This window comes from Bradyrhizobium sp. WSM4872, assembly GCF_055811715.1.
The window spans coordinates 192,055-249,725 of record NZ_JBVVPT010000002.1 but is presented as its reverse complement, the minus strand read 5'-3'; the positions used below and the strand labels follow the sequence as shown (position 1 = coordinate 249,725).

Below are 57,671 nucleotides of genomic sequence, written 5' to 3'. Positions count from 1 at the left end.
CGCAGGTCGGAAGCGGTCGCGCCCGCAATCGTGGTCGAGACGTTCGACTTGCTGGAGTAGCCGACGGTGGTCTGCAGCGCCTGGTTAGCGATCGACTTGGCGCTGTCGAGCAGCTTCGACAGCGAGGTGATGCCGGTGTTGGCGGCCTGCAGCACCTGCACGCCGTTGGCAATGCCATCGAGCAGATTGTTGATGTCGCTGGCGCGGTTGTCGAGCGACTGGGCCGTGAAGAAGTTGGTGGGGTTGTCGAGCGCCGAATTCACCTTCTTGCCAGTCGAGAGGCGGGACTGGGTGGTGGCGAGGAGGTCGGCGGTGGACTGGAGCGAGAGCAGGTTCTGGCGAACCGACGCAGAGAGAACAATACCGGACATAACTCTTACCCTTCTGGTTTACGCGTCTTCGTTCGATCGCTTCGGATCGAGTGACGGGCACAGCCTGAGGGGACATGGCTAACAAAGGGTGAAGCTGTTCTCGCACCGTAAGCGCTGGTTCACCATAAGGCTGCGGAAACACGCCGAGATCGGGGGCGATCGATCTGAAACTGCTAGCTTTTTGCGGCGTTTGCTCCCCGTTAACCATAACCAACGGTTACTTTTTGGAGCGGCCAGAGCACTTCTCGGTCGGCCCGCGCAAAAGAAAACGGCGGGGCCGAAGCCCCGCCGCCATGACTTGATTGCGATGTCAGCCGCTATTAGCGGAGCAGCTGGAGCACGCTCTGCTGCGACTGGTTGGCCAGCGACAGCGCGGAGACCGCGATCGACTGGCGGGTCGACAGCGCCTGGCTGTTGGCCGCTTCCTCGTTGGTGTCGGCCAGCGTCAGGTTGGACGAACCGGTCTGCAGCACGTTGATCAGGTTCTTGTTGAAGTCCTGACGCACCTGCACGATGGAGAGGTTCGAACCGAGGGTCGAAGCTTCCGACCGCAGCGTGCTCGAGGCCGAGTTCAGATTGGTGAGCACCTTGTTGGTCGCGGAGTTGTCGATGAAGTCGGTTCCCTGCACCAGGCCGGCGAGACCCAGACCCTTCGAGTTGAAGGTCACGCCGGTGATGTTGAGGTTGGACTTGCCGGTCTCGTCGAACACCAGCTTGAGCTGGTCGCCGTTGAGCAGGTTGACGCCGTTGAACGAAGCATCCAGCGAGGTCGTGTCGATCTGCGTCAGGATGTTGTTGTACTGGGACACCAGGTTGGTACGGGTGGCCTGGGCAACAGCATCCGCAACCGGCGCAGTCGCGTTCGAGAAGGTCAGCGCCGTGGTGAGCGTGCCGCCGATGGTACCGCCAGCGGTGGCAGATCCGATCGTCGACGACGCAAAGTCGTTGGTCGCCGAAACCGTCAGCCTACCATTGGCGTCGATCGTGGCCGACAGGTTGTTGGCCTGAAGAGCCGTATTGAGCTGATCGAGCGTCTTGACGGTGCCGCCAGTGCCGTCGCCGAAGGTGACATTGACCGCCGTACCGCCATTGAAGGAGGAGAAGGTCAAGGTCTTGCCCGAAACGCCGCCCGACGCCGCAGAACGGCTCGCGGTGAAGGCGGTGCCGGTGCCGGTCGAGCCGGTCAGGCCGAGCGAGGACAGCGAATTGCCCGTGCCGGTGATCGACAGATCCGCATTGGCGCCGGTGGAGATGTGCAGAGCGCCGGCGACGATCGAGGAGTTCGTCGCGCCCGTGGCCGTCTGCAGGGTCGCCGTGCCCGTGGTAACGGACTTGACCGACTGCACGCCGGTGGCAAGATCGATCGCGGTCAGCACATCGCTCACCTTGGCCGCCTGCAGATACACCGTCGAGTTGCCGTTACCGTCCGTGATCACGTTGCTGCCGGTGCCGGCAATGCTGGAGCCGGCCGGAACGTTGGCTGCCGCAGGCACCACCGCGTTCTTGAACGTAACGGTCTTGCCGTTGACGGTGAGGGTGGCCCCATCGCTGATCAAGGAGCTGAGCGAAGTTGAGCTGGTGCCGCGATCCGCCGTGACCGAGGCGGTGCCGGAGCCGGTCGCGGTGGTCAGGCCGAGGCTCTTCAAGATATCGGCCGTGGCAGAGATATCCAGATCACCACCCGTCGACGTCGTGAACGTGATCTTGCCGCCGGTGATGGCTGCCGCCGTATTGCCGGTCGGCGTGCTCAGGGTCGCTGCACCTGCTGCGACGACCGCATTCTGGGCGCCGCTGGCGATGTCGATCGCATTCAGAAGGTCGCCAACCGTCGCGGTCGAGCTGGCCGCAGTCGTGCCGGTATAGACGATCGAGTTGCCGTTGCCGTCGGTGGCAATGTTGCCGCTGACGCCATAGCCGGCTGGCGCGCTAGCCGCCACCGGAACCGCGGTCGCCGAGATGGTGATCGTGTGACCGTTGACGCTAAGCGTGGTGCCATCGGTGAACTTGGTGTTGGCACCAGTGGTCAAGCCGGCGGTCGCGTCAAACAGCTTGGTGCTGGTCGTGATCGCGGCAGCCGAAGTGTCGTTGACGACGGCAACGGCCGTAAATGTACCGACCGAGCCACCGAGCGTGGTGGTGCCGGTCGCCGCGGTTGCGCCGCCCGCTGCGCCGGAGAACAGCACGTTCGACAGAGCGCTCGCGCTGGAATAGGTCGTGGTGCCACGCAGGTCGCTCGAGGTCGCACCCGCGATCGTGGTCGAGACGTTGGACTTGGTCGAATAGCCGACCGTGGTCTGCAGCGCCTGGTTGGCGATCGACTTGGCGGAGTCGAGCAGCTTCTGGAGCGAGGTGATGCCGGTGTTGGCGGCCTGGAGCACCTGCACGCCGTTGGCAATGCCATCGAGCAGATTGTTGATGTCGCTGGCGCGGTTGTCGAGCGACTGGGCCGTGAAGAAGTTGGTGGGGTTGTCGAGCGCCGAGTTCACCTTCTTGCCAGTCGACAGACGGGACTGGGTGGTGGCGAGCAGATCGGCGGTGGACTGGAGGGAGAGCAGGTTCTGGCGAACCGAAGAGGAGAGAACGATACCGGACATACTGTTACCTTTCTGGTAGCTACGCGTCCTGTCTGATCGAAATTGATCAAACGACCGGCGGACGGTTGCGTCCAAGCCTCTAACAATCCGTGAAATGAAACTCCGGGTTTGTCTGCTTCGCGCCCAAAATGCTCTCCCGCAAACTTTCGAACCGCGTCCTCGTCATTACGCAAGATGCTGAAGTTGTTTCATATTTTGGCGCGGTCGCCGATGTTTACGACCCGTTAACCACATTGCGCAAGGATTGGACCCAAATCGGAGCAGGCAGCCGTCATCGACGGGACACGCGCGCCGCTCGTTACAAAAGATCGATGGAGAACAGGCATGGCCCTTAAAGTCGAGCTCAGGCCGCACGAACGCATCATCGTCGGCAACTGCGTGATAACCAACACCGACCAGCGCGCTCGCCTTCTGATCGACGGCGACAACGTGCCGATCCTGCGCGAGCGGGACATCCTCACGCCGGAGACCGCCGATACGCCGGCCAAGCTCGTCTATCTGGCGGTGCAGCTCATGTACATCTCGCCGGACCCGCAGACCCAGCACGGCACCTATTTCAACCTCGTGCGTGACATTGTCACCGCGGTGCCCAGCTCCTGGCCGATCATCGAGGGCATCAACAACAACATCATGAGCGGCGACCTCTACAGGGCGCTCAAGGAGGCTCGCAAGCTGATCGCTTATGAAGACAAGCTGCGCGACCAGTACGAAGCCAGCCATCTCAAGAGCGACGTCAGTTCGGCCGCCTGAGCACTTTCCCAACATCTAAAACAAAACCGCCCCGGACCAGGTCCGGGGCGGTTTTGTTTTGAAGGAACCGCTATCACTGCGCCGCGAGCGGCGGTGCCTCGACCTCGATCACGCCGCCGCTGCGCCGGGTACCGAACTCCAGCACGGCCGCGACCAGCGCATCGATATCCCTCTCCTCGGTGCGGTGATTGACGATGGCAGCGCGGATCGCAAACTTGCCATCAAGCGTCGTGCTTGAGGGCGCCGCGATGCCGGACTCCTGGATGTCGGCGACGATCTCGCGATTGACCTCGTCGGCGGCGCGGTAACGGAAGCAGACGATGTTGAGATTGACCGGTGCCAACAATTCCAGCCGCGGCTCGGCGAGAACGCGCGTCTCCAGATATTTCGCCAGCGCACAGCTTCGCGCGATCACCGCACCGAGCCGATTTGTGCCGAACGTCTTCAGCGTGAACCATGTCTTTAGTGCACGGAAGCCGCGCGACAGATCGGGGCCGAGATCGCAGGGCCAGACCGCGCCCGCTGCAAGCCCCCTCGCCTCGCGACGCAGATAGGCTGCGGGCTGCGCAAAGGCTCGCCGATGCTGCTCGCCGTCGCGCACCAGCAGGAAGCCGGCGTCGTAAGGCACCTGTCCCCATTTGTGGAAGTCGAGCGCAATGGAATCGGCGAGCTCGATTCCGCCGAGCAGCGGCGCGAGCTCGGGTGAGAGGACCGCGAGCGCACCGAAGGCGCCATCGACGTGAAACCAGATTCCTTCTTCGCGGCACAGTTCTGCGATCGCCTTGAGATCGTCGACCGCGCCGATATCGACCGTGCCCGCGGAGGCAACGACGAGGAAGGGCTTGAAGCCGACCTCGCGATCACTCGCGATCTGCGCGCGCAGCGCCGCGACGTCGATGCGATGATCGGCATCCATGCCGATCTTGCGCAGCGCATCGATGCCAAGTCCGGCCATGTCCATCGCCCGTGAAATGCAGCCATGCGCCGCCTGCGAGGTGTAGGCCGTGAGGAGTGCGCCGTCGTTGCCGATGCCGTGCTGCCGCGCCAGCGTGCCGAGCGCAGCAGTTCGCGCCACCAGCACGGCCATCAGATTGGCCATCGACGTGCCCGTGACGAAGATGCCGCTCGCGCTCTCCGGAAAAGCGAACAGCTCACGCATCCATTCAACGATCTGGCGCTCGACCTCGATCGGCATGTGATCGCGTCCGCCGAGATTGGCGTTGAGGCCGGCTGCGAGCATCTCTGCGAGCATGCCGACGGCGGTGCCGCCGCCGTGCACCCAGCCCATGAAACCCGGATGGACGTTCCCGGTCGCATAGGGCGCGACATGTTCGGAGAAGTCGCGATAGACGTCGGCGAGATCGCTCGCCTCGCGCGGCACGTCGGCCTTGAATGCCGCGCGGACGCCGTCAGGAATCGGCTGCCACACCGGACGCGCGCGGACGTTGGCGATGCCGTCGATCGTCTCGTCAAGCATGCGATGGGCGAGCGCGCGAAACTCGCTCCAGTCCTGCGGATCGAGCGAAGTGTGCGTGACGGAGCTTTGCGCGTTGCGGATGATCTCGTTCATGCTGCACTCCCCTCGCCCGCCTTTGCATGCCGCGACAGCATCGCCGTGAACGCGGCAAAGATCTTGCGCATCTGCGGCGGCTTGTAGGGAAACACGGCGGGCGGATCCATGTTGTGCACGACGGCGGTGTTGTCGGCTTCGAACACCAGCAGTTCGCCGTTGTTGTTTTCGGCACAATCGACGATGAAATAGTCGAGGCCGATGCGCTTGCTCATCTCGTCGAGCGCGCTGCGATGACGCGCAGCGAAAGCGCCGTCGAAGTCGAGCATGAATGCGGCTTCTTCGGCTCGCTTCTCCTCGCTGAACGCCATGTAGGCGTTGAGATACCAGATGTCCCAGCGGTCGGCGATCGCCATATGGCAGGCGTAAGGCTTGCCGGCGACCATGGCGAGGCGATACTTGCGATAGAGCCCATCAGGGCTCGCATAGTCGACGAAGCGCGCGACGAAGAAGTTCTGCTCCTCGCGCTCGGCGAGATAGGCTTTGAGCGCCGCGGCATCGTCGACCTTCGCGAGCCCGACGCCGGCATGCGTGCCACGTGGCCGCACGATCATCGGAAAGCGCAGCTCCCCCGTGATGCTCTCGCAGGCGATCTTCCCTTGCGAAAGCTCCAACAATTGCGCGCGCGTCGCGTGTGCGGTCACGGGAATGTCCAGACCGGGGATGCCCGCCAGCAACCGGAACAGTTTGTCGCGATCGAGATTGCCGATCAGCTCTGGACGATTGAGCAGTGGCCGCGGCCAGCGCGGCGCGGCCTGCTCGATGGCGGCGAGTGTCTCACGGCATTCCTCGGAATCGGAGGCGACCACGATGGCGACGTCGTGCTCGGGCAACGTCTCGGGAAGACCGACGCCCTTGATGACGTAGAGCGTCAGCAGCTCGATATCGGAGCCTTCGAGCAGGAATTCGATCGGGGTATTGCCGCCCATGTCGATGTCAGCCGCGAGCGCGAGCACCCGCAGGCGGGGCTTCGGAACCGCGCAAGGAGTACGAAACAATTGATGGAAGGAGAGCACCTCGCTCTGGATCACCAGCCCGGCCTCCTTCTCGCCGAGGAGCTGGGCGATCAGCGACAGATCCAGGCCCTCGCCGGCCTCGGCCGTCCCCTCCGCGATCCGCGCCAGAAGATGTTCGCGTAGCGGATGCAAATCGCCGCCCTCGAAGGCCCGGCGCGTCAACTGCGCAAAGCCGATGCGGTCGGAATAGTTCGGCGTGGAAACGGAATGCTGCATCTCAAACCTCGAACGCGGATTTTTCCGGCATGGCCGCAGCCGCGGCACGGTCAAGCAGCAGTTCGATCTTCGCCAGGACGTGAGCGATACGATCGAGAATGTGCTGCAAATTGTGTTGCGCCTGTGCGGCGTCGGCGGACCAGGCTTCGGTGACGAGCCGCGCGCCCACACAGAGGCGCAGCACGGCCTGCGGCGCATCGTCCGGCCGCTCCAGCCTGACCGGCTGGCCGATCAGACAACGTTGCGCGGCGACCTGCCGGTCCGCCGCGCTGCCGCCGATCTCCTGGTTGATGTCGCGCTCGAGCGCGCGATGAATGGCGCCGGTCTCGGCGATCGAGACAGGCTTGCCCTCGCGCAGCAGCGTGAATGGAAAGATCGTACGTTGCGCGAACTCCTCGTCGTCCGCGGCGCTCGTCTCGATTGCGCTTGGAACGGCACGAAGCGACGGCGACAGCGCGATCATGCTGTCGATGCCGGCTGCAAGCTCGGCCAGCATCCTGGCGCGGAAAGCCCCGGGCACGGCGTAGTAGCTGCCGATCTCCGCAAGCGCCGCCTCCCAGCGCAGCCATTGACCGAAATTCGGCCGGCGCTCGAAGCGCGAGCGCAGTGCCGTCCAGGCCATCGGCCAGTCGCAGCGGCCGGCATAGTCGAAGATGCCGGGCGCAATCGTGCCGATCCGGCCGAGTGACCGCGACAGACCTTTCGGCAGCAGCAGCGCACCGCTGAAGGCCGGCCCGCCGAAGAACTTCGAGCCGGTCATCAGCACCATAAAGCCGCGATCGAGATAACAGCGCAGCCGGCGGCGGCCGAGCCGCGCCTGGCAGGCATCGACCACCACCTGAACCTTGCGCGGCCAGCGCCGCGCGATCTCATCGAGGCAGGCAGCACTCGGCGCGCGCCAGCCGAGTTTTGACGAATCCATGATCTGCAACAGAACGCGGCGGCCTTGCGCGAGGCTGTTCTCGACGGCACGCATGACCGCAGCATCTGCATCGGCGCGCATCGCGAGGCCGGACGCGACATCGAGCAGCGGCACCGCGATGCTGTCGCCGGCGAGGCCCGCGACGGCGGCATCCTTGCGCACGACAATGCCGTTTGCCGTCATCGCGCTGAAATGATGTCCGCGCGCGGTATGGACCGTGCCGCTGCCGGTCTGGTCGGCGCCGACCACGATCGTCACCGGCGGGGCGCCAAGCACCGCACGCGCCAGGTACAACGCGTGGAGCTGGGAATCAGTACCGGAGGGCGAGAACACGATATCGACACGCGGCGCGAGCTGGAGATGGCTGCGCAATTCCTCGCGCATGTCCTCGCAGCGCGCGTCGAACGCGATCTCGACCTCGTCGAAAAGGCACCTGTGCATCAGTTCTTCGCGCGCCAGAGCGGCGCGGTCATAGGCGGCTTGCGAGATGGTCGAGGCGGTCGAGGAGGCGAAATCCCAGATCTCCGGCTTCGGCGAGGCCGCACAGCCATAGGCGTTGACGCGATCCCTCGGGTCGAGCGCCAGCCGCAGGTCTCCACCAGAGATCAGCAACGTATCCAGCGGCGTGAAGAGATCGCGCAGGCGATAGCGCGAGCCGCCGTCGAAAGCGCGCTCCGTGCCTGACACACAGGAGGCGCCGACGCTCATCCCGGAGGGCTCACGCCGCATCGGCCGCCGCCGGCGCGGCTGCGAATTGCGAAGCGACGTCGCCGCGGAACACCGACGGCCCGACGTGATCGAGCGAGCTCTGGATGTCGGCCCAGATATCGCCGCCGATATCGGTCCAGCGCTTGCAGAAGGCGAAGTCCTCGGAAAGATAGGTGCCAGTGGCGGGGTCGATCATACACTCGAACAGCGCGAAGCGGTTGCGGCTCCCCGCCAGGGTATCGTGAGAATGCTCGCGGAAGAATTGCAGGGCCGCATAGTCCGGATGACGGCACATCGTTTCCAGCACGTGGCGACGGATCATCAGGAAACCGGTCCCGGCGTAGCGAACGCGGGTAAAACCGTTGACCACCACGATGCGGTCGGGGTCCTCGATCTCGAGCACATAGTCGAGCGAGGCGGCCGGCACATCGGCCCGGCCGGCCTCGATCGCCCGCTTCGCCTTGTCCCAGTTGACCCGCTTGATCGGATAGCAGCCGGCAACGACGTCGGCTCCGCACTCGATCAGCCGGAACACCTGCTCGGGCTTGAACCCGATATCGGCGTCGATGAACAGGAAATGCGTCGCCTTGGGATCGTCCAGGAACATCGCGGCCAGATTGGCCCGCGCGCGCGTGATCAGCGCGTCTCCATCGCGCAGCAGCACCGTGAGCTCGAGATTGGGCACGCCATGCACGGCGCGCTGGAGCGCGAAGATCGAGCTCGCATAGATGCTCGACACCTGCCCGCCGAAACAGGGCGTCGCCACCACCAGCTGCATCGTGTCCGACATTGACGGCTCCGCCCCGCTCCAATCCTCACCAAGAGGTAAAGAGGCATGGTTAACGGCGCCTTAACGCATCCTTACAGGAACTTGACGAGCGAGAGCTGCGAGAGGTTCGAGGTCACCTGGTAGGACGCCTGGAGGGCATTCTGGAGCGACAGGATCTCGCTCGCGACCTGGTCCGGCGAGGCCGATTCCGCTTGGTCGATGATGGTCTGGAGCTGCGCCTTGGCCTGGGTCTGGCGCGTGCCTGCGTCCTTCATCGTGTTCTGGGCCATCGCGAGGTCGGTCTGGATGTCCTCGATGCGCTGCTGGCCGGTCTGCTTCGTCAGGGCCTGCGTCACCCGCAGGCTCAGTGCGGCGACCTGCCCGCCCGAATACTGCCCGGTCGGCGAGGTCGAGAACGTCCCGAACACGGCGACCGCCTGCAGCTCCTTGCGGATGGCGTCCTCGTTCGCCTGTGCGCCATACTGCACCGTGACGGAATCGTCGACCCGTGCCATCGCGGTGGAGCGCGGCGAGCCGGGCCCGTCATTGCCCAGGTACCATTGCACGGTGGTGGCCGAGCCGTTCACCAGCGTCGTCGCCGAGCCGAGGGGCGAAGAGCCGACGCGTAGCGGAGCCTTTGCCGCCGTAACCGGGGAGGTCGTGAAGCCGAGCGCCGCGAACGCCGTGCTGTTCGAGCTCGTGATGTTGAGGCTCCCGGGATCGTCCGTGTTGATCGTGATCACGCCGCCATGGATGGTCGACGGCTTCGTGGTGCCGGTGATCTGATCGATCTTGCCAAGGAGAGCTGTGATGTTGTCGGTAATGTTGATCTGGTTTGGGCCATTGGCGCCCGAGGCGACAAAAGTCAGTGTCTGACCGTTCACCGTGATCGTATCGGGGTTAACGACAGGCGGACCCGCCGACCCCGCCTGGAACGCCGCTGAGAGCACTTCCGGGCCGCCAGTGGTCGCAGTGCCGCTCAGCACAGTTGAACCGGTGATCTGAGGCGTCGACGCCACGCTGCCGCGCGTCACGCTGCTGAGACCGAGCGCCGTGGCCGCCGCGCCGCCGGTGACCGCCACGTCGGTGCCCGTGCCGGTCGCGATCTGGATATTGCCGCCGGCGCTCAGAGTCACGTTGGCGGCGGGGATGCCGGCGGCCGTCGCGATTGCATTCAAGATATCAGACACGTTCGCGGCGCTGCCCGAAGCCAATCCGATCGTGGTATTGCCGCTAGCCGTCGTGACCGTGGTGACGGTAGGGTCGAAGGTGATGGTATGGGCGCCGCTCGCGCCGGTGATGGTCAGGGTGGTACCGGTCGGAGCGTTGGCGAGCGCGTTGAGAATGGTCCCGTTGAGATGGGGTGTCGCCGAAGAATCGAGCGACGTGGTCGTAGACGCAATCGCCAATGCGCTGTCCTGCAACGCGACCGAGCCCGTCCCGGTCGTCGAGGTATAGGAGCGCAGATTGCCGGTGGCCGCCACATTCGCGGTGGCGGATCCCGCCGTATTGAAGAAATTGTCACCGGCCGTGACAGCGGACGCCGCCACCAGCGAGGTGCCGGCAAGCTTCTTGATCGCGGTGTTTAGCGCGGTATTGAGGTTGGTCGCGGTGTTGTTCGGGTTGACCGGGACGCTTGCATCGATCGCAAAGCTGCCGACGGGCGTCGGCGTCGCGGAGGACGCCGTCAGGTCGATCTGCTCGGTCGAGCCGTCGGGCAGCGTGAACTGCACGCTGAGCTTGTCGCCGTTTTTCGGATTGACGCCGTTGAGGTCGACCGAGAACGACACCGGCGAGCCGCTCGGACCGGTGACCGTCGCGCCGGTCAACGTCGAGGAGACCGCGGCGATCTTCAGGCCGAACGGCGATACCGCGGCGTCCTCGGAGACCATCACCGAGCTCGGCGTCGGCTGTGGCGTCGCCAGCACCAGCCGGCCCATGCCGTTGGCGCCGAGGTCGGCGGCCTGCCGCTCCGCCATGACGGTCTTGAAGCCCGCCTGCGTCGTAGTGCCGTTGATGATGTCGCCGGCATTCGCGACGGACGGCGTGTTGAAGGCGGTTCCGGAGAACAGATAGCGGTTGCCGGACTGCGTGTTGAGAACGCCGACCATCGAGCCGAATTGCGCGGCTGCGGTGTTCTGCGCGACCGTCTGGCCGTTGACGTTGAGGTCCTGCGCGGTGTTGGCCGAGCCCGTCTGCACCGTGTTGCGGATCGTGGTCAGCGACTGCAACGCGGTATTGGCGAGGTTGATGCTGACGTTCACGTTGGTCATCGTGTCCGTATAGGCGCCAATGTTGGAGAGCTGCGCGCGCCCGGCGATCGCAAAGCCCTCGTTGGTGCCCATCCCGGAATAGTTCTGCGACAGCTTTCCGGTCGAGAGCTGCGTCGACAGGTCGGTGAGCTGCTGGTTGATGTTGCGGATCTGCGAACCGAGAACCGACGAAGAATAGTTGATGCTGCTGATCGACATGTTTCAGAGCCCTGTTACTTGTTACACTTGAGCCTGGATCAACGTATTCATCATGCTCTGCACCACCGACATGACATGAGCGTTGGCGGCATAGGCATTCTGGAGCTGGATCAGGTTCGACATCTCCGAGTCCAGATTGACGCTGGCGGTCGAGTTGAACTTGGCCTGCAGCGTCGAGACCACGACGCTCTGGCCCTGCTGGAGCTGGGTCGCCTGGGTCGCGGCATTGCCCTGAACGCTCAGGAACTGCTGGAGATAGTTCGAGACGCTGCCGGTGAAGGGCTGGCTCGCCGAGCCCAGACCGGATTGCGGTGAATAGGAGAACACCGCCGAGGTGAGCTGCGAATAGAGATAGTCCGAGCGCGTGGTGTCGCCGGTGGGCGTCACCGGCGAGATGTTGTAGACCGACAGCCTGGTCGGGTCGGTGGTGAGCTGCGTGTTCACGGCGATGCGTCCGGCAAGGCCGGTCATCTGCGAACCTGAGGCCGTGATCGCGCCGGTGTAGAGCGCCTGCCCACCATCGGTGAACAGCGGCAGTTGCGGATTGCCAGAGGTCAGCGACGAGATCGTCTTGGTGATCGAGGCCGAATTGACCTTGGCGAGGCCGCTGTTGTCGTCGGTCACCCGCAATGTGGTGGCCGTCGCCGGCGACGGGGCGGCGGCGAATGACAGATGCGAGCCCGAAAGCGCGGTGTTGAGCGCCGAGGCGATCGCGCCCATGCCGCCGGAGAAGTTCACCCCGATCTGCATCGGATTGGCGTTGGTGGGGTTCTGGAGCGGCAGCGCCGCCGGATCGGTCACGTTGACCAGTGTGACCTGTCGCATCGTGTTGGTGGTCGTGTCGGTGTAGCTGAAGTTGACGCTGTTGCCCGGCGCCGCCCCGGCAAGGTCGAGATCGAACCCGGCCGGCGGGCCGGTGACGGTGCTCCCGGCCGTGGTCTTGTCCGACAGCGCGCTCGACATCGTCGCGGCGAGCTGGTCGATCTGGTTCTGCGCCTGCACCAGCGTCTGGTCCCGCAACTTCAGATCGGCCGCGATCTGGCCCGACGACACCACGTTGTTGGCGACGACGTCGACCGACGATCCGTTCGGGAGCTTGATGTTCAACGCGCCGACGCCGGATTTGGCCGGATCGATGTTGTAGAGCGAGGTCGCCGATAGCGCGCCGGCGGACGCAAAGGTGAATTGCGAGGCCAGCCCGGCGCCGACCAGCTGGATGCCGGTGGTGGTGTAGATGTTGGCCTGGTTGGACCCGTCGGTGGTGACGTGGACGTCGACATATTTCGACAGATTGTTGATGGCCTGGTCGCGCTGGTCCATCAGCGTCGCGGCCGAGGGGTCGTGTTCCGACAGGCCCTGGAGCCTGGAGTTGATGTCGGCGACTTGCTGCATCGCCGCGTTGGCCTGCTGCGCCGAGGTGCTGAGATCCTGCTCGACGTTGGAGCGCAGCGACTGGATGCCCTTGGTGGTGAGGTTGAGCTGCTGCGCCAGCGTCTGCGCGGCGCCGAGCGCAACCGTTTGCGCCGACGACGAGCCCGCGTTGGTCGACAGCGCCTGCAGTGCCGTGGTGAAACTGTTCAGCGCTGTCTCGAGCGTACCGCTGTTGCCGGGCGTGCCATAGACATTCTGAAGCTGCTTCAGGATGTTGGCCATCTGGTCGGCGTAGCCGCTGCCGCCGGTCTCGGTGCGCAGCTGTTTCTGCACATAGGTGTCGAGCTCGCGGCTGACGCCGGTCGTCGTCACCGTCGAGCCGAAGTCGCCGGTGGTGACCTCGATCTGGTTCGGCGTCTGGACGACGTAACCCGGCGTCTGCGAGTTGGCGACGTTCGAGGAAACGATCGAGAGCGCAGCCTGATTGGCACGCAGACCGCTCATCGCACTGGCGAGGGCTGAACTCAAACCCATGTTGACTTGCCGCCTCTGGTTACGTCACGCCCCAATCAGCGCAACACATTCAAGAGATCCTGAACCATCGTATTCGCCGTCGTGATCACCTTGGTGTTGGCCGAATAGGCCTGCTGGGTCACGATCAGCTTGGTGAATTCGTCGGCGATGTCGGTGTTCGAGCCTTCCAGCGACGAGCCGCTGATCGAACCGGAAGCACCGTCGATGGCAGGGCCGGACTGTTCAGTCGCGGCGTAGGCGCCGCCGTCCTGCGCCTTCAGGTAGTTGGTGCCGTTGAAGTGCGACAACGAGACCTGTGCGAGGTCGAGGTTCTGACCGTTGGAGAAGGTGCCGACCACGAGGCCGTTGTTGTTGACCGCGACCGAGCGGAGCTGACCGGCGGCGTAGCCGTTCTGGGTGATGGTGTTGATGGTGACGGCGCCGCTGGTGCTGGCATATTGCGTCAGTCCGCCCGAGGAGATGTTGAAGGAGACCGAGCCCAGCGACTGGCCGCTGACGCTGACGTTGTTGATGGTGATGCCCGAGCCGCTCGGCGAGGTCAGCGAGCCGTCGGCGGCAAAGGTGAAGGCCTGGCCGGTATTGACCCAGCCGACCGTCGTGCCGGTCGCATTCGGATCGGTCTGGTAGAACATGTTCCAGGTATCGGCATGGCCCGCGCCCAGCGAGGCACTGTCGGTCTTGGCCCAGCGTAATTGCAGATTCACCGGCGTGCCGGCCGCGTTGTAGGCGGTCACCGCGCCACCGCTGATCGATTCCTTGGTGAAGGTGGCGATGTCGTTGCCGATCACGCCGCCGGTGCCGGCAACGCCACCACCGTCACGATTCTTGGTGATGGTCGAGGTGAACCCGAGCGCGGCGAAGGCGGCGCTGTTGGAGCTCGCCACCGACAGGTTGGAAGCTGTGCCGGTGTTCAGCGTGATCACGCCGCTGCTGCTGACCGACGACCCCGTTGCACCGGAGAGCGCGTCGATCTTGCCGAGCAGCATCGTGATGTTGTCGGTGACGTTGATTTGGTTCGGGCCTGACGCGCCGGAGGCCATGAAGGTCAGCGGCTGACCATTGACCGTGATGATGTCGCCGGCGGAGAAGCCCGATGTGATCACCTCGGCGCCGCCGGCCGCCGCCGCACCGCTCAGCACCGTGGCGCCCGAGATCGCGGGCGAGGACAGCACATTGCCGCCTCGCGTCACGCTGCTGATGCCGAGCGCCGTGGCCGCCTGACCGCTACCGACTGCTACGTCGGTGGTGGTGCCGCTGGAGATCACGATGTTGCCGCTGGCGCTGAGCGTTGCGGTGACGCCGGCACCGCCGGCGGTCTGGATCGCGCTCAGGATGCTGGCCACCGTGGCCGTGGTGCCCGCGCCGAGACCGATCGTGGTGTTGTTGCCGGCGGTCACGACAGTGGTGCCGCCGTTGAAAGTGACCGTGTTGCCGTTGATGGTCAGCACCTGGCCGCTGAGTGCGGTGAGGGTGGTTGAGGCGAGATGCGTACCCACGGAGTTGTCGAGCGAAGTGGTGGTCGATGCCACCGCCGCAGAGTTGTTCTGGAGCGCCGTTGTGCCGGTCGCAGTGGTCGACGAGTATGGCGAGCGGATATTGCCGGTCGCGGCAGCGCCGGACGTTGTGGCGTTTGCATACGGCGGAGGCGGCGTGCCGACCGGCAGCGGGTTGGCCGCGAAGTCCGACGGGTTCAGTCCGCCGGCCGCCAGCAGCGTCTTGGTCGCCGCCGTCGTGCTCGCCACGGTGTTCGGCTGGGTCGGCAGGTTCGCCGCGTACTGGATCGAGGTGGTCGCCTGCGCCGGAATGAAGTTGTTCTGGAATTTCAGGACTGTCGCGACGTTGCCTTGCGGGTTGCCGGTTTTCGGGTCGACCGTGACGCCCATCAGGTAGTAGCCGGCGCCGTTGACCAGATTGCCGTTGGCATTGAGCTGGAAGTCGCCACGCCGCGTGTAATAGGTGACGCCGCTGAACACCGGTGCGTTGTCGACGACGCCCGTCGCCTTCTGGATCGAGAAGAAGCCGTCACCGGTGATCGCCATGTTGGTGGCGACGCTGGAGCCCGAGATCGTGCCCTGCGTGGTGATCGTGGCCTTGGCGTTGGCCGTCACGCCGCCCGCGACCTGCTTGCTCGGGACCGATGAGTCGGGAATGAGATCGACGAAACTGGTGCCGATGCCCTTGTACGCGGTGGTGGATGAGTTCGCGATGTTGCCGGAAATGTTCTGCAGCGCGTAGGACTGCGCCTGCAGGCCACCCACCGAGGTGTTCATTGCATCGAAGATACCCATAACTTTGTCTCCAGATCCGATCTCGGCGGCCGGTCGACCATGGCCGCAGTCGGAGGAGACTGTCGCAAGGGCTATGCCAATGCAGTTTTTGTCATGAAATCAATCACTTAACGAAAAAGCCCCGGTCTGATGACCGGGGCACAATTGCCGGGACCGGCAACAATTGCCGGGACGAAAGCTAGGTTGCGGACGCCGCCGCGGGATGAAAGACCAGCCCGAAACCGTCGATGCAGTAGCGCAATCCGGTCGGCTTCGGACCGTCGTCGAAAACGTGGCCGAGATGGCCGCCGCAGCGCCGGCAATGCACCTCGGTGCGGAGCATGCCGTAGGTCCGGTCCTCGGTCTTGCCGACATTGCCCTCGATCGGCTGGTAGAAGCTCGGCCAGCCCGTGCCGCTCTCGAATTTGGTATCGGAGGCGAACAGCGGCAGGTCGCAGCCGGCGCAGGCGAAGACGCCCTTGCGGTGCTCCTTGAGCAGCGGGCTGGAGCCCGGCCGCTCGGTGCCCTCCTTGCGCAGGATCTCATATTGCTGCGGCGTGAGCTGGGCACGCCATTCGGCGTCCGTCTTCTCGATCTCGAATTTCTGCGCGGCTTTCTCTCCAGCCTCCGCGGGCGATGCTCTGAGCCAGCGGAAGGCCGCAAGGCCGAACAGGCCGGCGACGGTCGTCAACAGGATGCGGCGGTCAAACATCTCATTCTCCATGCGGGAGCGTCTACGCCCTGAGATACGGGCTCTAACGGCTGACGTTACACTTCCGGGCGGGATTTTTCTCGGGTCTCTTGCGCGACGCGGTCCTCGCGCGAGACCGGTTCCGAGGCTGGTTCTGAGGCTCGTTCCGTGCCTTCGGACGCAGTTTTCGGCGGCTGGGCAAGCCGAGGCCTGACGCCTGACGGCGGACGGCGCGGACCGGTGCCGGCGGCCCGGTTGGCTTCGGCGAGGCGCGTCTCGCGCTCTCTGTCCTTGATCCTGGCACGTTCACGATAGCGGGCAAGCGAGCCTGCGGCTGCGGAACTCGCCCTGCCCCAGATTCCGACCAGTTGGCCGGCAACCCCCCCCCACCAGACCCCCCCCCCCCCCCACACCCACACGGAGAAAAGCCACCCCCCCAGACCAGCTCGAACGGTGAGAACAGCTTCCAGCGCTCGTCGCCCCACAGGATGCTGCGGGCGATCATCTGCCCGGCCATTGCCGAGGTGTTCATGCCCTGGCGGCCGAACCCGCTGGCCACCCACAGGCCTTTGCGCAACTGGCCGATCTGCGGCATGCCATGCACGGTCTGGCCGGTGGCGCCACCGAACGTATCGGTGATTTCGACATTGCCGAGCTGGGGGAAGATCGACCGGATCCGCCGCCTGACAGCGCCCGCAAAGCGTTGCGGGCGCGCCGCCCAGGTTGTCTCCGGGCTCTCCCACATCAGGCGGTCGCCATCGACGATCCGGAAATGATCGACGCCGTCGGAATCCATCACTGATCCCTTGAAGGCGACGATCTCGTGCACGCGCTCGCCGAGCGGCGCGGTGATGCCGGCATAGCGCCAGACCGGCAGCAGCGTTTCCGACAGGCGCCGCAGGGGCGCACCGAGATGGATGTTGCCGGCGAGCACGATATGGGTGGCGCGCAGCCGCGCCGAGGGCGTGACGATCCGCTTGCGGATGCCGGAATGATCGATGCTGACGACCGGCGTATCCTCGAAGATGCGGGCGCCTGCGCGCCGCGCCAGCGCCGCAAGGCCATGCACATATTTGCGGCCGTCGACCTGGAACGCTCTCGGATAATACACGCCGTGGAAGTAGTGATCGGTCTTGAGCACCTCGCGAACGCGATCGACCTGCCAGCCCTCGGCCTCGGTGTCGAAATCCTCGTTCAGCATCTGCAAGCGGCTGATCAGCCGGTCGCCGGCATCGACGTTGGAGACCTCGAGCACGCCGTCGGTCGGGCCAATTCCGGGCATGTTCTCCTCGGTGGCGTTGGCCCGGACGAACTCGGCGCCCTCTTTCGACAGCGTCCACAATTCCCGCGCGTCCTCGAAGCCGATTCGCTCGATCAGCTCGGCGAGCGGCAGCGCGAAGCCCGGCATCACGGTGCCGAGTTGATTGCCGGAAGCGTTCCAGCCGATGTGGCGGCCCTCGAGCACCGCGACGCTGGCCCCCAGCCGGGCCGCCTCGAGCGCGATGGACAGTCCGGCAAGCCCGGCCCCGATGACGCAGATATCGGCATCGAGGTCGAACGACAGCCGCGCCCGGTCGCGAAATCCGGCTTCTTCCTGGGACACGCTTGTGAAAGTCTCGCTCATGTCGTTTCTTAAAGGACTGAGCGGCCGCTTGTCACCTTGTCCTCGACCGGCGCCTGTAGATTATCCTGGTCGTGTAACGATTCGAGAATGCCATGCGCCGTTTGCTGCTGCTGCGTCACGCCAAGACCGAGACCGACGCGCCGAGCGGCCGTGACCAGGACCGCCGGCTCGACGATCGCGGCCACAAGGATGCCGCCGAGATCGGCGACTGGATGGCCGCCCATCCCCCCTTTCCCGAGGCCGTACTGGTATCGCATGCCGTCCGGGCCCGGCAGACCTGGGACATTGCGTGGGAGACCATGAAGGACCGCGTCGCCGCGCCGCAGGTGGAGGTCCTGCCGGAACTCTACGCCGCCGATCCCGCCCAGATCCTGGAATCCATTCGCACTGCAACCATTCCGGCTGATCCGAAGCAATTGCTGCTGGTCGGCCACAATCCGGGCATGCACGAGATCGCCCTGATGCTGACGGGCAGCGGCGATCCGGCCGCCGCCAAGGCGCTCGCCGACAACCTGCCCACCTCGGGGCTTGCGATCTTCGATTTCGACGTCAAGGATTGGGGTGACGTGGCTTACCGCCGCGGCAAGCTGGTGCTGTTCGTCAGTCCAAGGCTACTTCGAAGTTAAGGCTACTTCGAACTTAAGGCAGCTTCGAAGTTAAGGCTGCTTCGATCGGGTTGATCGCACGACGTGCCGGCAAGACGTCCTGACTGGAAGATTTGGAGGCGCAGATGTTCAAGTCCATCCTGGTGCCCATCGACCTCGCCGACACCGACCTGGCCAAGCCGGCGATCGCGACCGCGGCAACGCTGTCGCAGACCTGGAGCGGCGTGGTGCGCCTGCTCAACGTGCTGCCGATGACGCCGGTGATGCTGGCCGAATACGTGCCGGCCGATTTCGACGAACAGCAGCGCCAGACCTCGGAAGAAGCCCTCGCCATCGTCGCACGCGAGTCCGGCATCGAGCCTTCCCGCATCTCCAGCGTGGTGCGCCAGGGCGGCATCTATCACGAGATCCTGGAGGAAGCCGTGCACATGAAGGCCGAGCTGATCGTGATGACCTCGCACCGGCCGGCGATGCGCACCTATTTCCTCGGCTCCAACGCCGGGCATGTCGTGCGCTACGCGAAGTGCTCGGTGCTGGTAGTGAGGCACTGAAGGCTCTGTTCGTAGCCCGGATGGAGCGAAGCGTAATCCGGGGCCGCTGTGCCCGCATGGATGGAATCCCGGATTGCGCTGCGCTCCATCCGGGCTACAAGATATCGCATTGCCCGTCGGGCAAAACACCCGAACTGCAGGTCAACACCTGCCGCTGAAAATATTCCACTTTACCGAATTTCGGAAACGGCGTATGTGTCGCCGCAACCCGGCCCAAGGAAGAGGGGCGTATCGCGATCGTCACGAACGCGGGCCGGACAGCGGCGGACGCTGGGCCACACCGGCGCGAATGGCTTCGCAGGGCGGGCAACCGTGAGCGAAGGCGTCGCGCACACGACCGGTGTGATCAGCGTACGGCAAAACCGTGTCGTCCTGACGCCCGGGGTCTGTGCGTCAAGTCTTGTGGTGATGTGGCGGCCCGACCGGGCACGCAGCATCAGCGATCCATGAGGCGACGGGGGCAATAGTGCATCGCTCCCCGGGGAGATCACGACATAAGCCGTCAAACCGCTGCGCAGGGAAGGCCGGACGTTTTGGCTTCACCTGTATGCCGCTGTGCAGATTTTCTTACTGCAACCTCGCACAGTGGACCGCGGGTGCCAGCCGGCGCCCGGTCTTCCCTGCGCCCTCTTTCATTTGGGGGCAAGGCGATGAAGCAAAGCTCGGGCGAAACAAGCCGCGAGGATGCGAAGGTGCGTCTACGATAAAAGCGCAAGCTGAAGGAGCGACAGTGCTACCCACAAACGCCGTCATTGCGAGCGCAGCGAAGCAATCCAGAGTCTTTCCGCGGAGGGATTCTGGATTTGCTTCGCTGCGCTCGCAATGACGATGTCGAAACAGGTGTGCCTGAAAACTCAGTCTGGTGCCCCGGACGCAGCGCGTCCGGGACAAGAGCGAAGCACTTACAGATACCGCGTCAGCTCTGCTTTGGCCTGACCGTAGACCGCGTCCTCGATCTGGCTGCGCGTGATCCCGATGTCGCGCAAGGCGCGGTCATCGAGGTCGTTCAGCGTCTTGACGGCGGAGCGGCGCTCCAGGTGGTCGAACAGCGCATAGGCGCCGTTGGCCAGCTTGCGGAAAAATCCGTCCGACGAGGATGAGCGTAAACTCCGCCCGGCGGTCTGCGAGATCGTGGTCATTGTCCTTCTCCGGCCTGTTGTCCACGCGGCGATGCGGATGCCGTTGGCGCAAGCGCCCGAGCGCCTGCACCTCATTTGCCGTCGGATTGCTCTCGCTCTCCTCGGCTCAATCGTGAAGCTTGATGGAACTTAAATGCTCCAGTACACTACTCGGAGCAAGTAAAACATTGCTCTCGGTGCAATAATGTCCAAGTTCGAATACGTGAAGCTTGCCGATGCCATTGCTCTCGATATCTCTAACGGCACGTTAAGGCCGGGCGATCGGCTGCCGCCGCAGCGCAATTTTGCCTATGACCGTGGCATCGCGGTCTCGACCGCGAGCCGGGTTTATACGGAGTTGCTCCGCCGCGGCCTCGTCGTCGGCGAGGTCGGCCGCGGCACTTTCATCTCCGGCGCCATCAGGCGCGAGGTCGAGGCGCTGAGCGAGCCGCGCGACGCGCGGATCGATTTCGAGGTCAATTATCCGTTATTGCCGCAGCAATGGGCGATGATCGCCAAGAGCCTTGCAGGGCTCGAGCGCGTTGACGCGCTCGAATCCGCACTGCGCGTCTCCACCAGCACCGGCACCAAGAGCGCGCGCAATGCAGCCGCCGCCTATCTCGCGCGCAAAGATTTCGCGCCGCAGGCCGAGCAGATCATCTTCACCGCCAACGGCAAGCAGTCGCTCGCGGCAGCCCTCGCGGCCCTCGTTCCCACCGGCGGCCGCTGCGGCGTCGAGGCGCTGACCTATCCTTACGTCAAGAGCATCGCCGCGCGGCTCGGCGTGACGCTGGTCCCGATACCGATCGACGAATTTGGCGCGCGCCCAGACGCCATCCAGAAGGCGCATCGCGAGGCGCATCTGTCGGCGCTGTATCTCCAGCCCATCATCCAGAACCCGCTCGGCGTCACCATGAACGCGACGCGGCGCGCCGACATCATGCGCGTCGCCGAGAAGCTCGATCTCACCATCATCGAGGATGCCGTCTACGGCTTCCTGGCCGACGACACGCCGCTGGCCGCGCTCGGTCCCGACCGCTGCATCGTGATCGACAGCCTGTCCAAGAAGGTTGCGCCGGGCCTCGCGCTCGGCATCCTGGTCGCGCCGCCGCGATTGCGCGAGGGCGTGATGAGCGCGGTGCGCACCGGCGGCTGGATCGCGTCCGGCCATGCGCTGGCATCCGGACAGCGGCTGATGGCCGACGGCACCGTTGCCGAGCTGACGCGGCTGAAACGCATCGATGCCGCGCGCCGCCAGCAGACTGCGGCAAGGCTGCTCGCCGGCTACCAGCTCTCCGCCGACCCGCGCTCCTATCACCTCTGGCTCATGCTACCGGCACACTGGCGCTCGCAGACCTTCGTCGCCGCGGCAGCCCGGCGCGGCATCGCGCTGACACCGTCCTCGACCTTCGCGATCGCCCATGGCCACGCACCGAACGCAGTGCGGCTCGCACTCGCCCCGCCTTCGTTCGAGCAGCTCGATTCCGGCCTGCGCACGCTCGTGTCGCTGCTCGGCACCAAGGAAGAGGATTTCGACTCGACGGAGTAGCTAAAGCGTTTTCGAGCGAAGTGGATACCGGTTCGCGTCAAGAAAACGCGTCAAACAAGAATCTGATGCCGTTTCCCCCGCTCAGGCCTCCGGCCATTCCGCGATGAAGCCCTTTGCCTTGTAGGGCTCGATCTTGTCCCATTCGTGCAGCATGCGGCGCCAAAATTCGGGATCGGTGTGCCAGAGCGCGCGCGGCGTCGCAAAGCTGTCGACCGTGAGCAGCATCTTCTCGACCTCCGGCCAGTGCCGGTGCAGCGTCATCGGATAACGCCGCGCGGTCCAGGTGTTGCCGAGGCAGATCACATCGCGAACATTGTGCAGCCCGAGCGCCGCGTCAATGATCGGCAGCGAGAGGATCACGTTCTCGCCGGTGTTTTGGGCATGATGTTCCTCGATAATTCGGTCGGCCGGAATGCCCGCCGCGACCATCGCCGCCTTGATGATGGTGCACTCGGATTGCTCCGAGCCCGGCGTCACGCCGCCGCTGACAATCGACCAGCGGAACAAGCCCTCGCGCCACAGCCTCGCGGCAGTATCGGCGCGCAAGCTGACGTCCTCGCGGGTGCCGAACATGAACAGCAGGTCGGCCGGCCGCAGCGGCGTGTCGATCAGATGCGTACGGTTGATCTCGGCGATCTCATCTGCCGAAGGCCTACGCGTGCTGCGATCCATGGCTGACATGACCGCAAGATACGACGCCGACGCAGGGGCGCGAAGTCACATTTGGTTGCCGCCCATTGCAGCTAGGGCAGCAACGCTCCCGGCAGGCGATCGAAGCTGTAGCTCCGCGGCTGGTTACGCCGGACGAAACCGCCGATCTGCCAGGCGAACAGCGCGGCAAAGCCGATGATGAACAGCGCGCCGGCGAATTCGCCGATCGCGAGCGCGCGGACCAGGAGCCCCGTCATCGCCACCGCAAGCACCGCAAGAAAAGCCAGCATTGTCGCGTAGGTCCTGCGGCCAAGGCCCGCGATCAACTCGGCGCGGCTGCCGGCCTGCGCCATGCGCGCGTGCAGCGCGACGATGAAATTGCGAAAGCCATTGTCCTGCGGCGCCATCAAGGCCGCGGTCTGCCAGCTCGTCGACAGGATCGCGATGCGGCCGCCGCCAGTATGGCTGACATCGGCGCGAAAGCGGTGCTGCTGCATCGAGACGGGGCGGAACGACAGCCGGATTGCACCGATCTCGTCGTAACGCCACAGGCCCGAACGGCCGCCGATGTGCCATGACAGCCCCTCCTCCGTCAGCTCGAAGCGATGCGCCGAGCCGATCAGCGACGCCTTGTAGGCATAGCTCGCGCCCGCGGCCGCTTGAGCTCCCGAATCCTGCATCTTCACAAACAATCCGATCCGGGCGATCCAGTCTGCGATCCGCTTGCGTGAGCGCCCTGCCCCATCCTACAAGCGAGACATGGCTGAGACGATTTTTTTTCCGCGGCGCCTGATTCTCGGCGCCGCCGTGATCTCCGGCGTGCTGCTCGCGCTCGCCGTGCACATGCTGGGCGCGCGTTACGGCCTCGACCTCGGCGGCCTCTGGCACTCGGACACGCACGAGTTCATACCGGCGGGCGCGGCGATTGCCTGGTGGCTGATCGCCTCCGTCGGCTTCTCCGGCGGCTATTTCACGGCAACATTGATGCAGAGCGCCGTCTCGGGCCAGATCCCGCAACGGATGCGGCAGTTCCTGATCGCGGTCGGCGTGCTGCTGCTTGCGGGTGCGGGCCAGGTGGCCTCGGCGCCGAGCCCGGTCCCGACGGTCTCGGGCGTGCTGGCCGGGATTGCCGCCCTGGGCCTCGGCGCCGTGATGGCGTTCTGCGGCGCGCATTTCGCACTGCGCCGCGGCTAACCTCAGGCGGTCGCGCGCAACGGCGGTCGGTCCAGCATGATCGCGACATCGGAAGCGGGCCGCGGCTTGCTGAACAGATAGCCCTGCGCCTGGGTGCAGCCTTCGCGCCGAAGCAGCTCGAGTTGCCCGTCGTTCTCGACCCCCTCTGCCGTGGTGACGATGCCGAGGCTGCGCCCGAGGCCGGTCACGGCCCGGATGATCGCCATCGAATCCTCGCGCGTCGCCAGCTCCGACACGAAGGAGCGGTCGATCTTGATCTTGTCGAACGGGAAGCTGCGCAGATAACTTAGCGACGAATAGCCGGTGCCGAAATCGTCGAGCGAGATGCGCACGCCCATTGCGCGCAGCTCGTGCAGGGTGGTCAGCGTCGCCTCGCTGTTCTGCAGCAGCACGGATTCGGTGATCTCGAGTTCGAGGCGGCGCGCGTCGAGGCCCGACAACGCCAACGCCTCGGTCACGGATGCGATCAGATTTGGGTTCCTGAACTGCACGGGCGACAGGTTGACCGCGACGTCGACATCGTCAGGCCAGGTGGCGGCGTCGGTGCAGGCGGAGCGTAGCACGAAATCGCCGAGCTGGATGATGAGCCCGGTCTCCTCGGCCAATGGAATGAAGCTGAGGGGCGCGATCAGGCCGCGCTGCGGATGATTCCAGCGCAGCAGCGCCTCGAACGCGACGACGCGACCGCTGGCGACGTCGCGGATCGGCTGGTAGTACGGCTGGAACTCGTCACGTTGCAGCGCCGCGCGCATGTCCATCTCCAGCAGACGCCGTGCTTGTGCGCGAGCATCCATGCCGGTCTCGAAGAAGCGATAGGTGCCGCGGCCGTCCGCCTTGGCGCGGTACAGTGCGAGGTCGGCGTTCTTCAGCAGTTCATCGGGATTGTCGCCGTCCTGCGGCGACAGCGAGATGCCGATAGAGACACCGATGATGATCTGATGGTCGTCGATCTCGTAAGGCGCCGAGATCACCTCGACCAGGCGGCCGGCAAGGGATCGTGCCGCGGTTTCCTCGGAACGTCCGATCTGGACCACGGCGAACTCGTCGCCACCGAGCCGCGCCACGGTGTCGCTCTCGCCGACGGTGGCCTTCAGCCTGCGCCCGACCTCCTTGAGCAGCGCATCGCCGATGGGGTGGCCGAGCGAGTCGTTGATGTCCTTGAAGTGGTCGAGATCGAGACAAAGCACCGCGAGCTGGTCGCCCGATCCGGTCCGGCGCAGTCCCTGCACGAGCTGCTCGTGGAACAGCACGCGGTTCGGCAGGCTGGTCAGCGCGTCATGGCGGGCCATGTGCGAGATCTTGGCCTGGGCCTCCAGCCATTCGGTGATGTCCTCGAAGGTCGCGACCCAGCCGCCACCATGCATCGGCTGGTTCACAACCCGGATGGAGCGGCCGAACCTGGTCACGACGTCGGTCGTGGTGCGGCTCTCGCGCGCGTCGGCGACGAGGCGGGCGAAGAATTCGCCGGCATCGCCCTGCCACTGACCCTTCGCCTGCTCCTCCCGCAGCACGTCGACCAGCAGTCGGCCGGTGAGCAGGATGTCGGTGCGGCCAAGCATCGCAGCATAACGCTCGTTGAACAGGATGATCTTGCCGTCCGCATCGAACATGCACAGTCCCTGCGACATATTCTCGAGCGCGGTATCCAGCACGACCTGCTGGCGGCCCAGTTCGCCCTTGGCGCGGCGATCGAGCAGCGCGGCCACCAGCGCAATCGCGATGATCGCAACTGCGGCACCCGCGGTAAGAAAGGACAACGAGGCCGGCGGGATCGATAACCCGCTGATCGCGAGCGTCGGATCCGGCGTCAGAACGACAGCGCCCATTGCGGTGAAATGATGTGCGACGATGGCGACCGTCAGCAGTGTGCTCGCGGTCAGCGCGTGGAAGAGGTCGTCGCGCCGCGCAGCGACGAACAGCGCGAGCGCCGCGAAAACAATTCCGAACAGCACCGAGGCGGCAACCGTGCTCCGGATCCAGTCGACCCGTGCCGGCATCTCCAGCGCCGCCATTCCGGTATAATGCATCGTCGCGACCGCGGCGCCGACGATGGCGCCGCCGAGCACGATCCACGGCGCGCGCACGGAGGATGCCGCAAGACTCAAGCCCACGAAGGTTAAGGAGATCGCGAAGATCAGGGAAAGGATCGTCACCGGGATGTTGTAGGCGCCGGCACCGCCCGGCCCGTAGGCGAGCATCGCAATGAAATGCGTCGCCCAGATGCCGCATCCGCTGACGGCGGCATCCAGGGCGATCCAGACCAGGCGCCCGGAGCCGTGCGTCGCGCGCGCCCGGTGAAACAGGCTGATCGCCGCCGCGCTTGCGAGCAGGCACACCGCGCCGCCAAGCGCGACGAGCCGCCAGTCGTGCTCCTCGGTGAGACAGTAGAGAACTTGATGCATTGCGGGCCCCTATCGACCCACACATGAACCGACAGAGATGGACAGTCGGTAACCGGCTACGTGCCTGTTTCGGGGATGGTGAACGGAATCTGTGTTCAATCGCTCGGATTGTTCATCCGCGCGAAGGCGCGGCGAGGCCGATCACGGCGGCGGCGAGCAGCAGCACGGCCGCCGACACGACCAGCGACAGGTGCAGGCCAGTCATAAACGACCCCTCCGAGGCCACCAGCGAACCGAACAGCGCAACGCCGAGCACGCTGCCTGTCTGCCGCGTCGCGTTCAGGACGCCCGCCGCGATGCCGGAGCGTGCCTTCTCGACGCTGCCCAGCAAGGTCGAGGTCAGCGGCGGCACCAGCAGCCCAAGTCCGCTGCTGATCGCGATCATCTGCGCAAAGATCGCCCAATAGCTCGTGCCGGCTTCGATCCAGAGCAGGCCGACGCAACCGAGCGCCGAGACGCAGGCACCGACGACGATGGTCGGGCACGGGCCGATACGCTCGGCGAGGCGCGGCGCCAGCAGATTGACCGGCAGCACCACCGCCATCATCGGCACGAAGGCGAGACCGGTCCACCATGCCGACAGCCCGTTGATCCTCTGGAAATACAGGCTGAGCACGAAGATCAGGCCGTAGATCGCGATGTTGACGAGCAGGCCGACGAGCGAGGTCAGCGCGAACAGCCGGTGGCCGAACAGCGACAGCGGCAACATCGGCTGCGCCGCACGGCTCTCGCGCCAGACGAAGAGCACGGCGAGAATTGCAGCTGCGACGAAGGCCGCGACCACGGCTGGGTCGTCCCAGCCAAGCGCGCCGCCTTCGATGATCGCGCCGGCGAGTGCTCCCAGCGCGCCGATCGCGGTAAGCTGACCGGGCAGATCGATCTCGCGCGAGCGCGCCCGCGTGGTTTCGCTGGCGTAACGCCAGCTTAACCACAGGCCAACGAGCCCGACCGGCAGATTGACCAGGAAGATCGCGCGCCAGCCGACCAGCGTGATCAGCGCGCCGCCGACGAAGGGGCCCGCGGTGAGCGCGAGGCTCGCACCGGCGGCCCAGATCGCAACGGCGCGGCCGCGCTCGCGGTCGTCCGGATAGGCATGATTGAGCAGGGCAAGAGAATTCGGCACCAGAATCGCCGCTGCCAGGCCCTGGACCAGCCGCGCCCCAATCAGCACGCCCGCATTGGGCGACAACGCACAGGCGAGCGATGCCGCGGTGAAGATGGCGAAGCCCGCCATGAAGACGCGCTTGGCGCCAATGCGGTCGCCGAGCGCGCCGGCCGTCAGGATGAAGGCGGCAAAGGCAATGGTGTAGGCGCTGACCACCCATTGCAGCTCGGCGACGCCGCCGCCCAGCGTCCTGCCCATCGCGTCGAGTGCGGTGTTGACGATGGTGACGTCGAGCTGCACCACGCCATAACCGAGGCTCATCGCGGCGAGCGTGAGCGACGTTGCAAGGCGCGATGAGGCGCGCGGCGCGCCCGCTCCGTGCGCGAAGGATTCATATTTGATGGTGCTGACTCGCATGCTGCCACCTGTGTTGCAGCCCCATGCGGCATATAGACCTTCAGTCTGCTGTCGTGTTTCGACAATGATCGAATAGTGAGTGCGCGACGCGGTAGCGCCGCGCGGCTGAACCGCGCGGCGCCTTCATGGTCAGATTTGGGCTCAGCTCGCCGCGCGCAAATTCACCTTGCTCTCGGCGATCGTGGTCAGCTTCTTGTCGGTCGCCTTCTCCTCCTCGAGCGTCTTGGCGAGCACGCTGGCGCAGTCGTTGCGGCCGAGTTGCTTGGCCCAGGCGATCAGGCTGCCGTAGCGGACGATCTCGTAATGCTCCGCCGCCTGTGCCGCGTTGATCAGCGCGGCGTCGAGCACCGCCTTGTCGGCGACTTCGCCGGCGGTCTCGTCGGCTTCCTCGATGATGCCGTCGATCGCCGGGCAATCGACCGCCTTCACCTGCGCACCGTGCATCTTGAACACTTCCTCGAGGCGCTTGACGTGCTCCCTGGTTTCTTCGAGGTGCGTCAAAAAGCCCTGCTTCAGCTGCGGATCGGTCGCCTTATCCGCCATTTTCGGCAGAGCCTTGGTGAGCTGCTGCTCGGCGTAATAGATGTCCTGGAGCTGATGCACGAACAGGTCGTTCATGGTTTTGATGTCTTTTGTGAACAATCCCATCGGTCCGATCCTCTCGGGTTGTGGGAACACGGAGGCACCGGCTTTCAGGAGAAGCCGGTTATTCCGCCATGTTCGATTGCTGATGCGGCATTAACCAGCGCACGGCATCGTCGTTCCAAAAAAGCCCGCATCCCTTGCGCTGGAACAATGCCGGCCGTGCAGGATCTGAAATCATGTCACGGACGGACGCGACCGGTCCCACGACTCATATGCTTAACGCGCGTCCGATGTGAACCGCGTATGACAAAGTGGCCGGTCCAAGTCAGAACCTATCCTTGTCAAGGGCTGCACAAGTCACTGTTTTTGCCTTAAATGAGCTACATCATGCCTAGCCATCCAAGCCCACATCGGGCACTGATCGCATCCGATCGGCCAATGTCTGGCCTGGTCGGTCTTGCCCCCCGCCGGGAGGATGAATGCACGGACTGCTGACCGCGCTGAAGCGCGGCTTCAAGAGATGGATCGGCTGGCGGCGACTCGGCGTTGCGGCGAGCGTCTTTATCATTGCGTTCGCGATCACCACGCTGGTACGGACGCTCAAGGGCATCGACACCGGGGTCATCCTGACCGCGTTGACCGAGATCCCCCGCGGCAATATCGGACTGGCAGCGATCTGCGTATGCTTCGCGTTCTGTACGCTGACCTTCTACGACTTTTTTGCACTGCGAACGATCGGCAAGAAGCACGTGCCCTATCGCATCGCAGCGCTCTCCAGCTTCACATCGTATTCGATCGGCCACAATATCGGCGCCACCGTCTTCACCGGGGGAGCGATCCGCTTCCGGATCTATTCGGATTACGGGCTGAACGCGATCGACGTCGCAAAAATCTGCTTCCTGTCCGGCCTGACCTTTTGGCTCGGTAACATCTTCGTGCTCTCGATCGGCATGGCCATCCATCCGGATGCCGCCTCCTACATGGATCAGCTGCCGTCGTCGATTAACCGGTTGATTGCGATCGGCGGCCTCGCCTCGATCGGCGCCTATCTGGTCTGGCTGTGCATGGGCGAGAAGCGCCGCGAGCTTGGCCAGAAGGGCTGGAAGGTGGTGCTGCCGTCAGCGCCGCTGACGCTGGTGCAGATCCTGATCGGTGTCGTCGATCTCGGATTCTGCGCGCTGGCGATGTACCTTCTGGTGCCGGCCACTCCGCAGATCGACTTCCTCTCGCTCTCCGTGGTGTTCATTTTGGCGACTTTGCTCGGCTTCGCCAGCCACGCCCCCGGCTCGCTCGGCGTGTTCGACGCCGCCATGCTGGTGGCGCTGCCCGAATTCGGCCGCGAGCAGCTTCTTGCCACGCTCCTTGTCTTCCGCATCCTCTATTTCGTGATCCCGTTCGGTCTGGCCATCTCCATCATGGGCGCACGCGAGCTCTGGATGAATGTGGTGGAGCCCTGGCAGGAGCGCCGACGGCTGGCGGAGGCCTGCGCGCAGGCCAACCTGCCCAAGCAGGTGGCGGCGATGGAGCGCGAGCGGTCGCTGCGGCAGGCGAGCAAACGCTGAGCATGATCCGGAAAAGTGCGAAGCGGTTTTCCGAAAAGATCATGCTCCAACGATAGTCCGCTAGACGACGGCCGGCAAAACCGTCAGACCAACGTTGCAGGCGGAGAGCAGCTCTCTTATTTCCGCCTCAACTTTGCCGTTGAAGACGCGGGCCATGATCCCTGTATTCCTTCGCCGTTTCCTAGCCGGTGCCCTGCTGCTCGCCGGGCTCCTCACCGCATTGCCGCCGGAGCGGGCGGCCGCGCAGGACGCGGGCGCCATGCAGATCAGCTGGGAGGTGCGCAACCGCTTCCGGCTGTTCCGTGAGGAGCGCGACTTCCTGCTGCATGTCGAGAACGCGCGGAACCGCAGCATCCTCGCCGCCGAGCAATCGCTGGAGCTCCAGAGCGAGGGCCGCGGCTGGGCCCGCAACATGGTCAACCGGCTCTGCATCGACCTCCAGGGCCGGGTCAACCAGCCCTGCACCCGCGACAACACGAAGGAAAACTACCTCACCCCCCTCGATCATCCCGTCACCGTGCGCCTGGCCGGGGCGGTGCCGGTCGGCGCCACCTGCGCCTGGTCGTTCGACGACGGCGACGGGCCGCAACAATCCACCTTCGACTGCGCCGAACCGGTCAATCTGCGGGTCCGCTACGGCAAGCAGACGGTTGCGAGCGTCGACGTCTCCTCCGGCTCCGATCCGACCCAGCGGGTCCAGACCGAGATCGAGGTCCGCGACATCTTCGTCGCTGGCCTCGGTGACAGCATCGCCTCCGGCGAAGGCAATCCGGACCGGCCGCTGGCGCTGTCGGACGAAGGTTTTTGCTTCCGCTCCTATCTGGGCACCGCCGGCGCGCAGTATTACCGGCCGAGCCGCGCCGGCTTCAAGGGCGGCCGCGCCTGCGAAGCGCCCGATACGCTTGCCAACTGGCAGCGCTACAGCGCGCTGTGGTTCAACTCGCCCTGCCACCGCTCGCTCTACAGCTACCAGGCCCGGACCGCGCTGGCGCTTGCGGTGCGCTACACCCACGTCGCGGTGACCTTTCTGCCGCTCGCCTGCACCGGCGCCAGCATCAGCGACGGGCTGCTCGGCTCGCAGCGCGCCCGCGAATGCCCGCCCGGCAAGACCGGCGTCTGCAACATCAGCGTGAACGCGCAGGTCGCCGAGCTGCGCGAGGCGCTGACCGCCGCCAAGAAGCGCCAGCCCGAGCGCACGCTCGACCTCGTGCTGCTCTCGGTCGGCGCCAACGACGTCTATTTCTCCGGCCTCGTCGCCGACGTGATCGTCGAGACCGCAACCGAGCGCGCGATATTCCGCCGCTCCGGCGTGATGGCGAGCGTCGATGATTCCCGCGATGCGCTGGCGCGCGAGCTGCCGCAGAATTTCGTCAAGCTGCGCGAGGCGCTGAAGCCGCTGGTCGGCGGCGACCTCTCGCATGTGGTCTACGTCTCCTACGCCAACCCGGCGCTCGCCGATGGCGGCGTGCCCTGCCGCGGCGGCCGCGCCGGCTTCGACATTCATCCGTCCTTCAACGCCGATCCGCAGCGCCTCGCCCGAGTCTCGACCTTCGTCGACACCGAATTCCTGCCGCAACTAAAGGGGCTCGCCACCTGCACTCGCGGCGCGCTGTGCCGCGATCCCGAAGCCGACCGCATGACCTTCGTGGATTCGCATCAGGCGGCGTTCGCCGATCACGGCTTCTGCGCCCATTCGGGCAACGATCCCGAATTCGACCGCACCTGCTTTGCCGAGAACGGCCAGAGCTTCAATCCCGACATCGTGAGCGCGGCGAGCCAGCCGATGCTGTGCGGCCGCGGTGCCTCCGAATTCCGCGCCTATTTGCCGCGCGCACGCTGGATCCGCGACGCCAATGACAGCTATTTCGCGGCGATGACCTATCCGCAAGGCCTGCCGGCAGCGAGCCAGCCGACCGACATCCACGACGCGACCTGGGGCGTGCTCTCCGCCGTCTATGGCGGCGCCGTGCATCCGAGCGCCGAAGGCCACGCCGCGATGGCGGATGCGGCGCTGCCGGCCGCAAGCGCCGTGCTGGGGCTGGATGCGGCACCGCCGGGGGTGACACGCGGGCTGCTCGCACCGCTGCTGCCGGGCGCGCAACAGTAAAGCTAGAACGAGCTCTCACCACACCGTCATTGCGAGCGCAGCGAAGCAATCCAGAGTCCTTCCGCGGTGGGATTCTGGATTGCTTCGCTGCGCTCGCGATGACGGGATTGGGCTCACGTCTCGGCACTCTCTCACGATCGTTCCCCCCACCTGCCGTTCCATCAATCCAAAAGCGGCATCGATCGATACTGCCTTGAACTTGGACACCTTGCCGCGCGCACCTCTAGGAGTCGCGGTGGGGAAACGTTTCGAGTTCTAAGGAGGCGCGTCATGAGCGCAGTGATGTCCGCAGCGGACGTGAGAAGGTCTCGCGTCAGGCTGTTCATCGTGACCATGTTGTTCCTGGTCACGACCGTCAATTATGCCGACCGTGCCACGTTGTCGATCGCGGGTCCCGCGCTCTCCAAGGAGCTGCACCTCGATCCCGTGGCGATGGGCTACATCTTCTCGGCGTTCGGATGGTCCTACGTGATCGCGCAGGTGCCGGGCGGCTGGCTGCTCGACCGCTACGGCTCCCGCCTCGTCTATGCCTTCAGCATCATCGTCTGGTCGCTGTTCACGACGCTGCAGGGCTGGGTCGGATTCTTCAGCGCCGGCACCGCGATCACCGTGCTGTTCGGCCTGCGCTTCCTCGTCGGTATCGCCGAAGCGCCGTCTTTCCCCGCCAACGCACGCATCGTCGCGGCCTGGTTTCCGAGCAGCGAGCGCGGCACCGCGTCCGCGTTCTTCAATTCCGGGCAGTATTTCGCCACCGTGATCTTCGCGCCGCTGATGGGCTGGATCGCGCATGATTACGGCTGGCGCTACGTGTTCTTCGTGATGGGCGCGCTCGGAATCATCATGGGCCTGGTCTGGATCAAGACCGTCTACGGGCCGAAAGAGCACCCCGGCATCAACGAGGCTGAATTCGACTACATCAAGCACGGCGGCGCGCTGGTCGATCTCGACGCGCCCAAAGACGATCTGAAGCAAGAGCGCGCGCCCGAGGCCGGCTCCGGATGGGACCACATCCGCCAGCTGCTTTCCAACCGCATGATGCTCGGCGTCTATCTCGGCCAGTACTGCATCAACACGCTGACCTATTTCTTCCTGACCTGGTTCCCGGTCTACCTCGTCAAGGAGCGTGGCCTGTCGATCCTGCAAGCCGGCTTCGTCGCGACGCTGCCGGCGCTGTGCGGCTTCATCGGCGGCGTGCTCGGCGGCGTCATTTCCGACGCGATCCTGCGCAAGACCGGCTCGTTGACGATGGCGCGCAAGATCCCGATCGTCGGCGGCATGCTGCTGTCGATGTCGATCATCGCCTGCAACTATGTCGACGGCCAGGCACTGGTGGTCGGCTTCATGGCGCTCGCCTTCTTCGGCAAGGGCATCGGCGCGCTCGGCTGGGCTGTCGTCTCCGACACGTCGCCGAAGGAAGCCGGCGGCGTCTCGGGCGGCCTGTTCAACACCTTCGGCAATCTGTCCTCGATCAGCACCCCGATCGTGATCGGCTACATCCTGGCCGCGACCGGCTCTTTCAACGGTGCGCTGATATTCGTCGGCGCCAATGCGCTGGTGGCCGCATTCGCCTATCTCGTGGTCGTCGGCAAGATCGAGCGCGTGGTGCTCAAACGTTCCTCCTGAGGGCTCCCGTGGGAGCTTGACCAGGCAACTTAACGGCGGCTTCACGGCCGCCGTCTTTGTTTTGGGAGTAATCGATGCTAGAAGCGCCGGGGAAACGCCTTATCCATCTAAGGCATGTATCGATGTTCGACCTCAACCAGCTCCGCTGTTTCGTCACCGTGGCGGAGGAATTGCATTTCGGCCGCGCGGCCGCGCGGCTGAACATGACCCAGCCGCCGCTGTCCCGGCAGATCCAGGTGCTCGAGCACATCATCGATGCGCCGCTGCTGGAGCGTACCAGCCGCTCGGTACGCCTGACGCCCGCCGGGCGCAGCTTCCTGCCGGAAGCGCGGCGCATCCTGAAGCTTGCGGAAAGCGCCTCGCAGGTTGCCCGCCGTATCGCGCTCGGCAAGTCCGGCTCGCTGAAGATCGGCTTCACCGCGGCCGCCGCCTACGGCTTCCTCCCCGAGCTCGTCGCCGCCTGCCGCGCCAAGCTGCCCGAGGTGGACTTCTCACTGAAGGAGATGGTGTCGGGCGACCAGTTCGAGGCGCTGACATCGGGCCAGATCGATGCCGGCCTGCTCAGGCCGCCGATCGCGCGCCCCGAAATCGCCAGCCGCCGCGTCGTCGCCGAGCCCCTGCTCGCCGCGATCCCGAAAAAGCATCCGCTGGCGAATGCCGAGAGCGTCACGATCAAGGATTTCGACAACCAGCCCTTCGTGATGTATTCGCCCTATGAGAGCCGCTACTTTCACGACGTGCTGGTGGCGCTGTTCACCCGCGCCGACATCCTGCCGCGCTATGTCCAGCACCTGAGCCAGATCCACTCGATCCTCGCCATGGTGCGCGCCGGCCTCGGCCTCGCCATCGTGCCGGCGGCGGCAGCGAGCCTGAAGATCGCGGATGTCCGCCTGCGGCCGCTGAAGCTGCGCACCCGCGTTCCGGTCGAGCTGTTCATGGTCTGGCGCCGCGACGACGAGAATCCGCTGCTGTCGGCGCTCGTCAAAATCGCGAGCGAATTGTCATCGGCGGAGGTGATGGAAGATTGATGCTGATTTCGCATCGGTCGATATAGGCTTTGGCTTGGACCCGCATCGAACGGTCTCCTAAACCACGGCGCATGGACGCGCAACCTCTGCGTCCTCCACAACACGAGACCAGGGAGCAGCGCCCATGAGCAAGATGACCCCGCAGGAAATGGCCCAGAAGATCGGATCCGGCCTCCTGTCTTTCCCCGTCACCCCGTTCAAGGCGGATTACTCATTCGACGAGGCGACCTACCGCGCCAATATGGATTGGCTCTGCGGCTATGACGTCGCCGGCCTGTTCGCCGCCGGCGGCACCGGCGAGTTCTTCTCGCTGACGGCAGCCGAGGTTCCGCAGATTGTCAAGATCGCCGTGGACGAGACCAAGGGCCGCGTGCCCGTGCTCGCCGGCACCGGCTACGGCACCGCCACCGCGCGCGAGATCGCGATCGGCGCTGAGAAGGCCGGCGCCGACGGCCTGCTTCTGCTGCCGCCCTATCTCACCCATGCCGAGCAGGAGGGCCTTGCCGCCCACGTGGAAGCGATCTGCGCCTCTGTGAAGATCGGCGTCATCGTCTACAACCGCGACAACGCCATCCTCCAGCCCGATACGCTCGCCCGCCTCGCCGAACGCTGCCCCAACCTCGTCGGCTACAAGGACGGCATCGGCGACATCGAGCTGATGACCCGCGTCTACACCAAGCTCGGCGACCGCCTGACCTATATCGGCGGCCTGCCGACGGCGGAGACCTTCGCGCTGCCCTATCTCGACATGGGCGTGACCACCTACTCCTCGGCCGTGTTCAACTTCGTTCCGGAATTCGCCACCAACTTCTACGCCGCCGTTCGCAAGCGCGACCACGCGACGATCCACGCCGGGCTAAAGGACTTCATCCTGCCGCTGATCGCGATCCGCAACCGCAAGAAGGGCTATGCGGTCTCGATCATCAAGGCCGGCATGAAGGTGATCGGCCGCGACTCCGGCCCGGTCCGCCCGCCGCTGACCGATCTCACCGAGCAGGAGATCGCGGAAGTCACGGCGCTGGTGAAGAATCTGCCCGCCATCCGATCGTCACAACAGGCTGCAGAATAACGGACGACACAGGGAGGAGCCCGCGATGGCCAAGAGCGAGATCACTGGCGCACCGGTCGTCACCGCGATGCAGGTGATCCCGGTCGCAGGCCGTGACAGCATGCTCCTCAATCTGAGCGGCGCGCATGCGCCGTTCTTCACTCGCAACATCGTCATCCTCACCGACAATGCCGGTCACACCGGCGTCGGCGAGGTTCCCGGCGGGCAGAAGATCTGGCAGACGCTGCAGGACGCCCGTGATCTCGTGATCGGCAAGACCGTCGGCGCGATGAACAACATCCTTGCCGATGTCAGGACCGCCTTCGCCGATCGCGATGCCGGCGGCCGCGGCAAGCAGACTTTCGATCTCCGCGTCATGATCCACGCCGTCACGGCCGTGGAGTCGGCGCTGCTCGATTTGCTCGGTCAACATCTCAACCTGCCGGTCGCAGCTCTGCTCGGCGAGGGTCAGCAGCGCAACAGCGTCGAGACACTGGGCTATCTCTTCTTCGTCGGCGACATCAGCAAAAGCAAGCTCGACTATGTCGGCGGCGAGAGCGGCAAGCCCGAATGGTTCAACCTCCGCCATCAGCAGGCGATGACGCCGGAAACCGTGGTGCGGCTTGCGGAAGCTACCCACGACCACTACGGCTTCGCCGATTTCAAGCTCAAGGGCGGCGTGTTGCGCGGCGAGCAGGAGATCGAGGCCGTCACCGCGATCGCCAAGCGCTTTCCGAATGCGCGGGTGACCCTGGATCCGAACGGCGCATGGTCGCTCGACGAGGCTGTCAGCCTCTGCAAGGACATGCACGGCATTCTCGCCTATGCCGAGGACCCCTGCGGGGCCGAAGGCGGCTTCTCCGGCCGCGAGATCATGGCCGAGTTCCGCCGTGCAACGGGCCTGCCGACCGCGACCAACATGATCGCGACCGATTGGCGGCAATTGTCCCATGCGCTGCGCCTCGGCGCGGTGGACATTCCGCTGGCCGATCCCCATTTCTGGACCATGCAAGGCTCGGTGCGCGTGGCCCAGACTTGCCGCGACAACGGCTTGACCTGGGGTTCGCACTCCAACAACCATTTCGACATCTCGCTCGCCATGTTCACCCATGTCGGCGCCGCCGCCCCCGGCAAGGTCACCGCGATCGACACGCACTGGATCTGGCAGGACGGCCAGGCCCTGACGAAGGAGCCGCTCCAGATCAAGGCCGGCAAGATCGCCGTGCCGGATAGGCCGGGCCTGGGTATCGAAATCGACAGGGCCGCCATCGATGCCGCGCATGACCTCTACAAGCTGCATGGACTCGGCGCCCGCGATGACGCTATTGCCATGCAGGACCTGATCCCCGGCTGGACCTTCGACGACAAGCGTCCCTGCCTGGTTCGTTAAAAACTCTGGAGGAAGCTATGACTGCGATCCTGAAGAACTTCATCGGCGGCGAATGGGTCGACGGCTCCGGCGTCACCAAGAACATCAATCCCTCCAACACCAATGATCTCGTCGGCGAATACGCCAAGGCCGACAAGGCGCAGACCGAAAAGGCGATCGCAGCGGCCAAGGCCGCTTTTCCCGCCTGGGCGCAGTCGACGCCGCAGGCGCGCTACGACGCGCTGAACAAGATTTCGCTCGAGATCATCGCCCGCAAGGAAGAGCTTGGCCGCCTGCTCGCCCGCGAGGAAGGCAAGACCCTCCCCGAAGGCATCGGCGAGGTCGCGCGCGCAGGCCAGATCTTTGCGTTCTTCGCCGGCGAGGCGCTGCGCATGATCGGCGAAAAGGGCGCCTCGGTGCGTCCCGGCATCGACGTCGAGCTCACCCGTGAGCCGATGGGCGTCGTCGGCATGATCACGCCCTGGAATTTCCCGATCGCGATCCCCGCCTGGAAGATCGCGCCGGCACTCTGCTATGGCAACACCGTGGTGTTCAAGCCTGCCGAGCTGGTGCCGGGCTCGGCGCATGCGCTGTCCGAGATCATCACCCGTTCCGGCATTCCCGCCGGCGTGTTCAACCTCGTGGTCGGCTCGGGCTCCGTTGTCGGCCAGACCCTGATCGAGCATCCCGACGTCGCCGCGATCACCTTCACCGGTTCGGTGCAAACGGGGCGCAAGATCGCGCAGGCCTGCGTGACCTCGAGCAACATGAAGAAATTCCAGCTCGAGATGGGCGGCAAGAACCCGCTGGTGGTGCTCGACGACGCCGATCTCAAGACCGCGGTCGAAGTCGCCGTCAACGGCGCCTATTTCTCCACCGGCCAGCGCTGCACCGCGTCCTCGCGCCTGATCGTCACTGAAGGCATCCATGACCGCTTCGTTGCGGCGGTGACCGAGCGCCTGAAAGGCCTCACGGTGGACGACGCGCTCAAGGCCGGCGTGCATATCGGCCCGGTGGTCGACCAGAGCCAGCTCGACCAGGACCTGCGCTATATCAAGATCGGCCAGGACGAGGGTGCCAAGCTCGCCTGGGGCGGCGAGTTGCTCAAGCGCGAAACGCCCGGCCACTACCTCCAGCCCGCGCTGTTCACCGAGGCCAACAACAACATGCGCATTTCGCGCGAGGAGGTCTTCGGCCCCGTCGCCGCCGTCATTCGCGCCAAGAACTACGAGGAGGCGCTCGCGATCTCCAACGACACCGAATTCGGCCTTGCCTCCGGCATCTGCACCAGCAGCCTGAAATACGCCTCGCACTACAAGCGCAACAGCGAGTCCGGCATGGTGATGGTCAATCTGCCGACCGCCGGCGTCGATTATCACGTGCCGTTCGGTGGCCGGAAGGGTTCGAGCTACGGTGCCCGCGAGCAGGGCTCCTATGCCCGCGAGTTCTACACGACGGTGAAGACCGCCTATACATTTCCCGGCTAACCACGGGCAAGACATCGTAGGGTGGGCAAAGCGAAGCGTGCCCATCGCCTTACGTTCTGTGTGAAGATTGTGGGCACGGCGCCTTGCGCCTTTGCCCACCCTACGGCTTCGGAGGCAAGCGCAGATGGATCAATCAGTCGCAGCGAAAGAGCAGCCCCGCTACATCAAGCTCAACGATCGCGACAACGTCGCGATCGTGGTCAATGATTTCGGGCTTCCTGCCGGCTCCCGCTTCGCCAGCGGGCTGACGCTGCGCGCCTTCGTGCCGCAGGGACACAAGACGGCGCTGGTCGACATCCCGCAGGACGCCCCGATCGTCCGCTACGGCGAAGTGATCGGCCATGCGCTGGCGCCGATCCTGGCCGGCGAATGGGTGGACGAAGCGCGCATCCGCATGCCGGAGGCCCCTGCCCTCGACAAGCTGGAAATCTCCACCGCCGTTCCCGCGCCGCTGCCGCCGCTGGAAGGTTTCACGTTCGAAGGCTTTCGCAATTCCGACGGCTCGGTCGGCACCAAGAACATCCTCGGCATCTCCTCCTCGGTGCAATGCGTCAAGGGAACGATGGAATATGCTGTGAAGCGCATCCGCGCCGAGCTGCTGCCGAAATACCCGAATGTCGACGACGTCGTGCCGCTGACGCATGCCTATGGCTGTGGCGTCGCCATCAACGCGCCTGATGCCGTGATTCCGATCCGCACGCTGAAAAACATCGCGCAGAACCCGAATTTCGGGGGCGAGATCCTGGTCATCAGCCTCGGCTGTGAAAAGTTGGCGCCCGAGCGTCTGGTGCCGGAAGGCGTCAGCGATGCCATCGTCCGGATGCAGGACGAAGCCTTCGACGGTTTTGGCGCGATCGTCGACGCCATCATGACCCAGGCCGAAGCCCGCCTGAAGATCCTCAACGAGCGCACTCGTGAGACCTGCCCGGCCGCCGATCTCGTCATCGGCCTGCAATGCGGTGGCAGCGACGCCTTCTCCGGCGTCACCGCGAATCCCGTGGTCGGCTTCGCCGCCGACCTTCTGGTGCGCGCCGGCGCCACGGTGATGTTCTCGGAAGTCACCGAGGTGCGCGACGCGATCCAGCTGCTCACTCGACGCGCCATCAACGAGGACGTCGGCCGCGCTTTGGTCCGCGAGATGGCCTGGTACGATTCCTATCTCGCCCGCGGCGGCGCGGACCGCAGCGCCAACACCACGCCCGGCAACAAGAAGGGCGGCTTGGCGAACATCGTCGAGAAATCGCTCGGCTCGATCGTCAAGTCCGGATCGTCCGCGATCACCGGCGTGCTCTCGCCCGGCGAGAAGGCGACGCAGAAGGGCATGCTGTTTGCGGCGACGCCGGCATCCGACTTCATCTGCGGCACGCTCCAGCTCGCCTCCGGCATGACGCTGCAGGTGTTCACCACCGGCCGCGGCACGCCCTACGGCCTTGCGGCTGCGCCCGTGATCAAGGTCGCGACCCGCAGCGAACTCGCGCGACGTTGGAAGGACCTGATCGATTTCGATGCCGGGGGCATCGCAACCGGCGAGAAGACCATCGAGGAAACCGGCTGGGACCTGTTCCGCCTGATCCTCGACGTCGCCAGCGGCCGCACACAACCCTGGTCGGATCGCTGGGGCATCCACAACGATTTGACGCTGTTCAATCCGGCGCCGGTGACCTGAGCGCCGCGCGGATGCATTGGTGCGAGTCCCGTTTCGACGCTGCGCATCACCCGGGATGACGCTTCAATCTACGTCATGCTGCCCGGCATGAAGCAGCGCACGCGGGGATGGCCGTCGATATAGTGCTTCCACACCATGGTGCGGCCGATCTTGTTCGGCTCGGTGATGACGGCGCCGTCGGGAACGACCACCCATTCGCCGTCGAGATGCACGCGATAGCGGCCCCTGTCGGATTCCCAGTCGACATCGGCGACCACGTAGCCGTCGGCATCCGAGCAGCATTGGCCGTATTCGCTGTGCAGGCTCTCGAACCAGGGTTTTAACGGCGAGTTGGCGTAGCGCCCGTCGTCACGCGCCATCGTCGGGGCGGTCAGCAGCACCGTCAGGACCAGCAGCATGGCGGCACGGGATATTGCACGTCTCATGTCGTCTCCGCGGATCGAGGTGATCGCCGCGGGGCGATAGTTGCCGTTCGCCTTTCGCGACTCGGCGAAGGCGTCAGGGACGGCGACTCATTCCCCCAGCAGCTTTGCGGATAGCTATGCAAATCCGGCGCCACCGCGCATTCCGGGGAACTACTGGCGCGCGTCCGGCAGGCGTTCGTCTTTCGACGGGTATGACCGCTACTCGCGCCGGCATCTCCGCTGTCGTCGCCGGTCGTATGCGCGATTGCGCACGGGCGCCACGGACGCCGCGCAAGAACGCGGAGAGGCTGGCGGCGTACTGAAGTCCCCGCCTTGGCGGGCAATGACGGCGGTGTGTGGAGCTACGGAAGTTCGGGCGCCATAGCGCGCGACGTAGACCCTACTGCTTTGGTGCCGGCGCCATCATCGCGCCGCCTTTCTTCGCCGCGGGCACGGGCACGGGCTTGGTCGCGGCGGTTGCTTGCGCCGGGAGATATTTCGCGACGATGGCGGGATCGACCTGCGCGATATTGGCGTCGGGAAGACGCGTCCAGGTCTCGTCCTTGCCGAACAGGGAAATGCCGAGGAAACCGCGCATCGTCAGGGTCTGCCCATCCGGGCTGACCGTCATCTTGGCCTTCCAGATGTTGCCGTCGCGCGGATTGACCACGTTGCCGCCGTCATACTTCAAGCCGTCGCGCTTCATGTCGCGGATGAAGGAGAGCCCGAGCACCGGCGCGTTCTTGCGATCGTCCGTGCATTTCGCGCAGATCTCGTTCGGGTCGTCACCGGGCCGCGGGAAGGTTTTTGCGATGACGCCTTCGAAGATGCCGTTGTGGTCGATGAAGAGAAACCAACCCACCGTCTTGCCGTCTTCGACCTTCTGCCAGAGGCCCGCGGCGGTCGGCTGCTGCACTTGCGCCACAACCGGGCTCACCGCACCGAGCGACATCGCGAGCGCGAGGAGCGAGAACAGCCGAAAGCTGGAAAAGAGAGTCCGCATTATCATCACCTTGCTGAGCCAATCGCCTTGCTAAGCCGCCAACTGCAATGGCCGCAGACTACGGCGATTTCGCGAACTGTTCCAGCACCAGAAACATGGGGCATCGCCCGCCGCCGTCAGTTGACGCCGAGCTTCTTTTGCAGGCTGGAGGACGAGGTCGTGTACTGGAACACGAGCCGCTTCTCCGGATAGACGTAGCGATGGGCTTTTTGCGACATCAGCGCGCCCTCGTGGAAACCGCACAGGATCAGCTTGATCTTGCCGGGATAGGTGTTGATGTCGCCGATCGCGAAGATGCCTGGCACGTTGGTCTCGAACGCGGATGTCTCGACCGGCACCAGATTGTTCTCCAGCGCGATGCCCCAGTTCGCGACCGGACCGAGCTTCATGGTCAGGCCGAAGAACGGCAGCATGGTGTCGCAGGTAATTTCGCTCACACTGTTGTCGTTGCCCTTGACGGTGGCGCCGCTCAGCTTGCCCTCGTTGCCTGACAGCGCGGTGACCTGGCCGAGCCGCAGATCCATCTTGCCGGCAGCGACCAGCGCGCGCATCTGCTCGACGCTGTGGGGGGCGGCGCGAAAATCGTCGCGACGATGCAAGAGCGTGATGCGCTTGGCGATCGGATGCAGATTGAGCGTCCAGTCGAGCGCGGAATCGCCGCCGCCCACGATCAGCACGTTCCTGTCGCGGAACGTCTCCATCTTGCGCACGGCGTAGTGCACCGAGCTTCCTTCATAGGCTTCGATCCCCGGCACCGGTGGCCGCTTGGGCTGGAACGAGCCGCCGCCGGCAGCGATCACCAGCACCTTGCATTCGAACACCTTCCCGGCGTCCGTGGTGCAGCGAAACAGCGGATCGCCGATCTTCTCGACGGTCTCGATCATCTCGCCGAGATGGAAGGTCGGATGGAACGGCTTGATCTGCTCCATCAGCGCGTCGGTGAGGCCCTGCCCCGAAACCTGCGGAATGCCGGGAATGTCGTAGATCGGCTTTTCCGGATAGAGCTCTGCGCACTGGCCGCCGACCTTGTCGAGGATGTCGACGAAATGCGTCTTCATGTCGAGAAGGCCCAACTCGAAGGCGGCGAACAGACCGCAGGGGCCGGCGCCAATAATCAGCACATCGGTTTTGATCGCGTCGCTCATGTCGTCTCTTTATCGGTCGATATCGGTGGGACGGCGCCCTGTGGGCCGAGGTGACCCTGCCTGTCTAGCCAACGGGGATGGATCAGGGAAGGCATAAAAGCGGGAGCGCCCCGCAGCCGGCCCCACTTGCCGGGTCAGGATAACTGGGCTGTAACGAGCAACGCTATGACGGAGATCAATCGGTGAACGCACCAAGCCGCCTCGATACGACGCCGCGCCTGGAGGACTACCCTTTTCGCCTCAGCGACAATGTCCGCTTCGGCGATCTCGACCCCAACCAGCACGTCAACAACGCGGTCTACGCAACTTATTTCGAGACCGGCCGTGTCACGCTGATGAAGCTTCCGGAATACGGCCTGACGCCGCCGGGACTTGCCTGGATCATGGTGCGGCTCGACATCCATTTTCGTGCGGAGCTGCACTGGCCGAACACGATCGAGCTCGGTCTCGGCGTCGTGAAGCTGGGACGAACGTCGGTGACGTTCGAGCAGGTGGTGTTTTCGGAAGGGAAGTGCATTGCATCGGCGACATCGGTCGCCGTGATGATCGACGAAGCGTCGCGCCGGCCAATGCCGCTGATCGCGGAAGTGCTCGAGAAGCTCAGGCCCTGGCACAAGCGCGGCATCGAGGTCGCGCCGCCGAGCACATGAATAGCTAACAGGGTTAGGCCTGGCGTTCCGGTGTCGCCACCACGAGGCCGTCGAGCTCGTCGGAGACCTTGATCTGGCAGGACAGGCGCGAGTTCGGGCGCACGTCGAAGCCGAAGTCGAGCATGTCCTCTTCCATCGGCGTCGGGCTGCCGACCTTCTCACGCCATGCTTCGTCGACATAGACATGGCAGGTGGCGCAGGCGCAGGCGCCGCCGCATTCGGCCTCGATGCCGGGAATGCTGTTGCGGATGGCGGCTTCCATCACAGTCGCGCCGTTCTCGACGTCCACCGTACGGGTTTCGCCCTTGTGATCGACAAAGTGAATTTTGGCCATGTGTGCTCGTGCTGCCGCGATCTAGGGAATGAAGGAGGGTCCGGGCTGTCCTATAACGGGTCGGTCAGCCCGGCGCCATAGCGTTTTGATAAGTCGTGAATACCGTTTCGCGGGAAGAAAACCCGTCAAAACAAAAGACTAGAGCACGGTTCTGGCCCTGTCGGCCTAAGGGTTCAGGATCGCCTCGATCGCGGCGCGCGCCTCGGTCACCGCCTCTTTTAGCGCGGCGAAGGCATGAGGCCGGCCCTGGCCGGTCTGGATCGCGGTCTCCAGGCTGGCGGCGGCATCCGCCACCGCAAAAGCGCCGATCCCGCGCGCCGAGCCCTTGAGCTTGTGGGCGAGTGCGCCGGCCTCGGACGGGAGCGCGGCCATCGCCGCGATCAGGCGCACCGCCTGCTCGGCAAACATCGCCAGCACTTCCTGTTCCAGCTCGGAATCACCGAGCGTCATGCGGGAGAGATGATCGAGGTCGAGCGGGCTGTCGATGGGTGCAAGCGGGGGCGAGCGCATCCAGTCCATCCGTTGCAGTTCAGGAGTCATGGCGCAGGCCCCGGCATCGCGCGATGTCCGCCGGTCCGGCGGTCAAGTTCCCTCCACCCAAGCACGGAAATGGTTAATGAAATGTTCCAGCCGTTTTGCGCAAATCTGCCTGTTTATTGACGAAAAGTTGCCGCAATCCGGCGAGTCCGGTGGAGAATTGCATTTATTGCTAAGGCCTTACGGCGCGATCCTGTTAACGATGATTAAGAATGTCTTAATCGCGGGCATTTCATTCGCGACGCTCTGCCAATAGGATGTTGGAGAAATTGGCGGACAAGCCGTCCGGGTGGGGATGGCTCGGAGATCCGCGCAAGCGGCATGATCCGGACTGTGGGCTTGCGTAGCGCGCAGAGCTCGCGGGGGGACGCGTACAAGTAACGAGGGCTCGGACTGAACATGGCAAACACTCCGAAAAAGGTCAAAGACCCCACAGAAGATGCGCTTTCTGCAATCCAGGAAGCCCTGAACATTAGCGACACGGCGGCGGACACCAGCCGCAACGCCTCGATGCGCAGCGAAACGCCGCCTCCGGTCGCCCCACCGGCTCCCCCGATGTTCGACGAACCGAGCTTCGATCCGCGTCCTGCCGCGAACGAACGCGCGATGTTCGACCAGGTCGAGGAGCCGCGCTCCTCGCGCCGCGCCGCCAATGACGACCGTGCGACCATCGGCCAGCTGTTGCAGACGTTGCAGACGGGACGCCCGACCCGCAACATCTACACCGGCGCGACAATCTTCACCGTCGTCTGGCTGGCGGCTTGCGCCGCGCTGACGGTCGGCTTCCTGCCTTCGATCCAGGCGGCGATGGGCCAGAGCGGCGGCGTGTTGGCCATTGCCGGCCTCGTCACGATGTTCTTCGCGCCGATCATGCTGTTCTTCTTCCTGGCGAGCCTCGTCTGGCGCGGCCAGCAAATGAGCTCGGTCGCGCAGGCTATGGCCCAGGTTGCCATCCGCTTCTCCGAGCCGGAAGGCTCGGCCTCCGATTCGATGGTGACCGTCGGCCAGGCCATCCGCCGCGAGGTTGCGGCGATGGGCGACGGCATCGAGCGCGCCATCGCGCGCGCCGGCGAGCTCGAGACGCTGGTCGCCAACGAGGTCGCGGCGCTCGAACGCGCCTATTCCGACAACGAAGTGCGCATCCGCGCCCTGCTCCAGGACATCGCACATCAGCGCGACAATCTGGTCGGCCAGGCCGAGCAGGTCCGCAGCGCCATCTCCGGCGTGCAGATCGATTTGCGCCACGACATCGCGCTGATCTCGGACGCGATCGCCTCGCGCGTCGACGAGGTCGCAAAGTCCATCACCGGCGCGCTCGAAGAGCGCGGCGCCCACATCACCGGTGCGCTCAGCAACGCCGGCGACAACATGATCCTCGCGCTCGGCGAGCGCGGAGGCGACCTGCTCGACCGGCTCGAGGAGGCCAGCAACGAGACCACGCGCGCCGTGCTCGACGCCAGCGAGCGGTTGACCACCAGCCTCAATTTCAAGACCGGCCACGTTCACGACGAGTTCGTCGACCTCGCCGACCGCGTCCACGAAATGCTGAACGAGCGCATCGACCGCATCACCGGCGAGTTCGAGCAGCGCTCCGCCGCGATCGTCGACGGCATCTCCGAGCGTACCGAGCAGGTGCACGACAGCCTGAAGAATTCGTCGGACTCGCTGCTGCTAGAGCTCGAGCTGCGCTCCAACGACCTCTCCGCCAAGATTGACGACGCCGGCAACCGCCTCGCCGGCCACATCATGACCTCCGGCGACAAGGCGAGCGAAGCACTCGACGCCACCGTCAATACGCTGGTCGCCAAGGTCGTCAGCCAGACCGAGACCGCGCACGACTCGCTGTCGCTCCAGATGAGCGCCTTCGACGAGCTGGTGAAGAACCAGGGCACCGAGTTGGTCGAGAAATTCGCCCGCGACTCCGGCACGCTGGGCGCGCTGATCACCCGCCACATCTCCGAATTCGACCGCACCGTGAAGACCTTCGGCGGCGAGATCGTCGATCGGATGGGCCAGCGTACCCAGGACATCCATGAATCGCTGAAGACCTATGTCGACAATTTCGACACCCGCTTCACCTCCAACGGCGGCGCGATCACGGCTGTGCTCGACCAGCGCCTGGTGCAGTTCGAGACCACGATCGGCGAACGCGTCAGCAACCTCGACGCCTCGCTGAACGGCAAGATCTCCAGCCTCGACTCCACGATCGACGGTCATATCAAGACCTTCGACGAGCAGCTCGTCGGCCGCGTCGCCGCGCTCGAAGAATCGTTCGATACCCGTGCGAAGTCGGTCACCGAGACCATCGACGGACGGCTCAACACGCTCGCCTCGTCGCTGACCGACGGTGCGGCGCAGGCGATCCAGTCGATCGACTCCCGCCTCACCCACCTCACTTCGTCGCTGACCGATGGCGCGTCGCAGACCATCCAGTCGATCGACACGCGCCTCACGCATCTGACGACCACCCTCACCGGCGGCGCTTCGCAGGCGCTCGAATCCATCGACACGCGCCTCACCTACCTGACCACCGCGGTGACGAACGGCGCCTCGCAGGCCGTGCAGTCGATCGACACCCGCCTCACCCTCCTGACCTCGACGCTCACGGACGGCACCGCGCAGGCAATCGAGGCGGTCGACCGCCGCATCACCGGCGTCACCGAGATCATCGACGGCCGCAGCATGCACCTGACCGACACGGTCACGGCGCGCTTCCAGGACATTCAGCAGGCCATCGAGACCAAGGTCGGCTCGGTCGCCAGCGACATCGACGTGCGCGTGGCGCAGTTCGAGGACCTGCTCGGCTCGCGTGTCGAGGCCGTCGCCGGCCGCATCGAAAGCAGCGGACGCCAGGCCAGCGAGGACATGATGTCCCGCGCCGAGATGATCTCGACCGCGATCCGCTCGCATGTCGAAGACGCCGAGCGCTCGCTCACCAATCTCGTGGTCAACACCAGCGAGACCATCCAGACCGGTGCGCGCACCGCGCAGCAGTCGCTGATGACGGTCTCCTCCGACGTCAACGCCCAGCTGAAGATGACCTCCGCCGAGGTCGAGCGCGCGCTGACCGCAGTCGGCACCGGTGCCGCGAACTCGATCCTGACCAGCGCCCGCGAAGCGCAGTCGACGCTGGTCGCAGCATCTGGCGATGCCTCCAACCAGATCAAGGGGCTCGCGGCCGACGTCGAACGCACGCTGTCGTCGGCAGGCTCGGCGACCGCCGCCTCGATCCTGGCCGGTGCGCGCGAGGTGCAGACCACGCTCGTCACGGCGTCCTCGGACGCGGCCAACCACGTCAAGACCCTCACCGCCGACGTGCAGCGCTCGCTGTCGATGGCCGGCTCCGCCACGGCGGAATCGATCACCGCCGGCGCCCGCGATGCGCAGAGCGCGCTGATCGCGGCCTCGAGCGAGACCGCCAACCAGATCAAGGCGCTGTCCTCGGACGTGCAGCGCTCGCTCTCGATGGCCGGCACCGCGACGGCCGAGACCATCATGACCGGCGCCCGCGAAGCCCAGAGCACGCTCGTCAACGCGTCCTCGGATGCGGCGAGCCAGGTGAAGTCCCTCGCCGCCGAAGTGCATCGGTCGCTCTCGCAGGTCGGCCAGTCGACCGCCGAGACGATCACGACCAGCGCCCGCGACGCCCAAAGCACCCTGCTGGCGGTGTCCGCCGAACAGACCGGCCAGGTTCGTTCGCTGGCGGCCGAGATGCAGCGCGCGCTGGCGACCGCCGGCGGCGCCACCATCGAAGCACTCACCAGCGGCGTACGCGAGGCCCAGGGCACGCTGATCTCCGCCTCGACGGACGCAGCAGGCCAGATCAAGTCGCTGACCACGGACATCGAGCGCACGCTGACCTCGGTCGGCGCCGACACCGCCTCGACCATCCTCAACAGCGCGCGTGAGGCGCAGACCTCGCTGGTCTCGACCTCGGCGGATGCCGCAAGCCAGATCCGCACGATCTCGAGCGAGATCGAGCGTACGCTGAGCACGGCCACCGCGAACGCGACCAGCGACATCCAGACCAGCGCGCTCAACGCCCAGAACGCGTTGATCAACGCCTCCAACGAGGCAAGCTCGCGGGTCAAGTCGAGTTCGGCGGACGTCGAGCGCTCGGTGCTCGCCGCCAGCAGCAGCTTCGGCCAGGCCATGACCGGCAAGACCGACGAGATCGTCACCTACGTGCAGCAGCAGTCCGACCGTCTCGCCAACATGATCGACGCCAAGCGCGGCTCGCTCGTGGACGCGATCGGCTCGAAAACCAGCCAGCTCACGCTCGACATCGACCGCGTCACCTCCGATGCGCTGAAGTCGATCGAGACGCGCGGACATGCGTTCTCGCAGACCATGATGGGCAACGGCTCCGAGGTGGCGCGAACCATCAACTCGGCGAGCGAGATGGCGACGGGTGCCGTCAACAAATCGCTCAAGGACCTCGAGCAGGCCTCGCGCGCGGCGATCGACCAGTCGCGCCAGGTCTCGATCGCGGCCGTCACCGAGATGCAGGAGACCAGCAAGATCCTGCGCACCGACACGGTCGCCCTGTTCGAGCGTCTGCGCGAAGGCAACATCCTGCTCCAGGAGGTGCTGACCGGTGCGCACGACAACCTCAACTCGCTCGAGCGTGCGCTGGTGACGCGTGTGGCCGACTTCGTCTCGGCCATGAACGACGTCACCTCGCGCAACGGCGCTGCGACGCAGAACCTGGAAGACCAGCTCAACGTCTTCAACAGCAAGACCACGCGGGCGCTCCAGGATCTCGGCGAGCTCTCGACCCAGTTCGACGCGCACGGCAAGGCACTCGTCGAGGCCGCGCAGGTCGTCGAGCAGAGCAACAAGAACACCACCGCCTCGCTCGCCGAACGCAAGGAGGCGCTGGAATCGCTCGTCACCACGATCGACCTGCGCACCGCCGATCTCGACCAGCGCCTGTCTCGCTTCACCGGCCTGCTCGATGAATCGCTGGCGGCCGCCGAAGAGCGCGCCCGCGACATCGCCCGCGTCGTCGCGGAGACCGCCGGCGCCGGTTCCGCGGCGATCACCCGGCAGTTCGAGGCGGTGCGGTCGGCCTCCGAAGAGGAGCACCGGCAGACCGTCGAGGCCATGCACGACATCTACCGCCAGACCACCGACGAGGCGGATGCGATGTTCAAGCAGTCGACGGAGAAGTTCACCAACCTCGTCTCCAGCATGAAGCAGATGGCGTTCGAGATGCACAACGAGCTCGAAGCCACCCGCAACGAGCTGCGCCGCGGCGTGCTCGAGATGCCGCAGGAGGCCGCCGAGAGCACTGCGCAGATGCGCAAGGTGATCGTCGACCAGATCGAGGCGCTCGCCGAGCTCAACCGTATCGTGGCCCAGCACGGCCGTGGCCTCGACGTCTCCACGACGGGCCGCGCCAGCGTGCAGCGCCAGGAAGAGCCGATGCTGGCGGCCGTCGGCGCGCGCAGCACCGACACGCGCATGCGCGAGAGCGCCAGCGCCTCGACGCTGCCGCCGCCGGACCTCGGCATGCCGGCCTCCTCGCGCCGCACCGAAGCGCCGCCGGTCGCACCGGCCGGCAACGACCAGGGCCGCGACGGCTGGCTGTCCGACCTCTTGAGCCGCACGGACGCCAACCAGGGTGCGCCCACCGGACGTGAGCCCCAGCGCGGCCGCCAGGCTGCACCGGCGCCGCAGCCGCAGGCTCCTCAAGGTGGCGGCAATCCGCTGGAATCCTTGTCGCTCGACATTGGCCGGCTGATGGACCGCAACCTCGCGTCCGAGATGTGGGACCGCTACCAGCGCGGCGAGAACAAGGCCTTCACCAAGCGCCTCTACACGCCCGCCGGCCAGAAGGCCTTCGACGAGGTCGCCCGCAAGTATCGCTCCGACCGCAACTTCAAGGCCACGGTCGACCGCTATGTCGCCGAGTTCGAACGCTTGCTCGACGAGGTCGCCCGCGACGGCCGCGGCCCGCAGGAGCTGCGCAACCACCTGACCTCGGAAACGGGCCTGGTGTACACGCTGCTCGCGCACGCGGCGGGCCGGCTGGGGTGAGCGGCCAGCTCGCAAATGACGAATAAGGAAACGGAGGCCTCGCGGCCTCCGTTTTTGTTTTGGGTGTCATTAGGAACGAAGCGATCGACAAACACTCGATGTCGTCCTGGCGAAAGCCAGGACCCATACCGCGAAGTCTGTCGATTGCCGCCGGTGGAAGTACCGAGCGACTGCTCTTCGCCAAACTCCTCCTTGGGGTAATGGGTCCTGGCTTTCGCCAGGACGACGCCGGAGAAGCACGAGGCGATCCCCCTACTGCCGCCGGCGCTCCGGCGCGGCGGGTTTCGGCGGCTCTGGCGGCGGTGGCGGCGCGGCCGCCGGTGCGCTGTTGCTGGCGCCGAACAGAACGCGGGTGGGGTTGCGGTCGAAATTGTTGACGGCACGGCTGATGTCGCCGAGCGTGCGGCGGCCGTCGGTCATCAATGCGCCGGAGCGCTTGTCGAAATCGTCGGCCAGTTCGCGGATCGACTTCACCGCCTGGAACAGCTCGCCGCCGTCCTTGCCGCCGGCGAGCGTGTTGAGGCCGAGCATGAGGCTATCAGCCTTGAGCATCACGCCGTCGACCTTGGCCATCACGCCGTCGATCTTCTCGGAGTTGCGGGCGAGCGAGTTGGTGAAGGTCTCGAGATTCTTCAGCGAGTTCTTCACCGACTCCTGATTGTCGGCGACGATCTTGTTGATGTTCTGGAGCGTGCCGCGGATCGCCTCGGTGACGTCCTGGAGCTTGTTGGGATCCGCCGTCAGCGTCGGAATGCCGTCCTCGTCGAGCGGCGGCGACGGTGCGGCCTCCTCGCCGCCCTTGAGCGAGATCGCGGCGACGCCGGTCAGGCCCTGGAATTCGAGGCCGACCAGGGTGTCCTTGCGGATCGGGGCGTTGTTCTCGACCATGGCGAGTGCGACAACCCGCCGCGGGTTGTCGAGCTTCACCGAGACCACCTCACCTACCCGGATACCGTTGAAATTGACGCTGCCGCCATTGCGCAGGCCCGCGGCCGGGCCCTCGAACACGACGCGCAGGGGGCTGCGCTGCTTGGTGGTGTGCAACGACTGAAACCACAGCACGAAGCCGATCGCGGCGGCGATCACCGCCAGCGTGAACGACCCGATCAGCACGTAATTTGCGCGCGTTTCCATCAGCTACTCCGGCACCTCAGCCCATCACCGCGCGAGCGCGCTTGCCATGGAAATATTGCCTCAGCCACGGATGCTGCGAGGCCTGCATGTCGGCGATCGACCCTGCCGCAATGATCTTACCGTTGCCTAAAACGGCGATGCGGTCACATGCTGTGTAAAGGCTATCGAGGTCGTGGGTTACCATGAAAACGGTCAGCCCCAAAGTACGCTGCAGCGTCCTGACCAGCTCGTCGAAGTCGCCGGCGCCGATCGGATCCAGGCCCGAGGTCGGCTCGTCCAGAAAGACGAGATCGGGGTCGAGCGACAGCGCGCGCGCCAGCGCCACGCGCTTGATCATGCCGCCCGACAGTTCCGAGGGAAAGCGATCGGCCACTTCGGGCTTGAGACCCACCATGGTGAGCTTGGCGATGGTGATCTCGTCCATCAGCCGCTGCGACACCCGCAGATATTCGCGCATCGGGAACTGGATGTTCTGGCGCACCGTGAGCGAGGAGAACAGCGCGCCCTGCTGAAACAGCACTCCCCAGCGCCGCTCCACGTTGCGACGCTGCAACGTGTTGGAGGCATCGAGGTCGACGCCGAACACCTCGATGCTGCCTGCGACCTTCGGCACCAGGCCGATGATGGTGCGCGTCAGCACGGACTTGCCCGCGCCGGAAGGGCCGACGAAGCCCAAAATCTCGCCGCGCTTGACGTCGAGGTCGAGCCCGTCGAGCACGCGCGTCGCGCCGAACTGCACGGTGATGTCGCGGACGCGGATGATGGGGTTCTGGATCTCGCCCACCATCGTCACATCCCGATCGCGGCGAAGAAGATGGCGAACACGCCGTCCATGACGATGACGAAAAAAATGCCTTTCACGACAGACGACGTCGTGTGCTGCCCGAGCGATTCCGCGCTGCCCTGCACCGCGAGCCCCTCGACGCAGGCGACGATGCCGATCACCGCGGCCATGACAGGTGCCTTGACGATGCCAACGATGAAATGGTCGATCGAGATGGCGTCGCGCAGCCGCAGCAGGAAAGCCTCGGGCTGCACGCCCCCATAGAGCCAGGCGACGAGGCCGCCGCCATAGAGCGCGGCCATCGCGCCGAGGAAGGCCAGGATCGGCAGCGCCAGCACCAGCGCGAGCATGCGCGGCAGCACCAGCACCTCGATCGGGTCGAACCCCATGGTGCGCAGCGCGTCGATCTCCTCGCGCATCTTCATCGAGCCAAGTTCGGCGGTGTAGGCGCTGCCCGAGCGGCCCGCAACCATGATCGCGACCAGCAGCACGCCGATCTCGCGCAGCACCAGCACGCCGAGCATGTCGACGACGAACAGGTCGGCGCCGAACCTGCGGAAGTGAAAGATGCCTTGCTGGGCGATGATGCAGCCAATCAGGAAGGTGATCAGCACGACGATCGGCACCGCGCGCCAGCAGACCTGCTCGAGATGATGCACGGTCGAGGTCAGACGGAACGAGCGCGGATGAATCAGGGTGCGCGCGACCGCCGCGAGCACCGCGCCGAGCATGTCGATCAGGCCTGCAACCGTGCCGGCAACACCGGCCACGGCCCGGCCGATCTGCTCCAGCATGCCGGTGATGGTGATCGTGCTGGTGTCGATGACGGGCGTCGCCCTGACCCGTCGCACCTCGTCCACCAGGCTCGAATAATTGGCGGAAAGGCCGGCGATCTGCGCCTCGACGGCGCCCTGCGTCAGGCTGCGACGCAGCCGCTCGATCAGCCAGGCGCCGAAGGTGTCGAGCTTGGAGACCTCGGACACGTCGATGAAGATGCTTTGCGGGCCGCCGGCGAGCTTCTCGGCGTCAGCCACCATCCGCTCCAGGACCGGCGCGAAGCTCGCGGTCCAGGTTCCGGTGGCGCAGAGTGCCAGCGCATTGCCCTTCGCAATCCGTTCCAGCTTCGGATCGCCGCTCAAGATGACCGCTCCCGTGCCGAGGCGCGAGAAACGGATGAAATCAGATGGTTGCGCACGCGCCCTTACCCGGAGAAGGTATCCCCAACTGGTTAACCTTAGTTGCCACAGGTAACCAGCAGGTTCAGATTTCGCCAGAGTTCAAAATGACTTCCAGCAAAGTTCCTGTCCTCGCTGCGCGAATCGAGCGCTTTCCCATCGTGGGCAGTTTCACCATCAGCCGGGGCGCCAAGACCGAGGCCGTGACCGTTGTGGCCGAGGTCAGCCGGGACGGCCTGACTGGCCGCGGCGAATGCGTGCCCTATCCCCGCTATGGCGAGACGCCCGAGGCGACCCTTGCCGCCATCCAGGCCATGCGGGAGGCCGTGGCCGGCGGCCTCACCCGCCAGGCCCTGCAAGCCGCCATGCCGCCCGGGGCGGCCCGCAATGCCCTGGATTGCGCCCTGATCGATCTGGAAGCCAAGGCGGCGGGCTTGCGGGCCTGGAGCCTGCTCGACCGCCCGTCGCCGGGCGAGCGCACCACGGCCTACACCATCTCGCTGGGCACGCCCGAGGCCATGGCGGCGGCGACCGCCAAAGCGGCGCACCGGCCGCTGCTCAAGATCAAGCTCGGCGGCGACGGCGATCCGGAGCGGATCACGGCGGTGCGCGAGGCGGCGCCCGAATCCGAACTGATCGTGGATGCCAACGAGGCCTGGACCGAGGCCAATCTGGCGCACAATCTTGCGGCCTGCGAGGCCGTCGGCGTCACCCTGGTCGAGCAGCCGCTGCCGGCCGGAAAGGACGACGCGCTGGCGCGGATCAAGCGGCCACTGGTGGTCTGCGCCGACGAAAGCGTGCACGACCGCTCTTCGCTGGCGTCGCTCCGCGAGCGCTACGACGCCGTGAACATCAAGCTCGACAAGACCGGCGGCCTCACCGAGGCGCTGGCGATGGCCGATGCTGCGCAGGCGCTCGGCTTCGAGATCATGATCGGCTGCATGGTCGCAACCTCGCTGTCGATGGCGCCGGCGATGCTGGTGACGCCGCAGGCGCGCTTCGTCGATCTCGACGGCCCCTTGCTGCTGGCGCGCGACCGCGATCACGGGCTTCGCTATGACGACAGCCTGGTCTATCCGCCGGATTCTTCGCTCTGGGGCTGAGCTTTCAGCCGGTGCCGCGCCGACCAGATCACGAGCGCACCGGCCGCGGCCATCGCGGCCATGACGTAATACAGACCGTCGCCGATGCGGGCGTAGATCGCACCTGACACGATCGAGGTGGTCGCACCCAGCAACCCGTTGCATGCGGCGTAATAGCCCTGCCCCCGCGCGATCTGATGCGACGGCACGCGCTGCACCAGCAGACTCATCGTGCCGAGGATCGTCATCCCGAACGTCAGGCCGTGGCCGAGTTGCACGATCGCCAGCAGCGCGACCGGCGGATCGTACGCGGTGACGATCCAGCGAACGACTGCACTCGCGCCCCCGATCGCCATGAGCGAGGACGGGTGCAGCGAGAAGCGCGGCGACAGCGCAAACACGACGATCTCGGCGATCACGCCCAATGTCCAGAGGCCCGCGATCGTCAGCCCGCCGAGGCCCTGGGTCTGCCAGTTGATGGCCGAGAACGTATAATACGCGACGTGACTGCCCTGGATCAGCGCGGCCGAAACGATGACGGCCCAGAAGCCGGCATCGCGCAGCAGCGCCTTGCCGGCGTACGTCACTGTTGTCCTTCGCCTGACATCGTCGAGGGGCTGCAGCAGCATGCCGGCGGCGACCGCAACAACAGCCCAGGCGACGATGACCCAGATCAGATCGCGCGCTGCGATGTGGTCCACGAGATAGCCGCAGGCGAGCGAGCCGGCTGCGAAGGCTGCCGAGCCCCACAGCCGCACCGGCCCGTAATTGAGCCCGTAGCGGGCGACGCCACGCAGCGCATAGGCGTCGGTCAGCGGCATGGTCGGCGTCCACATCACGCAGGTCAGCGCATAGATCAGGAACAGCGCCAGCGGCTGCTGCTGCAAGCCGACCGCCGTAAATCCGATCGCCGTCGCCAGCACGGACACCATCATGCCGGCGCGAATGGCATGTCGCTTTTCGGCAAACGCGGTGACCTGCGGCAGCGTGGTGAAGCGCGTGATCGCCGGCAGCGCGTTGATGAGGCCGATCCAGGCCGCGTCAATGCCGATCGCCTTCAGCCAGACCGGAAAGAACGGCAGATGCGTACCCGAGACCGCGAACACGGCCGAGTAGAACAGCGCGAGGCTCACGGCGAATCGCCGCTTCCGAGCTGCTGCGATGGGGATTTGTGATTCGGGCGCCATCAAACCAATTGCGATTCGGTCGATATCGTGATGATCGTTACTGTAACGCGCGGTGATTTGCGCGACGAGATTGACATGGCCAACGAAGCATTCGCCCTCTCGCCTATGTCTGCCCGCGCGGCCGAGCCGAACGAGCAGGATTACGACGCGATCCGCGAAGCCTTCCTGGAGACCGCGCGCGGCCGCTGGTTCCTCGGCGAATACGCCAAGCGCAACCGCAATGCCGACACCCGCATGGTGCTCGACGCGGTCGCGAAAATCGAAGAAACCCTTGCGGCGCAGCGCCATCCCGTCGTCGAGGACCGCCTGCCGGAGGCGCTAATCGCGATCCGCCACGCGATCCGCGAAGCCGAGACGATTGCGATCGCGGCGTTCGATCCCGGGGCGATCGAGGCGAGCCTCGCACCGATTCCCCGCGGGCTGCGCATCATCAAGGAGATCTCCTGGCGCTGGCGCGAGATCGGCGCCGACGGCCGAATCTGCGACCTGATTGATTCGCAGCTCGCCTCCATCGAGGCGGCCTGCGCGCAGGTTTCCACCATCGACCCCCGCGCTGACCTCAAGGCCGCATTCGATCTGCTCAAGGACCGGATCGACCAGACGGACGCTGACGCAACGCCGCAGGCCGCGCGCCCGTCGCCGGCTCCAGTGCAGGAGGCACCGTCGTCCGCTGCGGAAGCTCCGCCTGCGGAGGCCGCGCCTGCGGTGATGGCCAGCGAAGCCGCCGTGGCTCTTACGGAGCCGCAGGACAGCGCAGAGGCGATTGAGCCCGAAGCCGCCGTGGAGACGGCCGGAATCGTCGCCGAGACCCGGATCGCGCGTGAAGACGCCGCTTTTGAAGAGCTGGCCACTGAGCCCGCCGCCTTCGCGGAGGTGACGGACGAATTTTCGCTCGATGCCGCAGCGGAAGCCGAGGACGAAGCTATACTCGACGCGATCGCGCTGGAGATGGCCGCGCCCGATCCGGAATTCGACGAGATCATCGAACCGGTCGAGATGGAAGCGACGGTTCCGGAGCCGGTGGTTGCGGAGGCCGCAACGCCCATCGCAGCCGAGATACCGGAGCCGATCGCACCAGAGCCGCTCGCACGGGAGCCAGTCGCCGCTGCAGCGATCGTGGAGGAGCCCGTAGAGGAAGCGCCGATCGCGATGGAATCGCTGGCGCGCCTCACCAACGCCATTGCGGAAGCCGCCGCCGAAGTGATGGAGCAGCCGGCGCCGGTCATGGCCGCCGGCGCGACATTCGGCGCAGCGCAGGCTACGACGCTGCCGATGCCCTCGCCGGTTCCGGAAGCCTCGCTCGGCGCCACCATCCTCGCCAGCGGTATCCTGCAAAAGCCCCGCGCCGCCGCAAACGATCCCATGGCGCCCATCCGCCGCATGACCCAGGCCGAGAAGATCGCATTCTTCTCGTAAGGGGGACGCATACTCCCTCCGTGTCCCGGACAAGCAAAGCGCAGATCCGGGATCCAGGAGCCACAGCTTCCGTAGCAGCATGGGCCCCGGCACTGCAGCGCACCGTCGAAGAGACGCTGCGCGGTGTCCGGGGCACGAGAGCGGAGTGAGGAAAACACTCTCTCCTCAACGTCATTGCGAGCGCAACGCGCTACGCTCGCAATGTCGGATGCTCAGTCCATCACCCGCAATTCCAGACCGCGCCGATCGGCGTCCGCGTCCAGCACGGACCAAAACTGCCGCCATTGTAGCGGCCGCCGCCGAAGCCGGGCCGGCCGAAATAGCGCCACTCACCGTCCCAGCCGTAATATTGGGGGACCGGATCGATGTACCAATGGCGCCGGTCGCTAGGCGACATCCGCCGCATCGCCTCCTTCTGCTTGTAGAGCGGAATGCTGTTGCTCAGCGGCTGGCGATAGCCCGGCAGGAAGCCGTAGCCATGCCAGGCTTGCTTGGGACGCTTTTGGATTGAGGCAGCCGGCGCGACAGCCGGCAGCAGCGATAGGACGATAGCGACAGATAGGCACATAAGGCGCGACATGGACCGACCATAAACAGTCGGATGCCGGCAGGCCATTCAAATTCGGGGGGGCGATGTAACAAAGCCTTCGCGAAACCGAAGAGATCGGGAACGGATACCCATCACCGAGGGTCAAGGAAACATGATTGGCGAAGTGATTGTCATTGGCGATCTGCAATTGCGTGACGGCGCCTCTGTCGACGAACACGACCGGCTCGGCGCGCGCATGTACGACATCGTCAGCCGTCTTCCCGGCTTTGTGTCGGTCAAGTCGTTCA

General features: G+C 65.3%; 45 protein-coding genes and 1 pseudogene (2 of these 46 only partly in view). 19 read left to right on the top strand and 27 right to left on the bottom strand.

Annotated features, from left to right (window positions below):
• Both AC0L3C_RS04255 and AC0L3C_RS04250 read right to left on the bottom strand, forming a co-directional pair.
• On the bottom strand, window positions 1-371 hold the 5' portion of the coding sequence (locus tag AC0L3C_RS04255; protein ID WP_473259304.1) for a DUF1522 domain-containing protein. It extends 1,942 nt beyond the left edge of the window; only the first 371 of its 2,313 coding nucleotides appear in the window; its start codon is at window positions 369-371; the stop codon falls past the left edge of the window.
• 320 nt (window positions 372-691) lie between these two features.
• Window positions 692-2,965 carry a DUF1522 domain-containing protein gene (locus AC0L3C_RS04250; RefSeq protein WP_473407266.1) on the bottom strand — a complete coding sequence of 758 codons (2,274 nt, stop codon included), beginning with the start codon at window positions 2,963-2,965 and terminating at the stop codon, window positions 692-694.
• A gap of 324 nt (window positions 2,966-3,289) precedes the next feature.
• Between AC0L3C_RS04250 and flbT the strand changes: the two genes are divergently transcribed.
• Window positions 3,290-3,715 carry a flagellar biosynthesis repressor FlbT gene (flbT, locus tag AC0L3C_RS04245; protein WP_473407265.1) on the top strand — a complete coding sequence of 142 codons (426 nt, stop codon included), beginning with the start codon at window positions 3,290-3,292 and terminating at the stop codon, window positions 3,713-3,715.
• A 73-nt stretch (window positions 3,716-3,788) separates the two neighbouring features.
• Here the strand turns inward: flbT and AC0L3C_RS04240 are convergent, their stop codons facing one another.
• From AC0L3C_RS04240 to AC0L3C_RS04200, 9 genes and pseudogenes are all read right to left on the bottom strand, one after another.
• Window positions 3,789-5,285 carry a pyridoxal phosphate-dependent decarboxylase family protein gene (locus tag AC0L3C_RS04240; protein ID WP_473407264.1) on the bottom strand — a complete coding sequence of 499 codons (1,497 nt, stop codon included), beginning with the start codon at window positions 5,283-5,285 and terminating at the stop codon, window positions 3,789-3,791.
• Window positions 5,282-6,517, bottom strand: coding sequence for an ATP-grasp domain-containing protein (locus AC0L3C_RS04235; protein ID WP_473259314.1), 1,236 nt, complete (start codon window positions 6,515-6,517; stop codon window positions 5,282-5,284). Before AC0L3C_RS04235 ends, AC0L3C_RS04240 begins: the two co-directional genes overlap by 4 nt.
• A gap of 1 nt (window position 6,518) precedes the next feature.
• Window positions 6,519-8,168, bottom strand: a complete 1,650-nt coding sequence (locus tag AC0L3C_RS04230) for a hypothetical protein (RefSeq protein WP_473407263.1) — start codon at window positions 8,166-8,168, stop codon at window positions 6,519-6,521.
• On the bottom strand, window positions 8,158-8,937 hold the full coding sequence (locus AC0L3C_RS04225) for a hypothetical protein (RefSeq protein ID WP_473259318.1): 780 nt from the start codon (window positions 8,935-8,937) through the stop codon (window positions 8,158-8,160). Before AC0L3C_RS04225 ends, AC0L3C_RS04230 begins: the two co-directional genes overlap by 11 nt.
• 71 nt (window positions 8,938-9,008) lie before the next feature.
• Window positions 9,009-11,387: a flagellar hook associated protein gene (locus AC0L3C_RS04220; RefSeq protein ID WP_473407262.1), complete on the bottom strand. Its 2,379-nt coding sequence runs from the start codon at window positions 11,385-11,387 to the stop codon at window positions 9,009-9,011.
• A gap of 21 nt (window positions 11,388-11,408) precedes the next feature.
• Window positions 11,409-13,292: a flagellar hook-associated protein FlgK gene (gene flgK / locus AC0L3C_RS04215; RefSeq protein ID WP_473282993.1), complete on the bottom strand. Its 1,884-nt coding sequence runs from the start codon at window positions 13,290-13,292 to the stop codon at window positions 11,409-11,411.
• Between the two features lie 35 nt (window positions 13,293-13,327).
• Window positions 13,328-15,580 carry a flagellar hook-basal body complex protein gene (locus AC0L3C_RS04210; protein WP_473259325.1) on the bottom strand — a complete coding sequence of 751 codons (2,253 nt, stop codon included), beginning with the start codon at window positions 15,578-15,580 and terminating at the stop codon, window positions 13,328-13,330.
• Window positions 15,581-15,758: 178 nt separating this feature from the next.
• A complete protein-coding gene (msrB, locus tag AC0L3C_RS04205) occupies window positions 15,759-16,271 on the bottom strand; it encodes a peptide-methionine (R)-S-oxide reductase MsrB (protein ID WP_026233843.1) in 513 nt (170 codons plus the stop codon).
• A gap of 56 nt (window positions 16,272-16,327) precedes the next feature.
• A pseudogene (locus AC0L3C_RS04200) lies at window positions 16,328-17,874 on the bottom strand (NAD(P)/FAD-dependent oxidoreductase).
• A 92-nt stretch (window positions 17,875-17,966) separates the two neighbouring features.
• Here AC0L3C_RS04200 and AC0L3C_RS04195 point away from each other — a divergent pair.
• Together AC0L3C_RS04195 and AC0L3C_RS04190 are read left to right on the top strand one after the other, a co-directional pair.
• The gene (locus AC0L3C_RS04195; protein WP_473259331.1) at window positions 17,967-18,500 is read left to right on the top strand and encodes a SixA phosphatase family protein; all 534 of its coding nucleotides are present in this window, start codon (window positions 17,967-17,969) and stop codon (window positions 18,498-18,500) included.
• Between the two features lie 104 nt (window positions 18,501-18,604).
• Entirely contained in the window at window positions 18,605-19,030 is a 426-nt protein-coding gene (locus tag AC0L3C_RS04190; protein WP_007602088.1) for a universal stress protein, read from the top strand.
• 902 nt (window positions 19,031-19,932) lie between these two features.
• Here AC0L3C_RS04190 and AC0L3C_RS04185 read toward each other — a convergent pair.
• Window positions 19,933-20,169 carry a DUF1127 domain-containing protein gene (locus AC0L3C_RS04185; RefSeq protein WP_473259335.1) on the bottom strand — a complete coding sequence of 79 codons (237 nt, stop codon included), beginning with the start codon at window positions 20,167-20,169 and terminating at the stop codon, window positions 19,933-19,935.
• Between the two features lie 184 nt (window positions 20,170-20,353).
• On the opposite strand from AC0L3C_RS04185, the gene AC0L3C_RS04180 reads away from it, so the two are divergent.
• Window positions 20,354-21,697 carry an aminotransferase-like domain-containing protein gene (locus AC0L3C_RS04180; protein ID WP_473259337.1) on the top strand — a complete coding sequence of 448 codons (1,344 nt, stop codon included), beginning with the start codon at window positions 20,354-20,356 and terminating at the stop codon, window positions 21,695-21,697.
• A gap of 81 nt (window positions 21,698-21,778) precedes the next feature.
• Here AC0L3C_RS04180 and AC0L3C_RS04175 read toward each other — a convergent pair whose 3' ends face one another.
• The gene (locus tag AC0L3C_RS04175) at window positions 21,779-22,378 is read right to left on the bottom strand and encodes a YdcF family protein (RefSeq protein ID WP_473407261.1); all 600 of its coding nucleotides are present in this window, start codon (window positions 22,376-22,378) and stop codon (window positions 21,779-21,781) included.
• A gap of 62 nt (window positions 22,379-22,440) precedes the next feature.
• On the bottom strand, window positions 22,441-23,028 hold the full coding sequence (locus AC0L3C_RS04170) for a hypothetical protein (protein ID WP_473407381.1): 588 nt from the start codon (window positions 23,026-23,028) through the stop codon (window positions 22,441-22,443).
• Between the two features lie 79 nt (window positions 23,029-23,107).
• Here AC0L3C_RS04170 and AC0L3C_RS04165 point away from each other — a divergent pair, with 79 nt between their 5' ends.
• Complete coding sequence (locus AC0L3C_RS04165; protein ID WP_027566871.1) at window positions 23,108-23,542, top strand: hypothetical protein; 435 nt, start codon at window positions 23,108-23,110, stop codon at window positions 23,540-23,542.
• 2 nt (window positions 23,543-23,544) lie between these two features.
• On the opposite strand, the gene AC0L3C_RS04160 is transcribed toward AC0L3C_RS04165, so the two are convergent.
• The 3 genes from AC0L3C_RS04160 to AC0L3C_RS04150 all read right to left on the bottom strand — a co-directional run bounded on the left by AC0L3C_RS04160 (window position 23,545) and on the right by AC0L3C_RS04150 (window position 28,114).
• Complete coding sequence (locus AC0L3C_RS04160) at window positions 23,545-25,944, bottom strand: bifunctional diguanylate cyclase/phosphodiesterase (protein WP_473283000.1); 2,400 nt, start codon at window positions 25,942-25,944, stop codon at window positions 23,545-23,547.
• 112 nt (window positions 25,945-26,056) lie between these two features.
• Entirely contained in the window at window positions 26,057-27,466 is a 1,410-nt protein-coding gene (locus AC0L3C_RS04155; RefSeq protein WP_473407260.1) for an MFS transporter, read from the bottom strand.
• A 141-nt stretch (window positions 27,467-27,607) separates the two neighbouring features.
• Entirely contained in the window at window positions 27,608-28,114 is a 507-nt protein-coding gene (locus AC0L3C_RS04150; RefSeq protein ID WP_007612365.1) for a YciE/YciF ferroxidase family protein, read from the bottom strand.
• Window positions 28,115-28,530: 416 nt separating this feature from the next.
• Between AC0L3C_RS04150 and AC0L3C_RS04145 the strand changes: the two genes are divergently transcribed.
• From AC0L3C_RS04145 to garD, 8 genes are all read left to right on the top strand, one after another.
• Window positions 28,531-29,613, top strand: coding sequence for a lysylphosphatidylglycerol synthase transmembrane domain-containing protein (locus AC0L3C_RS04145; RefSeq protein WP_018457547.1), 1,083 nt, complete (start codon window positions 28,531-28,533; stop codon window positions 29,611-29,613).
• Between the two features lie 154 nt (window positions 29,614-29,767).
• Entirely contained in the window at window positions 29,768-31,720 is a 1,953-nt protein-coding gene (locus tag AC0L3C_RS04140; RefSeq protein WP_473259348.1) for an SGNH/GDSL hydrolase family protein, read from the top strand.
• Between the two features lie 270 nt (window positions 31,721-31,990).
• Window positions 31,991-33,343, top strand: coding sequence for an MFS transporter (locus AC0L3C_RS04135; RefSeq protein ID WP_473407259.1), 1,353 nt, complete (start codon window positions 31,991-31,993; stop codon window positions 33,341-33,343).
• Window positions 33,344-33,465: 122 nt separating this feature from the next.
• Entirely contained in the window at window positions 33,466-34,371 is a 906-nt protein-coding gene (locus AC0L3C_RS04130; protein ID WP_007602059.1) for a LysR family transcriptional regulator, read from the top strand.
• Between the two features lie 124 nt (window positions 34,372-34,495).
• Window positions 34,496-35,440, top strand: a complete 945-nt coding sequence (kdgD, locus tag AC0L3C_RS04125) for a 5-dehydro-4-deoxyglucarate dehydratase (RefSeq protein ID WP_473407258.1) — start codon at window positions 34,496-34,498, stop codon at window positions 35,438-35,440.
• Between the two features lie 25 nt (window positions 35,441-35,465).
• Entirely contained in the window at window positions 35,466-36,809 is a 1,344-nt protein-coding gene (gene gudD / locus AC0L3C_RS04120) for a glucarate dehydratase (RefSeq protein ID WP_473407257.1), read from the top strand.
• A 17-nt stretch (window positions 36,810-36,826) separates the two neighbouring features.
• Window positions 36,827-38,275 (top strand): aldehyde dehydrogenase family protein, encoded by a 1,449-nt coding sequence (locus AC0L3C_RS04115; RefSeq protein WP_027518958.1) that lies wholly within the window; start codon window positions 36,827-36,829, stop codon window positions 38,273-38,275.
• 124 nt (window positions 38,276-38,399) lie between these two features.
• The gene (gene garD / locus AC0L3C_RS04110; protein ID WP_473407256.1) at window positions 38,400-39,941 is read left to right on the top strand and encodes a galactarate dehydratase; all 1,542 of its coding nucleotides are present in this window, start codon (window positions 38,400-38,402) and stop codon (window positions 39,939-39,941) included.
• 68 nt (window positions 39,942-40,009) lie between these two features.
• Here the strand turns inward: garD and AC0L3C_RS04105 are convergent, their stop codons facing one another.
• The 3 genes from AC0L3C_RS04105 to AC0L3C_RS04095 form a co-directional block, all read right to left on the bottom strand.
• Window positions 40,010-40,366, bottom strand: a complete 357-nt coding sequence (locus tag AC0L3C_RS04105) for a hypothetical protein (protein ID WP_473407255.1) — start codon at window positions 40,364-40,366, stop codon at window positions 40,010-40,012.
• Between the two features lie 379 nt (window positions 40,367-40,745).
• Complete coding sequence (locus tag AC0L3C_RS04100; RefSeq protein WP_473259363.1) at window positions 40,746-41,348, bottom strand: DUF2147 domain-containing protein; 603 nt, start codon at window positions 41,346-41,348, stop codon at window positions 40,746-40,748.
• A gap of 116 nt (window positions 41,349-41,464) precedes the next feature.
• Window positions 41,465-42,493 (bottom strand): NAD(P)/FAD-dependent oxidoreductase, encoded by a 1,029-nt coding sequence (locus AC0L3C_RS04095; RefSeq protein WP_473259365.1) that lies wholly within the window; start codon window positions 42,491-42,493, stop codon window positions 41,465-41,467.
• A 182-nt stretch (window positions 42,494-42,675) separates the two neighbouring features.
• Here AC0L3C_RS04095 and AC0L3C_RS04090 point away from each other — a divergent pair, with 182 nt between their 5' ends.
• A complete protein-coding gene (locus AC0L3C_RS04090) occupies window positions 42,676-43,143 on the top strand; it encodes an acyl-CoA thioesterase (RefSeq protein WP_473407254.1) in 468 nt (155 codons plus the stop codon).
• A 13-nt stretch (window positions 43,144-43,156) separates the two neighbouring features.
• Here AC0L3C_RS04090 and AC0L3C_RS04085 read toward each other — a convergent pair whose 3' ends face one another.
• The gene (locus AC0L3C_RS04085) at window positions 43,157-43,477 is read right to left on the bottom strand and encodes a 2Fe-2S iron-sulfur cluster-binding protein (protein WP_045008721.1); all 321 of its coding nucleotides are present in this window, start codon (window positions 43,475-43,477) and stop codon (window positions 43,157-43,159) included.
• 165 nt (window positions 43,478-43,642) lie between these two features.
• Window positions 43,643-44,017, bottom strand: a complete 375-nt coding sequence (locus AC0L3C_RS04080; RefSeq protein WP_473407253.1) for an Hpt domain-containing protein — start codon at window positions 44,015-44,017, stop codon at window positions 43,643-43,645.
• Here AC0L3C_RS04080 and AC0L3C_RS04075 point away from each other — a divergent pair.
• A complete protein-coding gene (locus tag AC0L3C_RS04075; protein ID WP_473259372.1) occupies window positions 44,016-44,270 on the top strand; it encodes a hypothetical protein in 255 nt (84 codons plus the stop codon). The two genes, AC0L3C_RS04080 and AC0L3C_RS04075, sit on opposite strands and share 2 nt — an antisense overlap.
• Window positions 44,271-44,413: 143 nt before the next feature.
• Entirely contained in the window at window positions 44,414-50,056 is a 5,643-nt protein-coding gene (locus tag AC0L3C_RS04070; RefSeq protein ID WP_473407252.1) for an apolipoprotein A-IV repeat region-like domain-containing protein, read from the top strand.
• 252 nt (window positions 50,057-50,308) lie between these two features.
• Here AC0L3C_RS04070 and AC0L3C_RS04065 read toward each other — a convergent pair whose 3' ends face one another.
• Genes AC0L3C_RS04065 through AC0L3C_RS04055 form a run of 3 tightly spaced genes read right to left on the bottom strand, consistent with a single transcriptional unit; the run spans window position 50,309 to window position 53,113 of the window.
• Entirely contained in the window at window positions 50,309-51,190 is an 882-nt protein-coding gene (locus tag AC0L3C_RS04065; protein ID WP_473251258.1) for an MlaD family protein, read from the bottom strand.
• A 16-nt stretch (window positions 51,191-51,206) separates the two neighbouring features.
• The gene (locus AC0L3C_RS04060) at window positions 51,207-51,977 is read right to left on the bottom strand and encodes an ABC transporter ATP-binding protein (protein WP_473259378.1); all 771 of its coding nucleotides are present in this window, start codon (window positions 51,975-51,977) and stop codon (window positions 51,207-51,209) included.
• A gap of 2 nt (window positions 51,978-51,979) precedes the next feature.
• The gene (locus AC0L3C_RS04055; RefSeq protein ID WP_473407251.1) at window positions 51,980-53,113 is read right to left on the bottom strand and encodes an MlaE family ABC transporter permease; all 1,134 of its coding nucleotides are present in this window, start codon (window positions 53,111-53,113) and stop codon (window positions 51,980-51,982) included.
• Window positions 53,114-53,256: 143 nt separating this feature from the next.
• Between AC0L3C_RS04055 and dgcA the strand changes: the two genes are divergently transcribed.
• Window positions 53,257-54,252 (top strand): N-acetyl-D-Glu racemase DgcA, encoded by a 996-nt coding sequence (gene dgcA / locus AC0L3C_RS04050; protein WP_473407250.1) that lies wholly within the window; start codon window positions 53,257-53,259, stop codon window positions 54,250-54,252.
• On the opposite strand, the gene AC0L3C_RS04045 is transcribed toward dgcA, so the two are convergent.
• Entirely contained in the window at window positions 54,222-55,418 is a 1,197-nt protein-coding gene (locus tag AC0L3C_RS04045; RefSeq protein WP_473407249.1) for an MFS transporter, read from the bottom strand. The genes dgcA and AC0L3C_RS04045 overlap by 31 nt on opposite strands.
• Before the next feature lie 75 nt (window positions 55,419-55,493).
• Here AC0L3C_RS04045 and AC0L3C_RS04040 point away from each other — a divergent pair, with 75 nt between their 5' ends.
• Complete coding sequence (locus AC0L3C_RS04040) at window positions 55,494-56,834, top strand: hypothetical protein (RefSeq protein WP_473407248.1); 1,341 nt, start codon at window positions 55,494-55,496, stop codon at window positions 56,832-56,834.
• A gap of 220 nt (window positions 56,835-57,054) precedes the next feature.
• On the opposite strand, the gene AC0L3C_RS04035 is transcribed toward AC0L3C_RS04040, so the two are convergent.
• On the bottom strand, window positions 57,055-57,414 hold the full coding sequence (locus tag AC0L3C_RS04035) for a hypothetical protein (protein WP_007612410.1): 360 nt from the start codon (window positions 57,412-57,414) through the stop codon (window positions 57,055-57,057).
• A gap of 121 nt (window positions 57,415-57,535) precedes the next feature.
• Between AC0L3C_RS04035 and AC0L3C_RS04030 the strand changes: the two genes are divergently transcribed.
• Window positions 57,536-57,671: the start of an antibiotic biosynthesis monooxygenase family protein gene (locus tag AC0L3C_RS04030; RefSeq protein WP_473259389.1), read on the top strand. The gene runs 182 nt beyond the window's last position; the window shows 136 of its 318 coding nt (coding positions 1-136); it begins with the start codon at window positions 57,536-57,538; its stop codon lies beyond the right edge, outside the window.

Coding starts and splice junctions, on each gene's coding strand:
- AC0L3C_RS04070 (WP_473407252.1), top strand. CDS start 44,414: ATGGCAAACACTCCGAAAAAGGTCAAAGACCCCACAGAAGATGCGCTT.
- AC0L3C_RS04230 (WP_473407263.1), bottom strand. CDS start 8,168: ATGCGGCGTGAGCCCTCCGGGATGAGCGTCGGCGCCTCCTGTGTGTCA.
- AC0L3C_RS04235 (WP_473259314.1), bottom strand. CDS start 6,517: ATGCAGCATTCCGTTTCCACGCCGAACTATTCCGACCGCATCGGCTTT.
- AC0L3C_RS04105 (WP_473407255.1), bottom strand. CDS start 40,366: ATGAGACGTGCAATATCCCGTGCCGCCATGCTGCTGGTCCTGACGGTG.
- AC0L3C_RS04085 (WP_045008721.1), bottom strand. CDS start 43,477: ATGGCCAAAATTCACTTTGTCGATCACAAGGGCGAAACCCGTACGGTG.
- AC0L3C_RS04095 (WP_473259365.1), bottom strand. CDS start 42,493: ATGAGCGACGCGATCAAAACCGATGTGCTGATTATTGGCGCCGGCCCC.
- kdgD (WP_473407258.1), top strand. CDS start 34,496: ATGAGCAAGATGACCCCGCAGGAAATGGCCCAGAAGATCGGATCCGGC.
- AC0L3C_RS04170 (WP_473407381.1), bottom strand. CDS start 23,028: ATGCAGGATTCGGGAGCTCAAGCGGCCGCGGGCGCGAGCTATGCCTAC.
- AC0L3C_RS04150 (WP_007612365.1), bottom strand. CDS start 28,114: ATGGGATTGTTCACAAAAGACATCAAAACCATGAACGACCTGTTCGTG.
- AC0L3C_RS04045 (WP_473407249.1), bottom strand. CDS start 55,418: ATGGCGCCCGAATCACAAATCCCCATCGCAGCAGCTCGGAAGCGGCGA.
- msrB (WP_026233843.1), bottom strand. CDS start 16,271: ATGTTTGACCGCCGCATCCTGTTGACGACCGTCGCCGGCCTGTTCGGC.
- AC0L3C_RS04135 (WP_473407259.1), top strand. CDS start 31,991: ATGAGCGCAGTGATGTCCGCAGCGGACGTGAGAAGGTCTCGCGTCAGG.
- AC0L3C_RS04165 (WP_027566871.1), top strand. CDS start 23,108: ATGGCTGAGACGATTTTTTTTCCGCGGCGCCTGATTCTCGGCGCCGCC.
- AC0L3C_RS04160 (WP_473283000.1), bottom strand. CDS start 25,944: ATGCATCAAGTTCTCTACTGTCTCACCGAGGAGCACGACTGGCGGCTC.
- AC0L3C_RS04140 (WP_473259348.1), top strand. CDS start 29,768: ATGATCCCTGTATTCCTTCGCCGTTTCCTAGCCGGTGCCCTGCTGCTC.
- AC0L3C_RS04155 (WP_473407260.1), bottom strand. CDS start 27,466: ATGCGAGTCAGCACCATCAAATATGAATCCTTCGCGCACGGAGCGGGC.
- dgcA (WP_473407250.1), top strand. CDS start 53,257: ATGACTTCCAGCAAAGTTCCTGTCCTCGCTGCGCGAATCGAGCGCTTT.
- AC0L3C_RS04225 (WP_473259318.1), bottom strand. CDS start 8,937: ATGTCGGACACGATGCAGCTGGTGGTGGCGACGCCCTGTTTCGGCGGG.
- AC0L3C_RS04250 (WP_473407266.1), bottom strand. CDS start 2,965: ATGTCCGGTATCGTTCTCTCCTCTTCGGTTCGCCAGAACCTGCTCTCC.
- AC0L3C_RS04115 (WP_027518958.1), top strand. CDS start 36,827: ATGACTGCGATCCTGAAGAACTTCATCGGCGGCGAATGGGTCGACGGC.
- AC0L3C_RS04100 (WP_473259363.1), bottom strand. CDS start 41,348: ATGCGGACTCTCTTTTCCAGCTTTCGGCTGTTCTCGCTCCTCGCGCTC.
- AC0L3C_RS04180 (WP_473259337.1), top strand. CDS start 20,354: ATGTCCAAGTTCGAATACGTGAAGCTTGCCGATGCCATTGCTCTCGAT.
- AC0L3C_RS04060 (WP_473259378.1), bottom strand. CDS start 51,977: ATGGTGGGCGAGATCCAGAACCCCATCATCCGCGTCCGCGACATCACC.
- gudD (WP_473407257.1), top strand. CDS start 35,466: ATGGCCAAGAGCGAGATCACTGGCGCACCGGTCGTCACCGCGATGCAG.
- garD (WP_473407256.1), top strand. CDS start 38,400: ATGGATCAATCAGTCGCAGCGAAAGAGCAGCCCCGCTACATCAAGCTC.
- AC0L3C_RS04190 (WP_007602088.1), top strand. CDS start 18,605: ATGTTCAAGTCCATCCTGGTGCCCATCGACCTCGCCGACACCGACCTG.
- AC0L3C_RS04040 (WP_473407248.1), top strand. CDS start 55,494: ATGGCCAACGAAGCATTCGCCCTCTCGCCTATGTCTGCCCGCGCGGCC.
- AC0L3C_RS04145 (WP_018457547.1), top strand. CDS start 28,531: ATGCACGGACTGCTGACCGCGCTGAAGCGCGGCTTCAAGAGATGGATC.
- AC0L3C_RS04185 (WP_473259335.1), bottom strand. CDS start 20,169: ATGACCACGATCTCGCAGACCGCCGGGCGGAGTTTACGCTCATCCTCG.
- AC0L3C_RS04075 (WP_473259372.1), top strand. CDS start 44,016: ATGGCGCAGGCCCCGGCATCGCGCGATGTCCGCCGGTCCGGCGGTCAA.
- flgK (WP_473282993.1), bottom strand. CDS start 13,292: ATGGGTTTGAGTTCAGCCCTCGCCAGTGCGATGAGCGGTCTGCGTGCC.
- AC0L3C_RS04130 (WP_007602059.1), top strand. CDS start 33,466: ATGTTCGACCTCAACCAGCTCCGCTGTTTCGTCACCGTGGCGGAGGAA.
- AC0L3C_RS04175 (WP_473407261.1), bottom strand. CDS start 22,378: ATGTCAGCCATGGATCGCAGCACGCGTAGGCCTTCGGCAGATGAGATC.
- flbT (WP_473407265.1), top strand. CDS start 3,290: ATGGCCCTTAAAGTCGAGCTCAGGCCGCACGAACGCATCATCGTCGGC.
- AC0L3C_RS04065 (WP_473251258.1), bottom strand. CDS start 51,190: ATGGAAACGCGCGCAAATTACGTGCTGATCGGGTCGTTCACGCTGGCG.
- AC0L3C_RS04210 (WP_473259325.1), bottom strand. CDS start 15,580: ATGGGTATCTTCGATGCAATGAACACCTCGGTGGGTGGCCTGCAGGCG.
- AC0L3C_RS04220 (WP_473407262.1), bottom strand. CDS start 11,387: ATGTCGATCAGCAGCATCAACTATTCTTCGTCGGTTCTCGGTTCGCAG.
- AC0L3C_RS04080 (WP_473407253.1), bottom strand. CDS start 44,017: ATGACTCCTGAACTGCAACGGATGGACTGGATGCGCTCGCCCCCGCTT.
- AC0L3C_RS04195 (WP_473259331.1), top strand. CDS start 17,967: ATGCGCCGTTTGCTGCTGCTGCGTCACGCCAAGACCGAGACCGACGCG.
- AC0L3C_RS04240 (WP_473407264.1), bottom strand. CDS start 5,285: ATGAACGAGATCATCCGCAACGCGCAAAGCTCCGTCACGCACACTTCG.
- AC0L3C_RS04035 (WP_007612410.1), bottom strand. CDS start 57,414: ATGTCGCGCCTTATGTGCCTATCTGTCGCTATCGTCCTATCGCTGCTG.